This is a genomic window from Nocardioides alpinus (genome assembly GCF_900112035.1).
GTDB lineage: Bacteria > Actinomycetota > Actinomycetes > Propionibacteriales > Nocardioidaceae > Nocardioides > Nocardioides alpinus.
Genome location: NZ_FOKC01000006.1, coordinates 167,800 through 224,783 on the forward strand (window position 1 = coordinate 167,800; position 56,984 = coordinate 224,783).

At 70.4% G+C, this 56,984-nt stretch carries 56 protein-coding genes and 1 tRNA gene (2 of these 57 only partly in view); 13 read left to right on the forward strand and 44 right to left on the reverse strand.

All coding sequences use genetic code 11. The features are described from left to right. A protein-coding gene (locus BM127_RS13905) for a phospholipase D-like domain-containing protein (RefSeq protein ID WP_308249290.1) crosses the window boundary here: on the forward strand, positions 1–263 show its 3' portion. The gene continues 982 nt to the left of window position 1, outside the view; 263 of the gene's 1,245 nt are visible here — the last part of the coding sequence; its start codon lies off the left edge, out of view; it ends in the stop codon at positions 261–263. Positions 264–276: 13 nt separating this feature from the next. On the opposite strand, the gene BM127_RS13910 is transcribed toward BM127_RS13905, so the two are convergent. Then, on the reverse strand, positions 277–1,215 hold the full coding sequence (locus BM127_RS13910) for a DNA-3-methyladenine glycosylase family protein (protein ID WP_091199488.1): 939 nt from the start codon (positions 1,213–1,215) through the stop codon (positions 277–279). A gap of 40 nt (positions 1,216–1,255) precedes the next feature. On the opposite strand from BM127_RS13910, the gene BM127_RS13915 reads away from it, so the two are divergent. After that, entirely contained in the window at positions 1,256–2,122 is an 867-nt protein-coding gene (locus tag BM127_RS13915; protein WP_231263379.1) for a tryptophan 2,3-dioxygenase, read from the forward strand. 95 nt (positions 2,123–2,217) lie between these two features. Next, complete coding sequence (gene pepN, locus BM127_RS13920) at positions 2,218–4,650, forward strand: aminopeptidase N (protein WP_091199402.1); 2,433 nt, start codon at positions 2,218–2,220, stop codon at positions 4,648–4,650. A gap of 6 nt (positions 4,651–4,656) precedes the next feature. Here pepN and BM127_RS13925 read toward each other — a convergent pair. After that, positions 4,657–4,730, reverse strand: a tRNA-Gly gene (locus BM127_RS13925). A gap of 89 nt (positions 4,731–4,819) precedes the next feature. On the opposite strand from BM127_RS13925, the gene BM127_RS13930 reads away from it, so the two are divergent. Beyond that, the gene (locus tag BM127_RS13930; protein ID WP_091199403.1) at positions 4,820–5,290 is read left to right on the forward strand and encodes a tRNA (cytidine(34)-2'-O)-methyltransferase; all 471 of its coding nucleotides are present in this window, start codon (positions 4,820–4,822) and stop codon (positions 5,288–5,290) included. Positions 5,291–5,296: 6 nt separating this feature from the next. On the opposite strand, the gene BM127_RS22855 is transcribed toward BM127_RS13930, so the two are convergent. The 6 genes from BM127_RS22855 to BM127_RS13960 all read right to left on the reverse strand — a co-directional run bounded on the left by BM127_RS22855 (position 5,297) and on the right by BM127_RS13960 (position 11,170). Continuing rightward, positions 5,297–6,106: a resuscitation-promoting factor gene (locus tag BM127_RS22855; RefSeq protein ID WP_091199404.1), complete on the reverse strand. Its 810-nt coding sequence runs from the start codon at positions 6,104–6,106 to the stop codon at positions 5,297–5,299. A 183-nt stretch (positions 6,107–6,289) separates the two neighbouring features. Continuing rightward, positions 6,290–6,955: a Type 1 glutamine amidotransferase-like domain-containing protein gene (locus tag BM127_RS13940; RefSeq protein ID WP_091199405.1), complete on the reverse strand. Its 666-nt coding sequence runs from the start codon at positions 6,953–6,955 to the stop codon at positions 6,290–6,292. Beyond that, positions 6,952–7,551 (reverse strand): N-acetyltransferase, encoded by a 600-nt coding sequence (locus BM127_RS13945; protein WP_091199406.1) that lies wholly within the window; start codon positions 7,549–7,551, stop codon positions 6,952–6,954. The genes BM127_RS13940 and BM127_RS13945 overlap by 4 nt, the downstream gene beginning before the upstream one ends. 28 nt (positions 7,552–7,579) lie before the next feature. Beyond that, the gene (locus tag BM127_RS13950) at positions 7,580–9,232 is read right to left on the reverse strand and encodes a DEAD/DEAH box helicase (RefSeq protein WP_231263378.1); all 1,653 of its coding nucleotides are present in this window, start codon (positions 9,230–9,232) and stop codon (positions 7,580–7,582) included. Between the two features lie 401 nt (positions 9,233–9,633). Continuing rightward, complete coding sequence (locus BM127_RS13955; RefSeq protein ID WP_198554308.1) at positions 9,634–10,374, reverse strand: inositol monophosphatase family protein; 741 nt, start codon at positions 10,372–10,374, stop codon at positions 9,634–9,636. 160 nt (positions 10,375–10,534) lie between these two features. Beyond that, positions 10,535–11,170 (reverse strand): TetR/AcrR family transcriptional regulator, encoded by a 636-nt coding sequence (locus BM127_RS13960; RefSeq protein WP_091199408.1) that lies wholly within the window; start codon positions 11,168–11,170, stop codon positions 10,535–10,537. A gap of 81 nt (positions 11,171–11,251) precedes the next feature. Here BM127_RS13960 and BM127_RS13965 point away from each other — a divergent pair, with 81 nt between their 5' ends. Beyond that, a complete protein-coding gene (locus tag BM127_RS13965; RefSeq protein ID WP_091199409.1) occupies positions 11,252–12,664 on the forward strand; it encodes a carotenoid oxygenase family protein in 1,413 nt (470 codons plus the stop codon). Position 12,665: 1 nt separating this feature from the next. Further along, positions 12,666–13,580, forward strand: coding sequence for a DUF480 domain-containing protein (locus tag BM127_RS22860; protein WP_231263377.1), 915 nt, complete (start codon positions 12,666–12,668; stop codon positions 13,578–13,580). Between the two features lie 83 nt (positions 13,581–13,663). Here BM127_RS22860 and BM127_RS13975 read toward each other — a convergent pair whose 3' ends face one another. After that, positions 13,664–14,212, reverse strand: coding sequence for a P-loop nucleotide/nucleoside kinase family protein (locus BM127_RS13975; protein ID WP_091199410.1), 549 nt, complete (start codon positions 14,210–14,212; stop codon positions 13,664–13,666). A gap of 9 nt (positions 14,213–14,221) precedes the next feature. After that, positions 14,222–15,112 carry a MerR family transcriptional regulator gene (locus BM127_RS13980; protein WP_091199411.1) on the reverse strand — a complete coding sequence of 297 codons (891 nt, stop codon included), beginning with the start codon at positions 15,110–15,112 and terminating at the stop codon, positions 14,222–14,224. Positions 15,113–15,272: 160 nt separating this feature from the next. Here BM127_RS13980 and BM127_RS13985 point away from each other — a divergent pair, with 160 nt between their 5' ends. Beyond that, on the forward strand, positions 15,273–16,532 hold the full coding sequence (locus tag BM127_RS13985) for a sulfatase family protein (protein ID WP_157829569.1): 1,260 nt from the start codon (positions 15,273–15,275) through the stop codon (positions 16,530–16,532). A gap of 226 nt (positions 16,533–16,758) precedes the next feature. On the opposite strand, the gene arr is transcribed toward BM127_RS13985, so the two are convergent. Together arr and BM127_RS13995 are read right to left on the reverse strand one after the other, a co-directional pair. Further along, positions 16,759–17,193: an NAD(+)--rifampin ADP-ribosyltransferase gene (gene arr, locus BM127_RS13990; protein ID WP_091199492.1), complete on the reverse strand. Its 435-nt coding sequence runs from the start codon at positions 17,191–17,193 to the stop codon at positions 16,759–16,761. A gap of 412 nt (positions 17,194–17,605) precedes the next feature. Next, positions 17,606–18,145 (reverse strand): YaeQ family protein, encoded by a 540-nt coding sequence (locus tag BM127_RS13995; RefSeq protein WP_091199493.1) that lies wholly within the window; start codon positions 18,143–18,145, stop codon positions 17,606–17,608. A 429-nt stretch (positions 18,146–18,574) separates the two neighbouring features. On the opposite strand from BM127_RS13995, the gene BM127_RS14000 reads away from it, so the two are divergent. Next, positions 18,575–19,399: a hypothetical protein gene (locus BM127_RS14000; RefSeq protein ID WP_091199413.1), complete on the forward strand. Its 825-nt coding sequence runs from the start codon at positions 18,575–18,577 to the stop codon at positions 19,397–19,399. Positions 19,400–20,039: 640 nt separating this feature from the next. Continuing rightward, entirely contained in the window at positions 20,040–21,461 is a 1,422-nt protein-coding gene (locus tag BM127_RS14005) for an alpha/beta hydrolase domain-containing protein (RefSeq protein ID WP_139227740.1), read from the forward strand. A 59-nt stretch (positions 21,462–21,520) separates the two neighbouring features. Here BM127_RS14005 and BM127_RS14010 read toward each other — a convergent pair whose 3' ends face one another. Then, on the reverse strand, positions 21,521–22,138 hold the full coding sequence (locus BM127_RS14010; protein WP_091199415.1) for a hypothetical protein: 618 nt from the start codon (positions 22,136–22,138) through the stop codon (positions 21,521–21,523). Next, positions 22,135–22,761 (reverse strand): FMN-binding negative transcriptional regulator, encoded by a 627-nt coding sequence (locus tag BM127_RS14015; RefSeq protein WP_175507406.1) that lies wholly within the window; start codon positions 22,759–22,761, stop codon positions 22,135–22,137. Before BM127_RS14015 ends, BM127_RS14010 begins: the two co-directional genes overlap by 4 nt. Positions 22,762–22,819: 58 nt before the next feature. Here BM127_RS14015 and BM127_RS14020 point away from each other — a divergent pair, with 58 nt between their 5' ends. Beyond that, complete coding sequence (locus BM127_RS14020; RefSeq protein ID WP_091199416.1) at positions 22,820–24,346, forward strand: ATP-dependent DNA ligase; 1,527 nt, start codon at positions 22,820–22,822, stop codon at positions 24,344–24,346. An 8-nt stretch (positions 24,347–24,354) separates the two neighbouring features. Here BM127_RS14020 and BM127_RS14025 read toward each other — a convergent pair whose 3' ends face one another. After that, a complete protein-coding gene (locus tag BM127_RS14025; protein ID WP_157829568.1) occupies positions 24,355–25,230 on the reverse strand; it encodes a S1 family peptidase in 876 nt (291 codons plus the stop codon). Positions 25,231–25,287: 57 nt separating this feature from the next. Between BM127_RS14025 and BM127_RS14030 the strand changes: the two genes are divergently transcribed. Next, complete coding sequence (locus BM127_RS14030) at positions 25,288–25,989, forward strand: TetR/AcrR family transcriptional regulator (protein WP_091199418.1); 702 nt, start codon at positions 25,288–25,290, stop codon at positions 25,987–25,989. Positions 25,990–25,996: 7 nt separating this feature from the next. On the opposite strand, the gene BM127_RS14035 is transcribed toward BM127_RS14030, so the two are convergent. The 4 genes from BM127_RS14035 to BM127_RS14050 form a co-directional block, all read right to left on the reverse strand. Then, positions 25,997–26,806, reverse strand: a complete 810-nt coding sequence (locus BM127_RS14035; RefSeq protein ID WP_091199419.1) for a DUF1206 domain-containing protein — start codon at positions 26,804–26,806, stop codon at positions 25,997–25,999. Positions 26,807–26,870: 64 nt separating this feature from the next. Beyond that, the gene (gene nusB, locus BM127_RS14040; protein WP_091199420.1) at positions 26,871–27,281 is read right to left on the reverse strand and encodes a transcription antitermination factor NusB; all 411 of its coding nucleotides are present in this window, start codon (positions 27,279–27,281) and stop codon (positions 26,871–26,873) included. A gap of 9 nt (positions 27,282–27,290) precedes the next feature. Further along, on the reverse strand, positions 27,291–27,854 hold the full coding sequence (efp, locus tag BM127_RS14045) for an elongation factor P (RefSeq protein WP_091199421.1): 564 nt from the start codon (positions 27,852–27,854) through the stop codon (positions 27,291–27,293). A gap of 76 nt (positions 27,855–27,930) precedes the next feature. Further along, positions 27,931–28,746, reverse strand: coding sequence for an aminoglycoside phosphotransferase family protein (locus BM127_RS14050; RefSeq protein ID WP_091199422.1), 816 nt, complete (start codon positions 28,744–28,746; stop codon positions 27,931–27,933). 23 nt (positions 28,747–28,769) lie between these two features. On the opposite strand from BM127_RS14050, the gene BM127_RS14055 reads away from it, so the two are divergent. Further along, a complete protein-coding gene (locus tag BM127_RS14055; protein WP_091199423.1) occupies positions 28,770–29,420 on the forward strand; it encodes an SDR family oxidoreductase in 651 nt (216 codons plus the stop codon). Here the strand turns inward: BM127_RS14055 and BM127_RS14060 are convergent. The 25 genes from BM127_RS14060 to BM127_RS14180 form a co-directional block, all read right to left on the reverse strand. Beyond that, positions 29,407–30,261, reverse strand: a complete 855-nt coding sequence (locus tag BM127_RS14060; RefSeq protein WP_091199424.1) for a PhzF family phenazine biosynthesis protein — start codon at positions 30,259–30,261, stop codon at positions 29,407–29,409. The genes BM127_RS14055 and BM127_RS14060 overlap by 14 nt on opposite strands. A 21-nt stretch (positions 30,262–30,282) precedes the next feature. Continuing rightward, on the reverse strand, positions 30,283–30,564 hold the full coding sequence (locus BM127_RS14065) for a hypothetical protein (protein ID WP_091199425.1): 282 nt from the start codon (positions 30,562–30,564) through the stop codon (positions 30,283–30,285). Between the two features lie 44 nt (positions 30,565–30,608). Then, positions 30,609–31,307: a PKD domain-containing protein gene (locus BM127_RS14070; RefSeq protein WP_091199426.1), complete on the reverse strand. Its 699-nt coding sequence runs from the start codon at positions 31,305–31,307 to the stop codon at positions 30,609–30,611. 76 nt (positions 31,308–31,383) lie between these two features. Continuing rightward, entirely contained in the window at positions 31,384–31,827 is a 444-nt protein-coding gene (locus tag BM127_RS14075) for a type II 3-dehydroquinate dehydratase (protein ID WP_091199427.1), read from the reverse strand. Then, positions 31,824–32,609: a ribonuclease FAU-1 family protein gene (locus tag BM127_RS14080; RefSeq protein WP_091199428.1), complete on the reverse strand. Its 786-nt coding sequence runs from the start codon at positions 32,607–32,609 to the stop codon at positions 31,824–31,826. Before BM127_RS14080 ends, BM127_RS14075 begins: the two co-directional genes overlap by 4 nt. Beyond that, positions 32,606–33,703, reverse strand: coding sequence for a 3-dehydroquinate synthase (gene aroB / locus BM127_RS14085; protein WP_091199429.1), 1,098 nt, complete (start codon positions 33,701–33,703; stop codon positions 32,606–32,608). The genes BM127_RS14080 and aroB overlap by 4 nt, the downstream gene beginning before the upstream one ends. Continuing rightward, a complete protein-coding gene (locus BM127_RS14090; RefSeq protein ID WP_231263376.1) occupies positions 33,700–34,200 on the reverse strand; it encodes a shikimate kinase in 501 nt (166 codons plus the stop codon). The genes aroB and BM127_RS14090 overlap by 4 nt, the downstream gene beginning before the upstream one ends. A gap of 1 nt (position 34,201) precedes the next feature. Next, positions 34,202–35,380, reverse strand: a complete 1,179-nt coding sequence (gene aroC / locus BM127_RS14095) for a chorismate synthase (RefSeq protein WP_091199430.1) — start codon at positions 35,378–35,380, stop codon at positions 34,202–34,204. A 12-nt stretch (positions 35,381–35,392) separates the two neighbouring features. Further along, positions 35,393–36,160, reverse strand: coding sequence for a prepilin peptidase (locus tag BM127_RS14100; protein WP_139227741.1), 768 nt, complete (start codon positions 36,158–36,160; stop codon positions 35,393–35,395). After that, a complete protein-coding gene (locus BM127_RS14105) occupies positions 36,161–37,000 on the reverse strand; it encodes a shikimate dehydrogenase (RefSeq protein ID WP_091199432.1) in 840 nt (279 codons plus the stop codon). 7 nt (positions 37,001–37,007) lie between these two features. Then, complete coding sequence (mltG, locus tag BM127_RS14110) at positions 37,008–38,195, reverse strand: endolytic transglycosylase MltG (RefSeq protein ID WP_091199433.1); 1,188 nt, start codon at positions 38,193–38,195, stop codon at positions 37,008–37,010. Then, positions 38,188–38,649 carry a Holliday junction resolvase RuvX gene (gene ruvX, locus BM127_RS14115; protein WP_091199434.1) on the reverse strand — a complete coding sequence of 154 codons (462 nt, stop codon included), beginning with the start codon at positions 38,647–38,649 and terminating at the stop codon, positions 38,188–38,190. Before ruvX ends, mltG begins: the two co-directional genes overlap by 8 nt. 2 nt (positions 38,650–38,651) lie before the next feature. Further along, positions 38,652–41,354, reverse strand: coding sequence for an alanine--tRNA ligase (gene alaS, locus BM127_RS14120; RefSeq protein WP_091199435.1), 2,703 nt, complete (start codon positions 41,352–41,354; stop codon positions 38,652–38,654). Further along, positions 41,354–41,617: a DUF6167 family protein gene (locus BM127_RS14125; RefSeq protein ID WP_091199436.1), complete on the reverse strand. Its 264-nt coding sequence runs from the start codon at positions 41,615–41,617 to the stop codon at positions 41,354–41,356. Before BM127_RS14125 ends, alaS begins: the two co-directional genes overlap by 1 nt. Then, the gene (locus BM127_RS14130) at positions 41,617–42,126 is read right to left on the reverse strand and encodes a hypothetical protein (protein ID WP_091199437.1); all 510 of its coding nucleotides are present in this window, start codon (positions 42,124–42,126) and stop codon (positions 41,617–41,619) included. The genes BM127_RS14125 and BM127_RS14130 overlap by 1 nt, the downstream gene beginning before the upstream one ends. A gap of 41 nt (positions 42,127–42,167) precedes the next feature. Next, a complete protein-coding gene (locus tag BM127_RS14135) occupies positions 42,168–43,976 on the reverse strand; it encodes an ABC transporter substrate-binding protein (RefSeq protein ID WP_091199438.1) in 1,809 nt (602 codons plus the stop codon). A gap of 20 nt (positions 43,977–43,996) precedes the next feature. After that, on the reverse strand, positions 43,997–45,331 hold the full coding sequence (locus BM127_RS14140; RefSeq protein WP_091199439.1) for a replication-associated recombination protein A: 1,335 nt from the start codon (positions 45,329–45,331) through the stop codon (positions 43,997–43,999). 122 nt (positions 45,332–45,453) lie between these two features. Then, the gene (locus tag BM127_RS14145; RefSeq protein ID WP_091199499.1) at positions 45,454–46,626 is read right to left on the reverse strand and encodes an ABC transporter ATP-binding protein; all 1,173 of its coding nucleotides are present in this window, start codon (positions 46,624–46,626) and stop codon (positions 45,454–45,456) included. Positions 46,627–46,781: 155 nt separating this feature from the next. Further along, positions 46,782–47,870: an ABC transporter ATP-binding protein gene (locus BM127_RS14150; RefSeq protein ID WP_091199440.1), complete on the reverse strand. Its 1,089-nt coding sequence runs from the start codon at positions 47,868–47,870 to the stop codon at positions 46,782–46,784. A gap of 11 nt (positions 47,871–47,881) precedes the next feature. After that, entirely contained in the window at positions 47,882–48,892 is a 1,011-nt protein-coding gene (locus BM127_RS14155; RefSeq protein WP_091199441.1) for an ABC transporter permease, read from the reverse strand. A 185-nt stretch (positions 48,893–49,077) separates the two neighbouring features. Continuing rightward, positions 49,078–50,853 carry an ABC transporter substrate-binding protein gene (locus BM127_RS14160; protein ID WP_157829567.1) on the reverse strand — a complete coding sequence of 592 codons (1,776 nt, stop codon included), beginning with the start codon at positions 50,851–50,853 and terminating at the stop codon, positions 49,078–49,080. Between the two features lie 79 nt (positions 50,854–50,932). Then, a complete protein-coding gene (locus BM127_RS14165) occupies positions 50,933–51,967 on the reverse strand; it encodes an ABC transporter permease (protein ID WP_091199443.1) in 1,035 nt (344 codons plus the stop codon). Between the two features lie 163 nt (positions 51,968–52,130). After that, entirely contained in the window at positions 52,131–53,936 is a 1,806-nt protein-coding gene (aspS, locus tag BM127_RS14170; protein ID WP_091199444.1) for an aspartate--tRNA ligase, read from the reverse strand. Then, entirely contained in the window at positions 53,933–55,309 is a 1,377-nt protein-coding gene (hisS, locus tag BM127_RS14175; RefSeq protein ID WP_091199445.1) for a histidine--tRNA ligase, read from the reverse strand. Before hisS ends, aspS begins: the two co-directional genes overlap by 4 nt. Further along, the gene (locus tag BM127_RS14180; protein WP_091199446.1) at positions 55,306–55,992 is read right to left on the reverse strand and encodes an MBL fold metallo-hydrolase; all 687 of its coding nucleotides are present in this window, start codon (positions 55,990–55,992) and stop codon (positions 55,306–55,308) included. The genes hisS and BM127_RS14180 overlap by 4 nt, the downstream gene beginning before the upstream one ends. Positions 55,993–56,108: 116 nt before the next feature. On the opposite strand from BM127_RS14180, the gene BM127_RS14185 reads away from it, so the two are divergent. Continuing rightward, positions 56,109–56,984, forward strand: partial view of a DUF349 domain-containing protein gene (locus BM127_RS14185; protein WP_091199447.1) — the 5' portion only. The gene runs 387 nt beyond the window's last position; the window shows 876 of its 1,263 coding nt (coding positions 1–876); the start codon lies at positions 56,109–56,111; its stop codon lies beyond the right edge, outside the window.

Sequence of the window (56,984 nt, forward strand, 5' to 3'; positions counted from 1 at the left end):
ACGCGATGGTGCACGCCAAGACGGCGACCATCGACGGCAGCTGGTCCACCGTCGGCACCGCCAACATCGACCGCCTCAGCCTGCAGGGCAACTACGAGATCAACCTCGAGGTGATCGACCCCGACTTCGCCTCGGTGATGGAGGACGTCTTCCGCACCGACGCGACCAACTGCCTCGAGCTGACCCTGTCCGAGTGGGAGGCGCGCGACCTCAACCGGAAGTTCACCGAGAGCTTCCTGGCGCCGCTGCGTCCCCTCCTCTGACCGACGCCCCGGGTCAGCGCGTGGGCAGGTGCGTCGGGACGCTCATCCGCGGACCGCGACGTGGCCTCGTCCGGCCGCCGGCGATCGCCATCGCCGCGGCGCGTCCGCGCTGGGGCCGGTAGGGCTCGAGCAGCTCGGCCATCTCGTCGTCGGTGATGTCGTGCCCGACCAGCGCCCAGCCGACCCAGTTGGCGAGGTGGTAGTCGCCGAAGCTCACCGCGTCGGCGTCACCGAGCGCCCGCATGCGCACCTCGGCGCTGGTCCACACGCCGATCCCGCGCACCGACCGCAGCCGCTTGTCGGCCGCCGCGACCGGCACGCCGGACACCCGCTCCAGCGACGACGCCAGCCGGCAGGCGGTGACCATCGTGCGCGACTGCGCAGGCTGTACGCCGAGCCGCAGCCACTCCCACGACGGGATCGCCGCGATCGTCTCCGGGGTCGGCTGGAGCATCAGGCGCAACGTCGCGACCGGTCCCGGCGCCGGCTCACCGTGGCGGCGCACCAGGTCGCGGAACGAGCCGAAGGCCTGCTTGCCGGTGACCTTCTGCTCGAGGATCGAGGGCACCAACGACTCCATCACCAGCCCGGTGCCGCCGATGCGCCAGTGCCGGTGCCGCTTCCACCCCTCGGCCACCTGCGGGTGGTGGTGGGTCTCGAAGCCGGTCGGGTCGTCGTCGGCACCGAGCAGCGCCGGCATCCGGTCGAGGGCCCACTCGGCACCCGGACCCCACGCCCGCCCGAGCACGTCGCCCGTCGTCGGGCGCGGCTGGATGCACAGCGACGCCGGCCCGGTCGGCGTACGCATGGCGCGCCAGGAGCGTCCCGCGTCGTCCTCGCGCTGGGTCGGGTCGCCGGCACCGCGTCGCTGCGGCCGCAGCACCTGCGCGACCGAGCACGGCCACGCGGGCACCCAGGTGCGGGTCAGCTCACCTGCGGTCGACGGGGCCATGGAGCGACGGTAGACGAGGCCACCGACTAGGTTGCGGTCCATGTCAGAAGGAATGGGCGAGACTCCGAACAAGCGCGACCTCGAGGACGGCATCCAGCAGGACTTCTCGCGGTCGATGTCCTACGGCGACTACCTGCGCCTCGACGTGCTGCTCTCGGCGCAGCAGCCGCTGTCGGACCCGCAGCAGCACGACGAGCTGCTCTTCATCGTGCAGCACCAGACCAGCGAGCTGTGGCTCAAGCTGATGATCCACGAGCTCCGCTCGGCGCGCGCGCTCCTGCGCTCCGACGACCTCTCCCCCGCGCTCAAGCGGATGGCGCGGATCAAGCACATCCAGCACACCCTCACCGACCAGTGGTCCGTGCTCGCGACGCTGACGCCGAGCGAGTACGCCGAGATCCGGCCGTTCCTCGCGACCAGCTCCGGCTTCCAGTCCGCGCAGTACCGCGAGGTCGAGTTCCTGCTCGGCAACAAGAACGCCGACATGGTCGCGGTCTTCTCCCACGACGAGGCCGCGCGAGCCTCGCTCGAGGAGCTGCTGCACGAGCCGTCGCTCTACGACGAGTTCCTCGCCCACCTCGGCCGGCAGGGGTACGCCGTGCCGCAGCGGCTGCTGGACCGCGACTGGTCGCAGCCGCACACCTCCGACCCCGACCTGGTCGATGTCTTCGCCGGCGTCTACTCCGCACCGGCCGAGCACTGGGGCGTCTACGAGACCTGCGAGGAGCTCGTCGACATCGAGGACTCCTTCCAGCAGTGGCGTTTCCGGCACCTGCAGGTGGTCCAGCGGGTCATCGGCCACAAGGTCGGCACCGGTGGGTCGTCGGGGGTGGACTTCCTCAGGCGGGCCCTGTCGCTCACGTTCTTCCCCGAGCTGTACGAGGTGCGGACGCGGATCGGGCAGTAGCGGCTCTCGCCCTCATGCGCACCGCGGCCTAGGCTGCGAACGTCGCTCGCCTCGGGCGTCGTCCGCAGCATCCGACCTCGAGTGAGGACCACCCCGTGCCCGTCCGCAGCCTTCGACAGGAGGAGGCCGTCGAGCGTGCGGCCCTCCTGTCGGTCACGTCCTACGACATCGCCATCGACCTCACCGGCCTGGTCGACGGTCCCGCCTTCCGGGCCGTCAGCACGGTGCGCTTCACGAGCACCGTCGGGTCGTCGACGTTCGTCGACTGCTGCGCCGAGGTGGAGTCGGCGACGCTCAACGGCACGCCGTTGCCCGCGGCGTACGAGGGGCGCATCGCGCTGACCGACCTCGCCGAGGAGAACGAGCTGGTGGTGGCCACCGTGCAGAGCGACACCACGCACGGGCGCGGGGTGCACCGCGCCGTCGACCCCGGCGACGACAACGTCTACCTGTGGACCTCCTTCGAGCCCGACGAGGCGCGCTACGCGTGGGCGTGCTTCGACCAGCCCGACCTCAAGGCGCCGCACGCCTTCACGGTCACAGCGCCGGCGGCGTGGACCGTGGTGAGCAACTCCGGCGACCCGGTGGTCGCGGACGTCGAGGGCGGGAGGCGGTGGACCTTCGAGCCCACGCCGCCGCTGTCGACGTACAACCCGGTGGTGGTGGCCGGCCCGTTCGTGGAGGTGCGCCGGGAGGTCGACGGCTACGAGCTCGGCCTCTACGCCCGCCAGACCCTCGCGTCCGCGCTCGAGCGCGACGCCGAGCAGGTGTTCACCCTCACCGCGCAGGGTCTCGCGTTCTTCGGCGAGCGCTTCGGCATGCCGTTCCCGCAGCGCTCGTACGACCAGGTGTTCCTGCCGGAGTTCGGCGGGGCGATGGAGAACTACGGCTGCGTCACGTGGGCCGACAGCATCCTGCGCCGCCACGAGCCCACCACCGGCGAGTGGCAGCTGTTCACCAACGTGCTGCTCCACGAGATGGCGCACATGTGGTTCGGCAACATCGTCACGATGCGCTGGTGGGACGACCTCTGGCTCAACGAGGCCTTCGCCGAGTTCGCCTGCATGTGGGCGGCCGAGCGGGCCACCGCCTACGGCGACACCGCCGCCAACAACCTGGTGGGCGACAAGCTCAACGCCTACCTCGCCGACCAGGGCCCGAGCTCGCACCCCATCCGCCAGCCCGTGCCGACGGTGGCCGACGCCGAGTCGATCTTCGACTCCATCACCTACCCCAAGGGAGCGGCGGTCCTCAAGCAGCTCATGCACTTCGTCGGCGAGGACACGTTCTGCGTGGGCATGAGCGCCTACTTCGCCGAGCACGCCTGGGGCAACACCACCCTCGACGACCTCGTCGGCTCGCTCGAGCAGGCCAGCGGGCGCGATCTCCAGCCGTGGCGTACGGCGTGGCTGGAGACGGCCGGCGTCGACCGGCTGGGCATCGAGCACACCGACGAGGGACTGGTGCTCACCGCCGTCGGCGCCCACGGTGCCCCCCACCCGCAGGTAGTGGGCGTGGGTGCCTACCGTCGCGCCGGTGAGTCGCTCGAGGAGGTGGGCTCGGTCGTCGTGGAGGTGGACGGCGCGCGCACCGTCGTCGAGGGGCTCCCCGAGGCCGATCTCTACCTGGTCAACCACGACGACACCACGTTCGCCACCACCCGGCCCGACGCTGCCGGGCGGGAGATGCTGTTCGGCCACCCGTCGGGCCTGCCCACGACGCTGGCACGCGCCGTGGCGATGGCCACCGTGTGGGACATGCTGTCCAACACCGAGGCGACGGCCGCGGAGGCCGTGGGCGCCTTCACCGACGTGCTGTCGGTGGAGACCGTGGAGACGGTCGCGGAGCCGTGCCTCGACCTCGCCCTCACCGCTGCCCAGCGATGGGCGCCCGAGTCGGAGCGGGTCGGCCTCGAGGCGCAGGTGGCCGTCGCCGCGCGCCACCTGGTGGCCGCGGGGGTGTCACGGCAGTCGGCGCTGCGCACGCTGGCCCGGACCGCGGTCGGCGACGACGACCTCGCCGCGCTGCGCGAGGAGGCCGGCGACGACCTCGACCTGCAGTGGTACATCCTCCAGCGTCGAGCCGAGCTCGGCGACGTCGACACCGACGCCGTACGGGCGCTGCAGGAGCGCGACCCCGACCCCGACGCCTGGATCCGCGCGCTGTGCGTCCGCGCGAGCTCGCCCTCCCCGGAGGCGAAGGAGGAGGCGTGGAAGGCGTTGGTGGACCGCACCGCGCCCATCCAGGCCGCCGGCACGATCGCAGGCGCCTTCTGGCGGCCCGGTCAGGCCGAGGTGCTGGCGCCGTACGCCGAGCGCTACCTCGACGCGCTGCCCACCCTGCACGAGGGCGGGATGATCCCCGGCCTCACGCTCACCGCCAGCCTCTTCCCGGTCTACGCCATCGACGAGGCCTGGGTGGGGCGCGCCCGCGAGGTCGCAGCCGCGGAGGCCGCCCCCGTGGTGGTCAGCTCGCTCACCGAGCGCTCCGAGGCGGTGCTGCGGATGGTGCGCACGCGGGCACTCTGAGAAGTCTGGAGCGGACGCGAGGATTTGAACCTCGACCATCTCCCTGGAAGGGAGGCGTGCTGCAACTACACCACGTCCGCAGAGCCGGCCTCTGACGAGCCCGGCAGGTGACAAGTGTGGACCACTCCCCCGCGCAGCCGCGAGCCGGGTCGGCGACTACGTTGACGCCGTGTTCCACGTGATGTTCCTCGAGCCCCGGATCCCGCCCAACACGGGCAACGCGATCCGGATGGTCGCCGGGACGGGAGCGACCCTGCACCTGGTCGAGCCGCTCGGGTTCGACCTCTCCGAGCCCCAGCTCAGGCGCGCCGGCCTGGACTACCACGACCTGGCGTCGGTGGAGGTGCACGCGGACCTCGACGCGGCCCTGGCCACCCCTGCGGTCGCAGCCTCGCGGGTGTTCGCCTTCACCGCCCACGCCACCCGCTGGCACACGGACGTCGAGTTCGAGGCAGGCGACGTGCTGCTGTTCGGGCCGGAGCCGACCGGCCTGCCACCCGCGGTGCTGGACCACGAGCGGGTCACCGATCGGCTCCGGATCCCGATGATCGCCGGCCGCAGGTCGCTCAACCTGTCGAACTCAGCGGCCGTCGTGACCTACGAGGCCTGGCGCCAGCACGGGTTCCCCGGCGCCCAGTAGGTCCGGTCAGAGCAGGCGGCCGCAGGTGGGCCACGGCGAGCGCCCGCGCTGCTTGTAGAGCAGCTTGGCGCGGTAGGTCTGCTCGCCGGCCGAGGCGGAGGTCGGCAGACCGGAGCCGCCCACGCTGCGCCACGTGCCGAGGTCGAACTGGTAGAGCCCGTAGTAGCCGGCCGGGTTCACTGCATCGGGGTTGCCGCCGGACTCGCAGTTGGCGAGGGCGCCCCAGTTGAGGCCGTTCGCACCGGCGACGGCGTACGCCTCGCGGCCCACGAGCACGCGGCGCGGGCGCGGGTCCTTCACGAGCTTGCGCTTGATGACGCGGTACTTCACGGGCTCGCCGTTGTGGAACGTCTTGCGCGCGACGACCACGCGGGTGCCGGGCCGGCCCTCGCGGACGACCTTGCGGACGCCGGGCTTGAGCTCGGTCGTGAACACCTCGACGGTGCCGCGACGCACGCGCTCGCGCTTGGTCTTCCGCTCCTTGACCACGTCGGTCAGGCGTACGACGTCGCCCTGGCGCAGCCGCTTTCGCTCCCCCGAGACCTCGTCGCCGTCGCGGACGACGTCGACGAGGTCGTTGCCGTCCACGCTCACGCCGTAGGCCTCGAGCAGCTCCCCGGGCCACGCCTGGGGTGTGGTGGCGACCTCGACGGGGGCCGCGTCGGCCACCTTGAGGCGTACGTCGACGGGCTCGGTGTCCGCCTGCTGCGCGGACGCGCTGCCGGGAACGAGGGTGAGTGCGAGAGCAGCCGCGGCGACGCTGGCAGCGACGTTGCGCGGGCGGGTGAACAGGGCAGGTGTGGTGGTGGCACGCACGTGCGTCAGACCTCACATGTTGGGCGCATCGGGGGCGCTCGGACGCGACGCCGTCCGGTCAGGCGTCGAGGCCGCGGCCTGCTCTCGCCTCGCGATGGGGGGCGCCTCGTCCACGAGGGGCAGTGCCTGCAGCGCCTCCACCAGAACATTGGTCGTGCGCCCGTGTCGAATCCGCGGCAGCGCTCAGTCCGTCCCGAACGCCACCCACTGGCCCTCGGAGACCACTTCCACTGTGGCGTCGACCACCGAGATGGCGGTCTGCTCGTCGATGGCGTAGGCCGGTCCGCCGATGTCGGCCGCCCACCGCTCGGCGTCGGCCAGCGTGTTCGTGGGGAACAGGTCCAGGTGCGGGAAGATCGAGAAGTCGACGACCCCCAGGGTGCGGTCATCCGGCGCGGACGGCCAGCTGACGAAGTCGCTCCCGATCCGGGGCGTCATCACCATGCTTCCGGCACTCACGCCGACCCAGACGGTGTCGGGCAGAGACGGCAGCAGGTCGGCCAGCCCTGACTCGCGCACCCAGTGGCACAGGTAGGTCGCGTCGCCGCCGTCCACCAGGAGGACGTCGGCCTCGCGGACCCAGGGGATCCAACGGTCCTCCCCGATGGTGGGCAGTGCGGTGAGCTCGAGGACGCCCACGGAGCCCCAGCCCAGGCCGGAGAAGTGCGGCGAGGACGTCCCACCGGCGGCCGACCTCTGCACCGACGCCGGACCACACATCGGGTGACCCCACATCGCGGTCGGGACGAGCAGGGCGGTGCACTCGCCGACCGGCTTCCCGAGCATCTCCTCCAGCGCCGAGCGGATGCTCGGGTTGGTGACTCCCCCGGACGTCAGGAGCAGCCTCACGATGCCTCCCCAGCGGGGATCTCCAGCCGGACCACGCGCCGCCGCAGGGTGGGCGAGGCCGTCACCTCGTAGCCGGCCTCGAGGAAGACCTGGAGCAGGCCGACCGACGCCTCGTCCCAGATCACGGTCTTGCCCGGTGGCGGCTCGATCGGGTATCCCTCGAGGACGCGGGCGCCGACCTGCTGGCCGTACGCGACAGTGGCGGCGGCGAGCTCGTACGTCAGCCCCGCCTTCCGCCAGCCCTTGCGCACGACGAAGCACGTGACCGACCAGACGCCCTCCCGCTCGGGGTCCATCCGCATCCACGGCTGCTTCCGGCTCCACAGCCGGGGGTAGTTCTCCCGCGGCTCGACCGCGACCCAGCCGGCCGCCTCGCCGTCGACGTACCCGATCAGCCCGGAGGTCGGACCGGCGGTGCCGCAGGCGGTCTGCTCGATCAGCGCGGCGTCGCGCTGGTCCTGGTTGGTGTCGCGCCAGATCCAGCCCGGCACCTTCATCGCCTGGCACCGACACTTGGCGGCGCCGCTCGTGGCGAAGACCGCCTCGACGTCCTGGGTCGATGCTTGGTTGGCCGGGAGCCAGGTGAACTCGGGCATGCTGCGACCCTAGACGTCACCGGGCGGTTCAGGCGCCGTCCTCGGTCAGGGTCGTGACGGGCAGCCAGTCGGCGCCGAGCAGCTGGGCGACGTCGGCGAGTCCGGTGGTGTCGCCGCCCACCGTGTCGGACGCTGCGGCGATCCGCTCCACCATGACCTTGCCGACCTGCTCCTCGACGGTGTCCTCGGCGTAGGCGATGTGCCACGGCGAGACCTGGTGGTCGCGGTGGGTGCGGCCGGTCACCTGCCGCCCGGCGATGCCCGAGAAGCGGGCCTGGTGGAAGACGCCGACCCGCGGCTCCGTGCTCGCGCAGTGGCCGTCGGCGAGGGTCTCGCCGGCGTGGAGGCTGATCGAGGCGACCGTGGTGAAGACGCAGACCTTCGCCTGCCCGGTCTGGAACCTCAGCCGCTCGGCCTCCGGGTCGAACCGGTCGCGGCCGTAGATCGTGGCGACCTCGATGCCGGAGTCCCGCAGCCGGTCCGCGATCGGGTCGGCGGCGGTCGCGACGAACTCGACCGAGCACGCCACCTGACGTTCGGCCTGGACCTGCTGGGCGATCCAGGCGACCGTCGAGTCGACGCGGATGAGCCCGGCCTTCTGCCGGAAGCGCAGGAGTGCGGCCCGACCCAACGCCTTGTTGCGACCGCGACGGGCGATGTCCATCTCTCGGCAGAACTCGCCCCACTCGGTCTCGTACGCCGTCCGCTCGGCCGGGGTGAGCGCCACCGGCATGCCGGAGATCGGCACCGGACCCCAGGGCGCGGCGCGGTGCAGCATCGCCGGTGGCCGCTCCTCGTCGAGCCAGCCGCGGACGAGCTTGAGGTCTGCCGCACGGCGCGCCGGGTCAACTGTCCACGTCGCGCCGTAGCGTCCCGGTTCCAACCCGACGCCGTGGCGCTCGAGCGCGGCGGCGAACGCGTCCCCGGGACGCGTCGCCGACGTCCACTCCTTCATCGACTCGCCCAGCACCTGGGCGTAGGCCGGAGCGAGGTAGGGCAGTTCGAGCGGCGTGTGTCCGGGCGTCGCGGTCGTCGAGATGACGAACGGTGCCGTGTCGTGCGGCTTGCCGTGTCCGGAGATCCGGGCCCAGAGCTTCCACCGCTTCGTCGTCGTACGCCGCAGGGCGTGCGCCTCGTCGGCGATGATCACGTCCCAGGTGTGGTCCGTGACCTTGTCCAGCCGGTCCCACGTGATGACGACCCACTCGAGGCCGCCGTGCCCCAGCGCCGTGATCGTCCGGCACCAGTGGCCGATCGTGATCGCGGCAGGCCTGTCGGCCACGACGAGCACCCGTCGCGCGCCGCGGAGGTCACCCACCGCCGTCGCCCCCAGAACCGCGGAGATCGTCTTGCCCACACCGGGCTCGTCCGCGAGCAGGAACTGCCGCCCGCCCGCTGCGGCGCGCGCCGCGATCGCGTCGGCCGCCTCGAACTGGATCCGCCGCGGCTCGAGCTCGTCGGTGGGCTCGGGGTCGGGCGTCGGACGGTCGGGATTGAGGGTGTTCTCGATGAACCGACCGAGCGTGTAGGGCCCCGGTGACCAGGGCGCCAGGTGCGCGGGCAGGTCGCGACCGACGTAGAGGTGGGTCTTGACCGCCGAGTGCCACGTGGCGCCGTCGACCTGCGTCCCGTACGGGATGTCGAGCACCCACAGCCGCTCGCCGGGCCCGACGGTCGGCAACGGCCGCTGCTGTCGCGGGCCGCCGCGGCGCGGCGACGCGGGCTTGCGTCGACGAGCACCGGTTCGTCGAGTGCTGGCCACCCACGGACGTTATCGGGGTCGCGGGCCCGAACCGGGCGGGCGCGCCCACGGCGATGGTGGTCAGGGAGTTGCGACGCCCTGCGCCTCGTCGAGGGTGTCCGCATGGAGGAGACGAACAGCGCCTGGTCGGTCACGGTGGTGTTCTTCCTGCGGGTGGAGGTGCCGCCGACGATCGTGCCGCCGGGCTCCCCCGGAATGTCGTAGGCCATCTGCGAGCGAGACGAGCACGTCGGCGGACAACATGGAGAAGGTCCCGCCGCCCGCGCCACTCGGAGCGATGCCAGGGCTTCACGCCGTCCTGTGACGTGCGACCAGGGCGATCAGGGCTGTGTGGGTCGCCGGATCGGCGGCGGCAATGATCCCGGACCGGAATGAACCGGGCCGCCGTCGAAGTCGGTGACCGTGCATCCGGCAGCCTCGCAGATCGCCAGACCGGCGCTGAAGTGGACGCTGTCCTGATGGTGCCCGTCCGTGACGTAGCCGAGCCGTTGGCCCGTTGCCACCCAGGCGAGGGCGAGCGTCGTGGATTCGATCCTCGGGCTGAAGTGCGCGCGGAGGTCGGGGTCCGCGGCGAGCTGCGCTCCTACGAACGGGCGGTCGAGCGGCCCATCGGCATTGATGTCGACGATGCGGTTGTGCGCGGCCGGACCCACCGTGTCTCGACCCTCGATCGTGAAGCCGTCGGCGCCCGAGCAGTAGACCTCGCCGCTCGGCGGGTGAGCGACCGCTGCAGCCGTGGTGGCGCCACCGTGCCTGAGCGCGACGTTGACGGAGAAGTGCGGCGTCATCGCGGCGTAGTTGACCGTGCCGCACAGCGGATCGACCCGCCAGACACGCGCCCGGTCCGTGGCACCGACCTGTCCCAGCTCCTCCCCGACGAATCCGTCCTGCGGCCTCGTCGAGCCGATGACCTGCAAGATGGCCCGTTCGGAGGCCAGGTCTGCTTCCGTGGCGAAGTCAGTTCCCGTCTTGAACTGCTGCGTCAGAGCTGAGCCGTAGCGGTCCATCAGAGCGGCAGCGCCCGCACGTGCGGCCGCCAGTGCGACGTCCGCGTCTGACATGTCCGCGATCACCGCGCCATCGAACCACGCGTGGCCGTGCCGGGCCCGGAGGCCGAGGCGTACGGCTGTGGTGTGGACGTGCGTCCGCCCGTCCTGAGTGGACGGCGCCAGTCGAGCGCCGCTCGTCACCTCCATCAGGCCGTGATGTCGTGGTCCGACGCTAGCCGTCCCTCCGTGGCGCCTCGGGCGTCACCATGAGGGAGCTCAGCAGGTGGTCCATCAGAGGCCACAGCACGGTGTCCTCGGCGTCGTCGACGACGTCGATGAACTTGCTGAGCTCGAGCATCACGAAGCCGTGCAGGGCGGTCCACCACTGTGCTGCCACGGCCGCAGGGTCTCCCTCCCGCAACACTCCCGCCACCATGCCGCGTTCCATGAACTGCTTGATCTGCTCGAAGGCGTCCAGCCCCAGGATCCGGTCCTCGTAGTGGAGGCGGTAGTCGCCGAGCGTGGCCGAGCCGAACATCACCGCGTAGAGGTCGGGGTCCGCTTGGGCGTGCGCGCGATAGGCAGCAGCCGCGTTGCGCAGGTCCAGTAGCGGGTCCTCGGTGATCGGCACCTCCGCCACTCGCGCGAAGAGCCGGCGGAAGCCTTCGCCCACCATGGCGCGGACCAGACCGGGCATGCCCCCGAAATGCGTGTAGACGGCCATGGTGGACGTGCCGGTGGCGGTGGCCAGCTTCCGTGCGGACAGCGCCGAGGGGCCCTGGTCGCGCACCATGTGGGCGGCGACCTCGAGCAGCCGTCGACGCACCTCCGCGGAGGACGCGCTCCGGCCTGCGACTGTCTGGTCCACTCTCCCTGCCACCCTTGCCAGCCTCCTGTCACGGGGTTACGGTCCAATCATAACGGCGTTATGGATGGGAAGTGCAGCACCATGCCGAACCGATACCTCACCGACAACTTCGCGCCGGTCCACACAGAGCTGACGGCCTTCGACCTGCCCGTGACCGGTCATCTGCCCGAGCACCTCGACGGCCGCTACCTGCGCAACGGACCCAATCCGGCCGAGGACCTGGGCCCGCAACACCACTGGTTCCTCGGCCAGGGCATGGTGCACGGTGTCCGGATCGCCGACGGACGCGCGGAGTGGTACCGCAACAGGTGGGTCAAGCCGGAGGGCGAGGACCACGGACCGAACACCAACGTGGTCCAGCACGCCGGCAAGACCTTGGCGATCGTCGAGTCCGGGCCCGCGCCGTACGAGCTGACCTTCGAGCTCGACAGTGTCGGTCGCTGCGACTTCGGCGGCACCCTCGACTTCGGCGGGTCGCAGGGCTACACCGCTCATCCGCATGCCGACCCCGTCTCCGGCGACCTGCACGCGATCTCGTACAACTGGGTGCGGGGCACCAAGGTCGACTACACCGTGGTCGGCGCCGACGGCACCGTCGTCAAGCACGTGGAGATCGAGACCGGCGGAATGCCGATGATCCACGACTGCGCCCTCACCGAGCACTACGTGGTGATCTACGACCTGCCGGTCACCTTCGACATGGGCATGGTGACCGACGGCGTCCCACGCCTGGCACGGCTCACACCCGGGCAGCAGCGCGACGCGCTGGGGGGCAACCCGATGCCCGAGTGGATCGTCGACGCCGTGGCCCGCGGCGAGTCCGTCACCAACCCCGCGGCACCGCTGCCCTACTCGTGGGACCCCGACCACGTGGCGCGGATCGGCCTGGTGCCCCGCGACGGCGACGGATTCGACGTGCGCTGGTTCGAGATCGACCCCTGCTACGTCTTCCACACCCTCAACGCCTACGAGAGCGGATCGCCGGGCAGCCCCGAGGTCGTCCTGGACGTGGTGCGCCACCCGCGGATGTTCGCCACCGACTACACCGGACCCAACGAGGGCCTCGCATCACTGGTGCGCTTCACCCTGGACCTCAGCTCGGGCAAGGCCCGCGAACACCGCTTCGATGAGCACGCCCAGGAGTTCCCGCGCTACGACGAGCGGCTGACCGGGAAGCCGCACCGCTTCGGCTACACAGTGGGGATGGTCGGGGCCGGATTCGGCGACACCGTGCTCAAGCACGATGTGGTGGCCGGCACCACCCAGAGCCGCAGGCTCGGTGCGGGCCGCGAGGCCGGAGAGTTCTGTTTCGTGCCCGACCCGGGCTCCGACGGCGAGGACCACGGCGTGCTCATGGGCTACGTCCACGACCGGGCCACCGATCGCAGTGACCTGGTGCTGCTGGACGCCCAGACCCTCGAGGACGTCGCCGCCGTGCACCTCCCCGGCCGGGTGCCCACCGGCTTCCACGGCAACTGGGCTCTAAAGTCGTGACGTGACAGAACTCCCCGTCCTCGATGCGACCGACCAGCGCATCCTCGGCAGCCTGCTGGAGAAGCAGACGACCGTGCCCGCCACCTATCCTCTGTCCGCGAACGCACTGGTGTCGGCGTGCAACCAGTCGAGCAGCCGCGACCCGGTCACCGACCTCGACCAGCAGGTCGTCGAGCGGACCGCGAAGTCGCTCAAGGAGCGCGGGCTGCTGCGGATCGTGTGGTCCGACACCGGGCGCCGGACACTGAAGTACCACCAGATCCTCGATGAGCATCTCGCCCTCGAGCCTGACCAGCGGGCGCTGCTCACGGTGCTGCTGCTCCGGGGCGCCCAGGCGCCGGGTGAGCTGCGCACCCGCACCCAGCGGTTGCACGGGTTCGCCGACCGCGGCCAGGTCGAGGAGTGCCTGCGCCGGATGGCGAGCCGCGCGCAACCGCTGGTGCGCGAGCTCGAGCGTCGCTCGGGCCAGCAGGACCCGCGCTGGATCCACCTCCTGGGCGCCGCGCCGGAGCAGACCCCGGGCGAAACCGGCCAGGTGGGGAGTGCCGACCCGTCGCGCATCCGCGTCACGCAGATCATCGCCGACCTCCACGTACCGGACCTCCCCGCCTCCAGGCGCTTCTACAGCGACTACCTCGGGTTGGCCGAGGAGGAGTTCAACCTGGGCTGGGTGGCCCGCCACACGTCGCCGGGATCCAGGGCGACGCTCCAGGTGATGACCAGCGACGCCACTGCACCCGTGGACCCCGTGGTCACGGTCATGGTCGACGACGTCGAAGCCGCCTACCTCCAAGCACAGGAACGTGGGTACGAGATCGTGCATCCCCTCACCACTGAGGCATGGGGCGTGACTCGGTTCTTCGTCCGCGCTCCCGACGGCAACGTGCTCAACGTCGTCCAGCAGCACGCACGCTGAGGGTCTTGCCTTGGAATGAGCGACGCACTCGGTGGTCGACGTACGCCTCGCAGCACGAGGCGCGACAGGTGCTGCCGCTCGTCCTACTGGTGGGGCTCGAGGTAGCGAAGAGCTGCGCTGAGATTCTCATCTGCCGCACTCTCGGCATCGAGTCGAAGCCAGTCACGCTCCGGACGCACGAGCTGCGTCTGCCAGGTCGCAAGTGTCTCCTCGGCTGTACCGAACTCCCACTCAGTCCCTGGGACCGGTGCCGTTGCCGACGCCACCTGCGAGAGCCGTGGCGACCGCGCGTCGAGACGAGCCAGCACCAGCGACCAGTCCTGCACCCAGAGCTCGATGAATGCGTACCGCACCCCGTTCGCATGAGCGACCTGCCGGCCGGAGTCGAGCAGCTCGTGATACCTGCATGGCGAGTCGAGGAGCACGCCTCGCCCCTGCTCAAGCACGTCCCCCGCGAGCGCCAGGGCGGCGGCGTACGTGACGCGCCCTGCGGCCGCGACGGACACACCGGACTCGATGATCGAGCTCTTCAGGACGTCGGTGTCCACGACCACGAGGCCGGTGGCCTCCGCGACAGATCTGGCCAGAGTGGACTTGCCCGAACCGGGCACCCCAGAGAGTTGTACGAGCACCGATCGAACCTAACCCGCTCGTGACTCGTGGGCGGCCAGTTCTTCGACCAGCTCCATGCAACGTAGGCGGGCCGGGGAGAAGTCGTACGGCATCTTTCCAGCCGCGTCGACGAATGCGCTCATGGACTCCTGCCCGGCCCCCTCCCCGCCGTCATCAGCGGTAGCAGCGTGCAAGGCGTCCCAGGAGTCGACGAGCGCTTCGTCGACCTGATTCAGGCCGGAATCTTCAAACACAGCGTGCAGTGCCAGCTCGAACGCGTGCCGCTCGGCCGCCACCTGTACCACGAGGGGGTCGTCGACAGCGATCGTGTCGTCGAGCGCCTCCTCGGCGGCATCGACGCGGTCGGACTCCTCCCGCATACCCGGGTGAGTGGCCAAGGCGATGTAGCGCGAGGCGTTGAGGGCCGCACCCAGCGGACCGAAGATCCGCTCGATCACCAGCAGGTTGTCGAGGTCCGCCTGGCGCAGGGAGCCCTCCGGCAGGCTCTCGAGGCGGGCGGTGACGACCCGGGAGAGCAGACCCATCCTGCTGCCTTGGGTGCGCATGCGCTGCACCGCAGCCCGCTGACGCTGAAGTTCTGCTTCCTGGGCGGCGAGGGTTGTCTCCAGCCGATCCAGGATGCCGGCGACGTCGTGGTCGCTTCCGGCACCAGCAGGAGGCGTGTGTGCAAAGGCGTCACGGATGTCGTCCAGGGCGATCCCGGCGTCGGCCATCTTCCTGATCCACAGCAGCCGGATCATCTCGGCGTACCCGTAGCGGCGGCGGTCGTCACTGCCGCGATCGGGCTCGGGCAGCAGGCCGATCTCGTGATAGTGACGGATCGCCCGCGGTGTGGTGCCGACGAACGATGCCGCGTCCCCGATCTTCACCTGACGTGGCGGAACGAAGGACGAGTACATAGGGCGGGGCCTTCCTCGATGGGACGAGACGTGAGACCACCGGACCACATGACGTTACGGAAGGTGCAACTCCCAACAGCGCACCGGCTGAGCCGCGATGCGTCGGCCGCGCGGCACCATGGTGGCGCACGGCGGGACTCGGCGTGCGTATGGTGTGGACGTGCCCGACAACGTCCTGTGGATCGTCACGGACGACCAGATGCGCTCGACGCTGCGGTCGATGGACCGCACCTGGCGGCGACTGGTTCGCAAGGGCGTGCACTTCCGGCAGGGTTACAGCGCGATGCCCCTGTGCGGACCGGCGCGAGCTTCGATCCTCACCAGTCGCTACCCCCACAACCACGGGTGCGACACCAACATGACCCACCAGCCCTTCGTGGCTCAGGGGCACGACCGGGACACAGCGGCGACCAGGATGAAGGAGGCCGGCTACGACACCGGCTACTTCGGGAAGTACATGAACGGACTCGGCGAACAGCCGTCGTACGTCGCCCCCGGCTGGGACCGGTGGGTGACGCTGCTCGATGGCATGATCGACGACCCCCGGATCAACGTCGACGGCGCGGTGCGGAAGGTCGCCTCGAAGCGGGAGTTCGACCATTTCGCCGCCCAGAGGCTGCGCCGCTTCATCCGTCGCCACCAGGACACCGGGCCGTGGTTCGCCGTGTACTCGCCGACGGCGCCCCACGGCCCGTACACGCCGAGCCCCAAGCATGCCGATGACTTCGACGAGGTTGCCTGGGACCCGCCGTCGTTCAACGAGGCCGACATGAGCGACAAGCCCACGTGGCTGCGGGACCTCCCGCCGCAGGACCGTCGCCGGATGCGCCAGATCTACGAGGGCAAGCTCGAGGAGCTCCAGGACGTCGACGACCAGATCGGCAAGATCCTGGACGCCCTGCGCCAGACGGGCCAACTCAGGAGAACGTGGATCTTCTTCGTCTCCGACAACGGCTACCTGCTGGGCGAGCACCGACTGCTCTCCAAGTCCCAGCCCTACGAGGAGGCAGCGGGCATCCCCTTCAGTGTGCGCGGGCCGGGTGTCGAGCCGCGCACCGTTGATGCGCTGGTCTCACAGGTCGACCTGATGCCCACCACTCTCGAAATCGCCGACCTGGACCCGGACACCGGGCGCGAGCTCGACGGCCGATCCATGCTCGGGCCGCTCAGGTCAGGCGACTGGTCGTCCTGGCGAAGGCGCCTGATCATCGAGAACATCAACCTCGACTGGACGCTGCTCCGGGAAGGTTCCCATGCCTACGTCGAGCACCGCGGCACCGGGGAGTGGGAGCTCTACGACCTTGAGCGTGACCCCCACCAGCTCGCAAGCCTGCGGGACGCCGACGTCTCTGACTGGGCCAGGAAAACCGGGCAGTTCGCGGGCACGCAGGGCCTCGCACTACGCAGGCTCGAGCAATAGCAGCGAGCCGACGGAACCACACAGGTCCGGCGGCGGCATGCCGCCTCGGTCACCATGACCGGCGATGCAACACCGATAGGCCCCAACCTCCGGGTGTAGGGCGCGGGCTCGGGCCGTTTCCCGCCGGAATGCCGCAGCATGACTAAGCGCGATTGCATGGTTCAACGCGACCGGTGGCTTCGATCGAATGGGCGCCTGGTCGCAAGGCAAACGCGCCACTCCTCGGTCAGTCCTCGATCTGCGCTGAGCCCTGTCGCTTCAACGCATCGAGTCCGTCCCGCATGGCACGCATCTTCTCGCGCGAGTGGCCAACCCAGTCGCGGACCTCGCCCACCACGCGAACCGGCTCGCGGCTGCGAAAGGACATCGTGGGGTTCCCGGGAAACCTCTTGTGGGTGACATTGGGGTCGTCCTCGAAGTCGCCTACCGGCTCGACGATGTAGATGCGCCCGTGACCCTCGCCTGCAGCAAGCTCGGCCCCCCACGCTGCGGCGTCGAGGGTCGCGGTGAAGTAGACGAAGTTCGTCAGTCGTCCCTGCTCGAAGTTCGACTCGCGGCCGGGCACCAAGAGATCACCGGCAGCAAGATCCGCCTTCGTGCCGTGCAAGTAAGCACCGCCCTCGAAAGCCTCAAACGGCACAGGCTCATTCGCGGCGCTCATGAGCAGACAGTAGTTCCCGAACGGACCGATGAAGCAGAGCTCATCCCTGATCTTCCGCTGCCTGGCGAAGTGGTGCCTATGAACTTCTGCTCGGCATCGTCGTCCAAGGGGCCGCCGGTGATCGACGCGGAACCTCGCGCGCACGTTGCCGCGCGCCGCGTAGGCAGCGCTCTCGAGCCCGACTGCTGTCCAGACGGTCGCGTCCGGCGCCGCCACCGAGCACGTCGGCGCGATACCGCCGATCAGCACGTCGTCCCCGCCGCGCGCCGACAGGCGGCGGAATGGGCCAGGTCTGTTGGCGCCGATTGGTGCGGCAGGCCCGTTCGTGCCGCAGACTCTTCAGTCCTGCTGGATCGCGGCGCTGAAGTGCCGCGCGGCGACAGCGAAGTTGGGGCGGGGTAGGTCAGCACCGCTAGCTGATCGGGTGATCGTGGACCGCCGATGAGAGGTGTAGGCCGTTCAGCTCGAGGTACAGCTGTCGCTCGGTGACAGTAAGTGTGAGCGCGTTGCGGCGCTCTATCGCGCCCACCGCGGAATCGATGAACCCGGGCTCGAAGCTGTGCAGGACGATCTCCTCGGCGCGATGTATCTTCGCCCCCGTCCACTGCGCCAGCACCCTGGTCGGGTCGCGGTGCGTGTAGATCGTCGTGCGCTCGGCCGCCTTGCTGCCCGTGTGAAGGCGCGCGGCATCGGGCGCCCCGACTTCGATCCAGGCCAGCAGCTTCCCGCTCAGGTCGCGCACGAGGACCGCCGGGTCCGCAGTCGTCGAGATTCCGTCGCTGAACGTGATGCCGTCTTCGAATTCGAGGCAGTAGGCGAGCACACGCGTCACGAGGTACGCGTCGGTCTCTGACGGATGCCGCGCCGCGCGAAGCGTGAACTGCTCGTATACGCCGCGATCCGTGTCGGCCAACTCAATCTCGAACACGTACATCGTTGCACCGGCTGCCATGGAGTTCATGCTGGCCTACATGGCGTTCTGACGTCGAATGGCCTAGGTCGCCGATGGGGGCCTACGAGGAAATACGACTCCGGGTCAGCGACGAGGCTCTTGTCGTTCTAGGGAGCCGAGGGCGTCAACCTGGACGGATCTGACCTGCGGCCCGACCGTCTTGTCACACGCCGGCGACGTAGGCGGCGGAATGACGCACCGCGTAGGGGGCAACGTCTGCGTCGCGGCGGGTGCCACGTGAAAAGTACCAACTACCTGACGTAGGTGAGGGCATGGAGACGGGGGCTTGCGTGAGCATCACGACGCGAGAGGAGTCCATGGCTCGAGTCCTTGCGGGCGCCGGGAAGCACCGCAGGCGTGGACTAGGCCTTCTGGCAGCGTCGTGGGTCCAGGAGTAGCGTCCGCGACAGCCAGCGAGAAAGGTGGCCGATGGATCTCACATACGCCCATGAGCGCAGCGATCAGGTCGTGGGACACGGCTATATCGAAACGCGACAGTTCTGGTTCGACCCGAATGGCCAGTTCCTTACGGCGCTGATCAGCGTCGTGCTGAGCGATGGGAGCAAAACGGACCTCGTCGGCACGAATGAGGACGGCGTCGTCATGGTCGACGGGAATCTGCGCTACCCGGACGACACCTTCCTGACTGCAGGCTTCAGCGTCGACGGCCGGGCCACGATCATGCATGCACATACGCACACGCGGGACACCACGCACTGGCACTACCTCCCTGACGGCTCAGCGGAGGTATCCCAGGTCGAATGGCGTACCGGAGAGGTAGCGACTACGCAGTGGCAACTCTCCCCGGACGGCGCACCGGTCGGTGACGTCCGCGAGCACGTACTGATCGGGGATGGCAGTGACGGGTACAAGACAATCGAGACGATTCGTCAAAGAGACGGCACGGTGACATCCACTACCAAGGTGGTCAACGCCCACGGGGAGTTGATCACCAGCGAAACGACGGTGGTCCACTTCGACCCCAATCCTCAACCTCCTCCAGCCAACGGCAGGTTGCCATCGAGGCCCGCGCCTGGCGGGGGTGGAGGCGACCGCTTCGGCGACATCGAGCCGACCACGCGCGCGCCTGACCCGAACGTCAGCGGCGGAGGAGGCTGGATCGGTGGCACTGGGCCGATGTCGGGGACCCGTCACATCACCGACTGGTGGTTTCGCGGGTCTACCGGCGACATCAGGTACTTGGGCTCCACCGCAAACGCCAAGACGAAGACAGCGCGGGGGGATCCAGACTGAGCAGTTCGTCCCGAACTGCGTTATTTGGGGTCGATCCACTGACCGCACGGTCGGCGGTGCTGACTGGATCGAGGGCCTTCGATCCGGTCCCAGGCCACTGATTCGAGTCACGCACCTTTGCCCCGACATGGCGTCATGAATCTTGCGCTCCGAACGTCTCGGCGTCCGTCTACTAGGTCCGCACCGCGCGGCACTGGGCCACGCTGATCACGGTATCTGCGGACGTTCGAGCTAGGCCGCCACGCGGCGGATCGACGCAGATCACGACGGGCGCTACGCCTCGGCAAGGTCGGACTGGTACAGCCAGGTCATCGGGGCATTGACGGCCCGGGGTTGAGGGGAGGAATGTGGTTTCCAGCGCCGTGACGGGTGGGCGGGCCATTGAAGAAAGCAGCCTCACATGCCCAAGCCGTCCACCGGGCGCGCCGGGGAACCCCCGGGAGAGTTTGAGCCAGCCGCAGGACTTGACTCGCGACTGAGGCCGCGCCGGAGCATGGGCGCCCGGCACCTGCGGAGGTTATGTCCGGTCGCCGTCGCCTTGCTCCTGTCGCTGCTCTTGGCGATCGGCTTCGGGGGGTCTGCGCCAGCAGCCTGGACCGCGGCCGGGGACGTCGAGCCCTTCGTCACACCACGAGCCGCTGTGAGCGCGGAAGTGGCGTGGACGTCCTCGAGCACGCCATTCAGCGCCGACGGCGTCTTCGCGGAGTGGCCGATGCCCGCTGGCTATACCGAGAAGGAGTACTTCATCTCGGGAACGGCAAGCATCTACGAATACTCGGACACCGGTGTCCGGGTCGTCTCCCCTTGCCCTGCCAGCGTGACGGGCGATGCCAGGCCCTCCTGCAGCGGACTCCCCTACACGACCCGCATCCTCATCGCCATGCCCAAGCAGCCACGCGACTTCTCGGGAAACGTGTGGGTCAATCCACTGAACCCGTCCGCGGGATACGACATGCGAGTGGATTGGAACCGCACGCAGCGCTACCACGTGCGGAAGGGCAACGCCTACGTGATGTGGACGGCAGCGTCTTGGGCCGTTGACGCGCTGAAGCAACACGACCCACAGCGCTACTCGGCGCTGCACTGGCCGTCCGACCCCCGCCGGGTGGGCACGCCGTACGACGGCATTGCCTACGACGTTGCCGCACAGTTGGGACGGCTGCTGAAGGAGAACACCCCAGACAGCCCTCTCCACCGCTACGACGTCGAGCGTGTGTTTGAGGCTGGCTTCTCCTACGACGGAGGCCTGACCTTCACGCAGGCGAACATCTTCCACAACCTCCTACGCATGCCCGGCGGAGGCGGCATCTACGACGGATACCTTCCCCAAGGTTCTTGGGCTCAAGACATGGTCCCCCTCAACCCATGGCCCACGGGCTATCTCCCTGAAGGTGATCCTCGCCTGCGCATGGGCTCCCGCGATGCGCCAGTCATCAAGGTCAACACCGAGACGGAGTTGGCGCTGCCGATTCCGATCTCCTGGCGCAGACCGGACAGCGACGCCCCCCATGATCGATACCGCGGGTGGGAGGTGCCTGGCGCCAGTCACGATGACCAGCAGACCCTTTCGGACCCGAGCAACATGGCTCTCTTCGGGACGGTCTCGTTCCCCAGCGAATGTGCGCACAAGGACCCACCTCACGTGTCTCCCACAGACTTCCGCTACGGCTACGTGGCCAACGCGGCAGCTGACGCGCTGGTCAACTGGGTCACGACCGGAAGCAGCCCTCCACACGCCTCCCACATCGAGCAGACCGATCTCTCGAATCCCTCGAAGCAGACCATCATGAGGGATCGATTCGGCAATGCCCGCGGTGGCGTCCGAACTCCCCAGCTGACGGTCCCTCGCAGCGCGTTCCACGTGATCGACGACGGACCTGCCTTCTGTTGGAGCATCGGGTGGAGCACGCCTCTGAGCAACTCCGTGCTGACGTCGCTCTACACGAGCTCTGCCGACTACAAGCGACAGTTCGCAGCAGCAGCGAAGCAGACGGTGGAGCTCGGCTTCTGGCTGGAGGCGGACGCTCGCGAGGCCATCCGAGAACTGGCAACGCTGCCGTAGAACACGAGGACACGCGCAACGCGGCTCGGGGTTTGCCGCGTCATAGTGGGCGGGCTGGGCTACGCCGACCGCTCGATTGTCGTCACCACGCTCGTCACCGACGGCCGCTTCGGCGTACTTGAGAATCCGAACCGGCACGGCGGTTCGACAGGTGCCAGCGTCCCCAGGTCGGCACCGCGCCACGAGCCGTCGATCGCCGTCACCGCGACGACAGAGGTCGCGCCGTACCACTCCCGCCGGTCTCCCCCGGCCGTCCCGCGAGTGCGCACGCCCTTCAACGCCACCCGCGCGATCGGGTCCGCTGCAGCGCACCACGCGGGGGCAGTCGCCACGCGCGCCGGCACGAGACCGAGGGCCGCGCCCAGCGGCGTACGGCCTCCCACCACCAGGCGCAGCGAGAGGGACCGTGTCGAGACCTGCCACCCGTCCGAGGTGTCCGAGACGTCGACCGGCTCGATGACGTGCTCGTCGAAGGAGTACGTCGCGGCCACGAAGTCCCGCACGCGATCGGCCGGGGCCAACAGCACGCGGTGGCCGGTGGCGTCCTCGACCATCACGTCGGCGAAGGAGCCCCACGGGCTGTCGTCCCAGCGGCCGACGACGAGGCGTACGCCGCTCGTGCTGCCGACTCCGGCGATCCGGCCGGTGAAGCGCTCGCGGACGCGGCCCGGCTTCACTGCTGCACGAGCGAGGACGGATCGACACCGTCCGCCGCCAGCCCGGCCGCGACACCCGAGCGGTCCTCGTCGGACCGGTTCTGGCTGAGCTTCGCCTTCGCCTCGACGCTCTCCACCTCGAGCTCGACGCCCACGATCGGCCGCAGGTTCTTGTCGACGTAGTCGGACGGCGCGTCCGTGACCTCCCACGGCTCGTCGCGCGGCTGCTCGTGGCGGTCGGTGAGACGCGTGACGAGCGCGCGCACCCACTCCGCGTCGTCGTGGACCCGGATCCGTCCGCGCAGGTGGACCACCGAGTAGTTCCACGTCGGGACGACCTTGCCGTGCTCGGCCTTGGTGGCGTACCAGCTCGGGCTGACGTAGGTGTCCGGCCCGGTGACGATCGCCAGCGCAGGCGATCCGTCGACGATGCGGCGCCAATGAGCATTGGCGCGGGCGAGGTGGCCGACGAGGCGCTCGCCCTCCCACATCACCGGCAGGAACGTCGCGTCGGGGAGGCCGTCGGCGCCCACGGTCACGAGCTGGGCGGTCGCGACGGCGTCCACGAAGGGGCGGACGTCGTCGGGCGCCATCACGTTGAAGCGCGGGACGTAGAGCTGGGCCTCTGCGGGTTTCGGGCTCATGCCGACATCCTGCCCGTTGGGGTGATCCGATGTCGGTGGTGGGCGGCAGGATGGAGGCATGCTGCTCGCCGACCTCGTCGCCACCTCCGCCTCCGTGGCCGCCACGCGGTCCCGCAAGGCCAAGGTGGCCGCGCTCGCGGAGACGCTCGCGCTCGTCGAGCCGGCCGAGCTCGAGATCGTCGTGTCCTACCTCGGCGGCGCGCTGCGCCAGCGGCGTACGGGCCTGGGGTGGCGCGGCGTCAGCGACCTGCCGCCGCCGGCTGACGAGCCGTCGCTGACGGTGCTCGAGGTCCACGAAGCGTTCGAGGCGATGTCCATCATCGCCGGAGCCGGGTCGCAGCAGGTGCGCCGCGATGCGGTCGAGGCACTCTTCGGGCGGGCGACCGAGCCCGAGCAGGCGTGGCTGCGCGCGGTCGTCACGGGCAATCTCCGCCAGGGCGCGCTCGACGCGGTCACCCAGGAGGCGGTGGCCCAGGTCGCCGGCGTCCCGCTCACCGCCGTACGCCGTGCCGCGATGCTTGCCGGCAGCACCGTCGCCGCCACCGCAGCCGCCTTCGCCGGCGAGGAGGCGCTGGCCGGGATCGGGCTCGAGGTCGGCCGGCCGATCATGCCGATGCTCGCCTCCAGCGCGCCCGACGTCGCCGCGGCGATGGCGGGCCTGTCGGCCGACGGGACCACCGAGGTCGCGATCGACGCCAAGCTCGACGGCATCCGGATCCAGGTCCACCGCGACGGCGACGAGGTGCTCGTCGTGACACGCAGCCTCGACGACATCACCGGCCGGTTGCCCGAGGTGGTCGAGGTCGCTCGCTCGCTGCCGGCCGAGCGTTTCGTCCTCGACGGAGAGGCGCTCGCACTCTCCGACGACGGCCGCCCGATGGCGTTCCAGGACACGGCCAGCCGCACGGCCCAGGACACAGGCGTGGCGGTGACACCGCACTTCTTCGACGTCCTCCACGTCGACGGGCGCGACCTCCTCGACTCCCCCGGTCACGAACGCCTCGCAGAGCTCGACGCGCTAGTCCCCGAGCAGCACCGCGTACGACGCCTGGTCACCTCCGACACCGCAGCTGCCGACGCCTTCGCGTCGGAGACCGTCGCGGCGGGCCACGAGGGCGTCGTGCTCAAGGACCTGTCCGCGCCCTACGCCGCCGGCCGTCGCGGGTCCGCGTGGGTCAAGGTCAAGCCGGTCCACACCCTCGACCTCGTCGTCCTGGCCGTGGAGTGGGGATCCGGGCGCCGTGAGGGCTGGCTCTCCAACATCCACCTGGGCGCACGCGACGAATCGTCGCCGACCGGCTTCGTGATGCTCGGCAAGACGTTCAAGGGGATGACCGACCAGGTCCTCGCGTGGCAGACCGAGCGGTTCACCGAGCTGGCCACGTCACCGACCGACCGCAGCTCCTACGTCGTCCACGTGCGGCCCGAACAGGTCGTCGAGATCGCGTTCGACGGGCTCCAGCGCTCGACGCGCTATCCCGGCGGCGTGGCCCTGAGGTTCGCGCGGGTGATCCGCTACCGCGACGACAAGTCGGCCGCCGAGGCAGACACGATCGAGCAGGTCCGGGCGCACGTCACCGGCTGACAGGCTCCTCAGCGCTCCCCCGGCTCCGCGAGCTTGCACCCCGCGACGGAGAGGTCGAAACGACGGTCCGCGCCGATGCAGGTGTTGAGCCACCAGGTCTGCTGGCCGTAGTTCATGTCGCGCACCATCCGCACGGTCCCGCGCCTGTTCTCCTCGCAGGCCGAGTCGATGCAGCGACGGCCGCCGATGTAGCCGGTGTTGGCGATCCCCACCACCTCACCAGTGGACTGCGACACGATCGGCGATCCGCTGTAGCCGCCGCGGATCCGGCAGCCGTCGAGGGCCGGCAGCCGGATGGAGCGCCACCAGTCCCACTCGCGCTCGTGGACGCGGTACGCCGTGCCCGTGGTCGTGCAGGTGCGCTGCTCGGTCCAGTAGCCCGACGGGATCCGGATCGCGTCTCCGCGCGAGGGGCCGGTGGCGGAGAGCGCGATCGGCGTGACGCCGCCTGCGGCGAGGTCGGCGTACGTCTCGCGGAGCTCGTAGACGGCGAGGTCCGTGCGATACATCGACGCGTAGCGCAGGCTCGTGCCGCGAACCGTCATCGCGATGTCCCCGCGACCTCCGAGCAGCTCGATCGGCTTGAACTGCTTGACGTCGACGAGCACGTCCCGCGCCCCGAGGAACGGGTAGCGGACGCAGTGGGCGTTGGTCAGCACCACCGCCGGGTCGTCGTCCAGGGCGGACGCCCACCGCACCACCGCGCCCGAGCAGCCCGGGAGCCGGGCGGTGCCGGCGAACCGACCCTCGCCCGCAGCGGTGCCGGGAGCGGTTCCGGGAGCTGAGCCGGACACCGACGCGGTGGCGGGCGACAGCGGGACCAGGGTGGCGCCCAGGAGCGCGACGAGCAGGGCCATCAGGAGACGGCGACCGGGGAGTGCCATGCCGGGCATCGAACCACACTGCGCGGCTCGAGGTGGCCGTCTCCCTAGACTGGGCCCATGAGCTCTCAGCCCACGTCGCCGCCTGCCACCGGGCGCGGCGGTACCGCGGCCGCCCGGCGGCGGCTCCGGGAGACCGAGATCATCACCGCCACCCGCCGCCTGTTCGACGAGCGCGGCGTCCGCGACGCGCAGATCGAGGACATCGCGCAGGCGGTCGGCATCAACCGCGCCATCATCTACCGCCACTTCACCGGCAAGGAGGAGCTCTTCAGCCTCACGCTGGTGCAGTACCTCGACGAGCTGCGGGTGGCGCTCGAGGAGGCGGCCGGGACCACCGACGAGCCGCGTGCCCAGCTCGAGCGGCTGGTGGAGGCGTTCGTCGCCTACGGCCTGGCCCACCCGGCCTTCGTCGACTGCGCCCAGTCGATCATGCGGCGCCCCGGCGGGGACCTCCTCGCCGAGGTCAGCGAGAGCGCGATGTATCGCCTCGGCCAGTCGATCAGCGGTTGCCTGTCGGTGCTGACCCGCACCATCGAGGCCGGCGCGGCCAGCGGTGCCTTCACCGTCGAGGACCCGCAGCTGCTGGCCAACATGCTCTACGCCAGCGGGCTCGGCACCCTCCAGCTCGGCCGGGTGGCCATGCAGGTCAGCGAGGACGCGCCCGGCGTACCTCGGATCAGCCGGGTCACCGCCGAGCAGGTCCGCGACCACATGGTCGCCACCGCCCTGTCGCTGGCGGCCGGCCGCCCCGCCGACTGAGCCGCGCCTAGCGCGACAGGTGCTTGGCGCGGGCGAAGCAGAACAGCCCGTACGCCCCGATGCCGAGGCCGATCGCGGTCAGGAGCACCGGACCGAACGGCTGCTCCAGCACCGTCTGCAGCGCCTGGTCGAGACCGCCGGACTTCTTGGCCTCGTGGGTGATCGCGGCGTAGCCGAAGAGGCCGCCGATGACAGAGATCGCGACGCCCTTGGCGATGTAACCGGCCTTGCCGAGCAGGATGTACGCCGAGCCGTCCTGGCCCGACTGCCCCTGGGCGTCGAGGTGCTCGCGGAACTTCTCGGTCCATCCGCGCACGATGAGCGAGATGCCGTAGGCGATGATCGCGAGGCCGATGGCACCGACGATGAACTGGCCGCCCGGCAGGTCCATGATCTTGGCCGTCGTCCCGTCGGTGCCGCCCTTGGACGCGTCGCCCGTCGCAGTCTTCACCGCGCTCCAGCCGAGCGCGCCGTAGATGACGGCCTTGCCGAGCGACGTCGCGCGCTTGCGCCACCGCTTCGTGTCGTCGGACTCCTCCGGGAAGCCGAAGGCGAACTCGAGCAGCCGCCAGATGACCAGCAGCAGCATGCCCACCGCGATCAGCCAGACGAGCACCTTCCCCATCGGCTGCTGGGCGAGGTAGTGGAGGGCGCCGCTGTTGGAGGCGCTGTCCTCCTTCTCGCCGAACGCCAGCTGGACGGCCAGCCAGGCGATGAGCAGGTGGACGACGCCGTACGCGATGAGCCCGGCGCGGATCGCGTGGTCGAGCCAGGGACTGCGGTGGACGGACTCGGCGGTGTCTGCGGCGGCGTTCATGGCGCCAACCTAGACCTGCCGGGCAGGTGCTGAGTAGCGGTGGCGCCCCAAGGGGTGAGGCGGCTCAGACCAGGGTGGCGCGGTCGCGCATGATCGAGCCGAGCAGACCGTTGACGAAGGTCGGCGACTCGTCGGTCGACAGGTCCTGCACCAGGTGCAGCGCCTCGCTGACCGCGACCGTCACCGGCACGTCGGCATCACCCCAGAGGAGCTCGTAGACGCCGATGCGGAGCACGTTGCGGTCCACCGCCGGCATCCGGGTGAGCGTCCAGCCCTTGCTGTAGGTGGTCAGCACCTCGTCGATGCGGGCCTGGTGCTCGACGACGCCCCGCACCAGCGTGCTGGTGTAGTCGTTCGTCGGCCCCTCGCCGGCCTCGATGGCGCGGTCGAGCGCCACGACGGGGTCCTCGGAGCGGAGCTCGGAGGCGAACAGGATGTCCAGCGCGCGCTTGCGGGCCTTGGAACGGGCAGCCACGTGGTGCGCTCAGCCCTTGACGCGGCCGAGGTAGGAGGAGTCGCGCGTGTCGACCTTGACCTTCTCGCCGGAGGTGATGAAGAGCGGGACGGCGATCTGGTGACCGGTCTCGAGCGTGGCGGGCTTGGTGCCGCCGGTGGAGCGGTCGCCCTGCAGGCCCGGCTCGGTCTCGGCGATCAGGAGCTCCACGGAGGCGGGCAGCTCGATGAACAGGACGCGGCCCTCGTTGGTGGCGACGATCGCCTCCTGGTTCTCCAGCATGAAGTTCTTGGCGTCGCCGACGACCTCGGGGGTCACCTCGAGCTGCTCGTAGGTGCTGGTGTCCATGAAGACGTAGGACGAGCCGTCGTTGTAGAGGTACTGCATGGTGCGCTTGTCGACGTTGGCCGTCTCGACCTTGGTGCCGGCGTTGAAGGTCTTGTCGACGTTCTTGCCCGACTCGACGTTGCGGAGCTTGGTGCGCACGAAGGCCGGACCCTTGCCGGGCTTGACGTGCTGGAACTCGACGACGGCCCAGAGCTGGCCCTCGATCTTGAGGACCATGCCGTTCTTCAGGTCGTTGGTGCTTGCCATGCTCGATCTCCGCCTTCGTCACGAGTTTCTAGATGTCAAGGGGTGCGGCGGGGCGTGCCCGCGCCGACAGCGCAGTCTAGTCGTGGCCGACGAGAGCCATGAAATGCGCGGCCTGTGCCTCGGCGGTGCCGGGCGGGTTGCGGTGCCAGGAGCCGCTCTCCGGCACCAGCATCGCCAGCCAGAACGCCGCCCACAGAGGGCGGTAGGCCGTCATCCGCTCACGCTCCTCGGCATCCAGCCCGACGGCGTCGACCAGTGCGCGGTCGTCGTAGACCCCGTGCAGGCGGCTGCCGAGGTGTTCGACGTGGTCGGCGAGCTCGTACGCCGGGTCGCTGAGGCCGCCGTCCTCGAAGTCGACGAGCCGGCACTGCTCGCCGTCCCACAGCACGTTGGCGGGGTTGAGGTCGGCGATGCCGAGGACGCTCCGGCGCGGCTCGGGCAGCGGTGGGTCCCTCAGCCACTCGCGGGCGACCGCGCGCGCCGTCCGCACGAGCTCCGGGTCCCGGCAGGCGGACAGGTCGTGGTGGTCGGCCAGTCGGGGGTGGATCGCGGACGGTGGATCGGCGGCACCACCGTTGCGCGGCCCGATGCCCGCGTCGGTCACCGCCTGCACCGGTACGTCGTACAGCCGGCGCAGTGACGCCCCGAGCGCCACCGTCTGCCGGGCTGACAGCGGGCGCGGCGCGAGCGGCCCACCCGGGATCCGCTCCATCACGATGACCGGCGTCTCGCCGTCCTCACGGCGCAGTGGCCGCGGCGCGAGCCCGGGGGCGTGCTCGGCGAGCAGGACCAGGCAGTCCCACTCGCGCTGGGCCTGCGCCTCGTGGTCGGCGACGAACTGCTTGCGGACCTCGGTCTCCCCGATGCTCACACCGTGGGTCGAGGTCTGCACGGGGCCACGGTAGCGTCGGTCGCATGCAGATCACCCTCTTCGGCGGCCACGGCAAGATCGCCCTCCTCCTCGCTCCGATGCTGGTCGACGCGGGCCACGAGGTCACCTCGATCATCCGCAACCCCGACCACGCCGGCGACGTCGAGGCGACCGGCGCGACCGCGGTCGTCTCCTCGGTGGAGGACGCCGACGCCGAGACCCTCACCGCGCTCCTCTCGGGCCAGGACGCGGTCATCTGGTCCGCGGGAGCGGGCGGTGGGAGCCCCGAGCGGACGTACGCCGTCGACCGTGACGCAGCGATCCGCACCATGGACGCCGCGGCGGCGACCGGTGCGAGCCGCTACGTGATGGTCTCGTTCTCCGGCTCGTCGCGGGACGTGCTGGTGCCCGAGGACAACCCGTTCCGGCACTACCAGGACGCCAAGATCGACGCGGACGAGCACCTGCGCGCCAGCGACCTCGACTGGACGATCCTCGCCCCCGGCACCCTCACGCTCGAGCCCGGCACCGGCAAGGTCAACCCCGACGCCGGCTTCAACGACGGCGACGAGACCTCACGCGAGCTCGTGGCCCAGGTCGCGCTCGCCGTGCTCGCGGACCCGCGGGCGTCGCGCCAGACCCTGGTCTTCGGCGACGGCGAGGTCGCGATCGACGACTGGCTCACCACGCTGTGAGCTGGAGGTCGACCTCGCCGAGGATCCGCGTGACCGCGTCGCCGGACACCCAGACCTGATCCCCGTCGGCCTCAATGTGCACCCGTCCCTCGCGGCCGATGACGCTGCCCTGCCGGGCGGTGTACGCCGACGGCAGCGCGCCCGTGCCGATCAGCCACTGGGCGAGGCCGGCGTTGGCGCTGCCGGTGACGGGGTCCTCGCCGAAGTCGCGGCCGTCGGCGTAGAACGCCCGCACCTCGACGTCGGCGCCGAGCTCGTCGGCGCGGGACGAGGGCCAGCGCCCGAGCACGGTCACCTTCAGGTCGGTGAAGGCGGCGATGTCCGGGACGACCGCCCGGACGGCGTCCGCGGTCCCGAGGTCGACGCCGATCCAGCCCGGCCCGTTGTCGATCCATGCCATGTCCCGGACCGCAGCCTCCTCGACGGCGAGCCCGGCCAGGACCCGGGCGCGGAGCGGCGCCTCCACCGGGCCCGACCGGCGCAGCGGGGGTGGCGCGAAGCCCAGCCGCGGGAAGCGGCGTACGTCGACGAGCCCGGCGCCGCACTCCTGCACGATCGTGTCGCCGTGCGGCACTCCCCCGGACTCCAGCCACGCGTGCGCACTGCCGATCGTGGGGTGCCCGGCGAACGGCAGCTCACCGCCGGGCGTCCAGATCCGCACCCGGTAGTCGGCGCCCTGGGCGGTCGGCGCGCACAGGAACGTCGTCTCGGAGAGGTTGGTCCACCGCGCGAACCGCGCCATCTCCTCCTCGCTCACGCCGTCGGCGTCATGCACCACCGCGAGCGGATTGCCGAGCCAGGGCTCGGCGCTGAAGACATCGACCTGGCGGAAGGACAGCACGCCGACGATCCAAGCACAGCCTCAGGCGTGGGCACGCCAGCGACGACCGGCCTCGTCGGCAGCGGCGGCGACCAGCGCCGCCAGCTCGGGCCGGTCCGGCACGGGGAAGGAGACGTAGGCCCCGCGACCGCCGGCGACCGGACGGCCGTACGCCTTCGCTGCCAGGGTGCCGTCGGGCAGCATCCGGATGGTCAACGACTGGAGCTCGAACTCCTCGTCGCGCCGGGTGTCGCGCCACCTCATCGACTCGGGGATGACCACGTTGATCGCCATCGCGCTGACCTCGACGGAAGGTGCGTCCATGGACCGATCCTGCCAGTCCGACGTGGGGTCGCGGGCGACCCGTGTCAGCCCACGACCCTGGCAGTGCCGTCGCGTCGCACGAACAGGACGCACTCGCCGCTGCGCCCGGCGCCGTTGGTGTGGCTGATGAGCGCCAGCCCCGGACCGCGCCTCGTCCGCAACCACTGCAGGGTCTGTGACGAGGTCGGCGGGGACCAGGTGCCGGACATCGGCGCCACGGCGATGTTGTAGGTGTGCAGCACGGTGTAGGACGCCAGCCCCGACTGCGCGTCGCCGATCCGGAGGCTGGTCAGGCGCTTGATCCACGGCCGGAACGTGCAGGTCGCGGGACTGGTGTCCGGGTCGGTGAAGGTGATCAGGGCACCGGTGTCGTCGTCCGAGGAGGTGCCGTCGCCGACGACGAGCTGCAGGAGGTAGGACCCCGGCTGGGTGCAGCTCAGTGACGGGGACAGCCCCTGCGCGGTCACCGGCGCCCAGCTCCACGGGCCGCTGAACGTGCACGAGGAGACGTCGCCCTCGCTGACGACCGTGACCAGCCAGCGGATCTCCAGTGCGTCGCCGTCGGGGTCACTCACACTGCCGGAGAGCTGGGCATCGGTCCCTGCGACCACCGTGACGTCGGGACCGGACTCGGCCACCGGCGGTGCCGCGGACGCCGCGCCCGGGACGAGCAGCAGGACCGTCAGGACCGAGATCAGGACCGGGACGGCGGGCCTGCGCCAGGACTGGACCTTCGTGGACATGGGAAGCACCTCCGGGTGGGCGCTCCCTCGGCGCCCTCAAAGTAAAGGAGGTGCCAGGCTGGCGGGTGATACACCCCTAGGGGTGAGCATCCGCGGAGTCCGCCACCACGCCCAGCGCCTGCCGGTAGCCGTCGATGCCCTGGCCGGCAATCGTCGCGACCGCGTGCGGCTCGACGACCGACGTGTGCCGGAACACCTCGGCGCGCTGCTTGGGGTCGGAGATGTGCACCTCGACCAGGGGCGCGGTGAGCTGGGCGCAGGCGTCGTGGAGCGCGAGCGAGTAGTGGGTCCACGCACCGGCGTTGAGCACCACCGGTACGCCGTCGTCGGCGGCGGTGTTGAGCCAGTCGAGGAGCTCGCCCTCGTGGTTGGTCTGGCGCACCTCGACCTCGAGACCGAGGTCGGTCCCCCAGCCGACGCACTGGTAGGCGAGCTCGGCATGCGTCGTGGTGCCGTAGATCTCCGGCTGCCGGCGTCCGAGGCGGCCGAGGTTGGGGCCGTTGAGCACGAAGACCTTCATCGGGGCAGCGTAGTGCGACGCGCCTCGGTGACGAGCGGGGTGTCCGGAAGCGCCGGGACGGTCCAGTCGGAGGGCGGGCGCCACGTCGTCCACTCCTCGTCGAGGGGCCAGTCGGCGGCCTCGACCAGATCGGCCTGCGCCCACTCGGCGACGGCGCGGATCTCGTCGGCCATCGGGGCCGAGTAGCGCCCGCTGGCGACGCCGGCCGCGAGCTCGTCGGCGTCCTTGAGCCAGAGCGTCCCGTCGGGGTCCAGCCACAGGTCGAGCGTCAGGTCGCGGGTGGCGGTCTCGTGGGCGCGCCGGTGATGGGCGAGCTCGAGGTTGACGTAGTGCCCGGCGAAGGTCCCGTCGTCCTCCCAGAACAGCCACACCGACCACGGTCGCGCCGTAGGCGCGATCCTCAGGACCCCGCTGCCCTGCCACCGGCCGATGGTCGGCACCAGCTCCGCGGCGAAGCGGTCCACCAGCGGGAGCTCGCGGAGCGATCGGCCGTCCGCGGGGCGCCAGGCGACCAGCTCGGTGTCCTCGGCCAGCCAGGCGACCAGGCCGCGTTCGTCGTCCCTCACCACGCGCATCGGCTCGACCTGACGGCCGTAGCACCACTGCACGGAGGTGCCGTGCTCCAGGAAGGGGCCGTTGCCCGCCTCGCACCAACCCGCGCCGATCCCGGTGAGGCGCTCGGACTCGAGCATGCCCAGGTCGACGGGGCGAGGCGCAGCACGCTCCGTGAGTCGCTGCATGGTGCCCCCGGATTCGGAGACCTGGACGTCCGAGTCAGTCACCCGGCGGAGGTTATCGCCTCGTACGCCGCCCGCAGGTCGGCCTCGCCGGGGCCGGCGAGGATCCGCGGTGAGGCCAGGTCGTCGAGCACGACGAAGCGCAGCTGCGAGCCACGCGCCTTCTTGTCGACCTTCATCGCCGCGTGGAGGTCGTCGAAGGACGCGGCGTCGTAGGACGTCGGCAGCCCGACGCGCGACAGCGTCGCGCGGTGCCGCGCCACGACTGCAGGCTCCAGGGACCCGGCGCGCGCAGCGAGCTCGGCGACGTAGACGCAGCCGATCGCGACGGCCTCTCCGTGGCGGACGGTGTAGTCGCTGGTGCGCTCGATCGCGTGCGCCAGGGTGTGGCCGTAGTTGAGCACCTCACGGCCGGGGTGTCCGTCGGCGCCGCCCTCCTCGCGGAGGTCGCCGACGACGACGTCGATCTTGACCCGGATCGCTCGCTCGACGAGCTCACGCAGCTCGGCCGAGTCGGCGTTCAGGACGTCAGGATCGGTGCGCTCGACGATCTCGAGGATCTCGGGATCGGCGATGAAGCCGCACTTGATGACCTCGCCCAGGCCCGCGACCAGCTCCTCCCGTGGCAGCGACGCCAGCAGGGACAGGTCGCACAGCACCCCGGCGGGCTCGTGGAAGGCGCCGACGAGGTTCTTGCCGGCGCCGGTGTTGATGCCGGTCTTGCCGCCGACCGCCGCGTCGACCATGGCGAGCAGGGTCGTCGGCAGGTGCACCACCCGTACGCCACGGAGCCAGGTCGCGGCCACGAAGCCACCCAGGTCGGTGGCCGAGCCTCCGCCGAGGGTCACGACGGCGTCGGACCGGGTGAAGCCGGCCTCGCCGAGGGCCTCCCAGCAGTCGGCCGCCACCGGTGCGGTCTTCGCGCGCTCGCCCTCGGGCAGGCCGAGTGCGAGGACGTCGTAGTGCTCGACCAGCGCGTCGACGATCGGGTCGGCGAGCGCCCCGAGCGAGCCGGCGTAGAGCACCGCCACCCGCTCGACCGACGGGCCGAGCAGGGCGGGGAGTCGCGCGGCGACGCCGTGGCCGACCACGACGTCGTAGGGGGACGCGCCACCGACGTGCATCACGGTGTCGTTCACGCGAGCAGCTCCAGGATCTCGGCCGCGACCTCGTCGGGCGTGCGGTTGTCCGTCTCGACCACGTGGGTGGCGACGGACTCGTAGACGGGTGTGCGCTCGTCGAGGAGGGTCTTGATCCGCGAGCGGACGTTGCCGAGCAGCATCGGGCGCCCGACGCCGAGCCCGACGCGCTTCACCGCGTCGGTCAGGCCGACCCGCAGGAACACCACCGGCGCCTCGGCCAGCAGCTCGCGCGTCGACTCCCGCATCACTGCCCCGCCACCGAGGGCGAGCACGCCCTCGTGCTCGGCCAGCGCGGCGGTGACCGCCGCGCCCTCGAGCTCCCGGAAGGCGTCCTCGCCCGACTCCACGAAGATGTCGGAGATCTCGCGCCCGGTGGAGGCGACGATGTCGGCGTCGGTGTCACGCACCGGCACGTCCCAGGCGTCGCCGAGCAGCCCGGCCACCGTCGTCTTGCCGGCGCCCATCGGCCCGACCAGCACCACGCGTGGGGGCATCTCAGCGGTACCGGAGGGTGTCGAGGTAGGACTCGACGTTGCGCTTGGTCTCCCCGACGGAGTCGCCGCCGAACTTCTCGATCACCGCGTCGGCGAGCACGAGCGCGACCATCGCCTCGGCGACGATCCCGGCGGCCGGGACGGCGCACACGTCGGAACGCTGGTGGTGCGCGACGGTCGCCTCTCCCGTCGCGACGTCGACGGTGCGCAGCGCCTTGGGGACGGTGGCGATGGGCTTCATCGCCGCGCGCACGCGCAGGATCTCACCGGTGGACATGCCGCCTTCGGTGCCGCCGGAGCGACCGGACGTGCGCCGCAGCCCCTCGTCGGTGGGCACGATCTCGTCGTGCGCGAGCGAGCCCGGGGTGTCGGCGAGCTCGAAGCCGTCGCCGACCTCGACGCCCTTGATCGCCTGGATGCCCATGAGCGCACCCGCGAGCCTGGAGTCCAGGCGGCGGTCCCAGTGGACGTGCGAGCCGAGGCCCGGCGGCAGGCCGTGGACGACCACCTCGACGACGCCCCCGAGGGTGTCGCCGTCCTTGTGGGCCTGGTCGATGCGCGCGACCATCGCTGCACTCGCATCGGGGTCGAGGCAGCGGACCTCGTCGGCGTCGAGGCGCGCGACGTCGTCGGGAGCCGGTACGACGCCCGCGGGCGCCTTCACGCCACCGAGCGACACCACGTGCGACACGATGCGCGCGCCGGTGGCCTGCTCGAGGAAGTTCGAGGCCACACGACCCAGCGCCACGCGGGCGGCGGTCTCGCGGGCAGACGCGCGCTCGAGGATCGGGCGGGCCTCGTCGAAGTCGTACTTCTGCATGCCGGCGAGGTCGGCGTGGCCGGGGCGCGGCCGGGTCAGCTTGGCGTTGCGGGCCAGCGCCTCGAGCTCCACCGGGTCGACCGGGTCGGCCGACATGACCTTCTCCCACTTGGGCCACTCGGTGTTGCCGATCTCGATGGCCACCGGGCCGCCCTGCGTCTCACCGTGGCGGACGCCGCCGAGCACGCGGATCGCGTCCTGCTCGAACTTCATCCGCGCGCCTCGGCCGTAGCCGAGCCGGCGTCGCGCCAGCGAGTCGGCGAGGTCGTCGGTCGTGACGCGGACATGGGCGGGCAGCCCCTCGAGGATCGCCACCAACGAGGGACCGTGGGACTCGCCTGCTGTGAGCCATCGGAGCATGGGGCAAGTCTCTCAGCCCCAGATGCGCCCAGCGAGCGCGGTCCCCCAGACGAGACCCACCAGCGCGCCGATCACCATGAACGGGCCGAACGGGAACGACTTCTTCAGCACCGTCCTGTCGCGGCGCACGACGGCAAGCCCGACGGCAGGCAGGGCGAAGGCGATGAAGCCGACCCACAGCCCCAGCGCGAGCGCGCCCCAGCCCACCCAGCCGAGCACCAGCCCGACCGGCGCCGCCAGGCGTACGTCGCCGAAGCCCATCCCGGCCGAGCGCAGGAACCACAGCACCCAGAAGAACGACCGCGCGACCACCATGCCCGCCAGGGCGCGCACCAGCGCGTCGCGCTCCCCCGTGGCCAGCCCGACCACCGTCACGACAGCGATCGCGGCGAGGGTGGCCGGTACGACGATGCGGCGCGGGAGCAGACGGGTGTGCCAGTCGATGACGGACAGCGCGACCGCGACTGGGGTGAGCGGGATCAGCCACAGCAGCGGCCAGTCGAGGCCGGTGGAGGCGCCGAGCAGGCCACCGGCAACCGCCGCGATGACCGCGCTGCGCCAGCCCAGGCCCGGTCGCTCGGCGATGTCGACGTAGAGCATCTTCGGCGGCTCGTCGTCCGGGACGGCGTCGGGGACGGGGTCGGCCGGGTCGCCGGCATCGGGCTCGGACGCGGTGGGTGGCTCAGGTTCCGGCACCCGCGCGACCAGCGTCGGCACCATCAGGCCGCCGAGCGCGGCCACGAGCGCGCCCAGCAGCGCCGCCACTAGGGTGTCGTCCACTCACGCGCTCCGTTCGGCGAGCGCCGTCCGGCCCGCGTCCCTCATGGTCTCCAGCGGTGCCTGGAGCCCGGTGAACAGATCGAACTGCATCGCGGCCTGGTGGACCAGCAGGTCCAGCCCACTGATCAGCGTCCGGTCGCGCGCCGCAGCGGCCAGCGGGGTGGGCCACGGGTCGTAGAGCGCCTCGAACACGACGGGTACGCCGGCGCACCGCGCGAGCAGCGCCGCGTCCTGCGCGTCCGCCGGGATCGTCGAGACCGCGATGTCCGCCCGCAGGGCATCCGGCGCGTCGAGCCGCCCCGTGCGGACCTCCGCACCCACCGGGTGGGCCCGCAGGACCTGGACGGTCTCGGCGGCACGGACCTCGTCGCGCACGAGCACCTCGATCGACCGGACGCCGAGGTCGAGCAGCGCCAGCCCGATCGAGCTCGCGGTGGCACCGCCGCCCAGGAAGACGGCCGACGCCAGCGAGGTCGTCGTACGCTCCCGGATCGCGGCCGCGGCACCGGGGAAGTCGGTGTTGTCACCCACCCGCTCGGACCCGTGCTCACCGAGCAGCAGCGTGTTGACGGCCCCCGCCAGGCGCGCGCGGTCGGTGAGCCGGTCGACGAGGCCCAGGGCCTCGCGCTTGAGCGGCATCGTCAGCGACAGCCCCCGCCACTCCGGGCCCAACCCGTCGAGGAAGGTCGCCAGGCCCCCGGACGGCACCCGGTCCGCGTCGTAGGTCCAGTTCAGTCCCAGCTCGGCGTAGGCCGCGCGGTGCAGCACCGGCGACAGCGAGTGGGCGATCGGGTCGCCCAGCACGCCACAGCGCCGCGCCCGCCCACTCTCGACGGTCACCTCGGCATCAACAACGGTCCGAGGTCTCGCAGTAGGCGCGGTACTCGTCGCGCCCCACGAGGAAGTCGTCGTAGTCCTCGTAGAACTTGGTCTCGCCCGTCTCGAGGTCGACCGTGACGTAGTAGTACCAGGGGCCGTCCGCCGGGTTGGCGGCCGCTGCGATGGCGTCGTCGCCGGGGGCCTCGATGGGCGTCGGCGGCAGGCCGGCGCGCCGACGGGTGTCGTAGGGGGTGTCGACCGCCAGCTCCTCGGTCGTCAGCGCCGTGGTGCCCGACTTGCCGAGGCCGTAGGCGTTGGACGCGTCGATGCCGAGCGTGCCGTTGGTGCCGCCCTTGTCACCGGGGCCGTCGAGCCGGTTGTAGATGACCCGCGCGATCTTGGGCATGTCGTCGCCGCGGCCCTCGGCCTCGACGAGCGAGGCGATGATCATCAGCTCGGCCGGGGTGTGGCCCAGCTCGGCCGCCTTCTCCTCCAGGCCGGCGGCGTCGGCCGCCTCCTCCCACCTGCTGACCATCGTCCTGAGGATCTGGACGGGCTTCTGGTTGGGCTTGATCTCGTAGGTCGCCGGGAAGAGGTAGCCCTCGGCGTTGCCCTCGGCGTAGTCGGGGAGGCCGAGCTTGTCGGGCTTGGCCAGCGCCGCGTTCCACTGCTTCTCGGTGAAGTCGGTGTTCTCGGCGAGCGTCGAGACGATGTCGACGAGCCGGAGCCCCTCGGGGATGGTCACCGTGGGGAAGCTGATGAGGTTGTCGGGGTCGATGAGGACCTCCAGCGCGTCGGCGGCCTTCATCTCCTTCTGGAGCTCGTAGTCGCCGACTTGGATGCCGGCCGAGTCGGGCTCGCCGGCGGCGGCGTCGATGAACGCCTGCACGGACTTGGTGACGCCCTCGGCCTTGAGGTTGCGGCCCATCTGGGCGACGGTGTCGCCCTCGTTGACGGCGAACTTCACCGAGCCCGAGCCGGGTCCGGGGTAGTCCTCCGGGCCCTGGAACTGGTCGGAGACCCAGTCCACGCCGCGCGTCAGCCCGAACCAGAAGCCGCCCGCGAGCACGACCAGCGCGATGAGGACAGCGAGGCAGCCCTTGCCGCCACGACCCTTGCGTCGCCGTCCACCGGGGACGTAGTCGTGGTCGTCCTCACTCAGCAGGCGCTCTTCTGAGCCTGTCGAAGGGTCCTGCCCGGACTCGTGCTCACTCATCTGCTACCTCGACGATCTCTCCCGGTGCCTGCCCGCTCGAGCGCTCGGTGTCGAGCGCCGTCTGCAGGATCAGCACCGCGGCTGCCTGGTCCACCACGGCGCGTCGCTTGGCTCCGTGCCGACCCTGCTCGCGCAGCATCGACTCGGCGAACACCGTGGTCAGTCGTTCATCACACAGTCTGACGGGTGTGGGTGCAACTCGGCGGGCAAGCCGCGCGGCGAAGGCCCGCGCCTTCGCCGCCGCCGGGCCCTCTGCGCCGCTCAACGAGCGCGGCAGCCCGACCACGACCTCGATCGCCTCCCGTTCGGCGACGAGCTCGGCGAGACGGCGTACGTCTCCCCTGCCGCTCCGCACGGTTTCGACCGGGGTCGCGAGGAAGCCCGAGGGGTCGCTGGTGGCGACGCCGATCCGGGCATCACCCGGGTCGATGCCCAGCCGCACGCCGAACCGCACGCTCAGCCCTCGCCCACGCGCTGGGCGACCTCGGTCGACACCAGCGCGAGCGCCTCGTCGATCCGCGAGGCGTCCGAGCCACCGCCCTGGGCGACGTCGTCCTTGCCGCCGCCCTTGCCGCCGAGCAGCGGGCCGATCGCGCGCACCAGCTCACCGGCCGACAGCCCGCGCGCACGGGCCTCGTCGTTGGTGGCGGCCACGACGGACACCTTGCCGTCGGCCTGACCGATGATCACCACGACGCCCGGCTCGCCCTGCGGCAGCCGACCGCGTACGTCCATCGCGAGGTTGCGTACGTCGCCCCCGCCGGCGCCGTCGGCGCGGTGGGCCACGACCTTGACCGGTCCTACCTGTGTCGCACCCGCGGCGACCTCGGCGCTCGCACCCAGCAGCTGCGCGACGCGTGCCTTCTCCAGCTCCTTCTCAGCCGTGCGGAGACGCTCGGTCAGCCCCTGGACGCGACCGACGAGGTCGTCGGGCTGGGTCTTGAGGAGCGTGGTCAGCTGCGCCACCACGTCACGCTCGCGGGCGAGGTAGCCGAAGCCCTCGACGCCTGTCAGCGCCTCGATCCGGCGGTTGCCGGAGCCGACGCTGGTCTCACCGGTCACCACCACGGTGCCGATCTGCGAGGCGTGGTCGACGTGCGTGCCGCCGCAGAGCTCGCGCGACCAGGGGCCGCCGATCTCGACGACCCGCACCTTGGTGTTGTCGTAGGTCTCGCCGAAGAGCGCGATCGCGCCCCACTCCCTCGCCTGCTCGAGCGTCATGTAGTCCCACGCGACCGCGAGGTCGGCGCGCAGCGCCTGCTGCGAGACCAGCTCGATGTCGCGGACCTGCTCGGGGCTCAGGCCCGAGGTCCAGCCGAAGTCGAGCCGGAGGTAGCCGGGCCGGTTGTAGGAGCCGGACTGCAGCGCGGTGGGGCCGAGCACTTCGCGCAGCGCCGCGTGCACCACGTGGGTGCCGGAGTGCGCCTGGCGCGCACCGATGCGCCACTCGGGGTCGACCTGCGCGTGGACCTCGCGAGCGGGGACGTACTCCCCCTCGAGCACCCGGACCTGGTGCACGACGAGGCCCTTGATCGGGCGCTGCACGTCGATCACCTCGAGCCGGCCGCCGTCGAAGGCGATCGTGCCCGCGTCAGCCACCTGGCCGCCGGACTCGGCGTAGAACGGGGTGCGGTCGAGCACGAGCTCGCCGATCTCGCCCTCGGTGAGGCGCGACACGGCCGTACCGCCGCTGAGCAGCGCCAACGGACGCGACTCGGTCTCGAGGGTCTCGTAGGCCAGCCACTCGGTGGGTCCGAACTCGTCGAGGACGCCGCGGTAGGCGCCGGTGTCGCCGTGCGCGCCCTTCTTCGACCGCGCGTCCGCCTTGGCGCGCTCGCGCTGCTCGGCCATCAGGCTCCGGAAGCCCTGCTCGTCGACCTGAAGTCCCTGCTCGGCGGCCATCTCCAGCGTGAGGTCGATCGGGAACCCGAAGGTGTCGTGGAGCGCGAACGCCCGATCGGCCGACAGCGTCGAGCCGCCCGCCTCCTTCACGTCGCCGGCGGCGGTGTCGAAGATCTGCGTGCCCGCCTGCAGCGTCTTGCGGAAGGCGTCCTCCTCGGCGTAGGCCACCTGCGAGATCCGCGCCCAGTCGCTGAGGAGGTTGTCGTAGGTCTCCCCCATCTTGTCGCGCGAGACGGGCATCAGCTCGGGCAGGACACGGCTCTCGCAGCCGAGCAGCCGCATCGAGCGGACGGCGCGGCGCAGGAGCCGGCGCAGGACGTAGCCGCGACCGTCGTTGCCCGGCGTGACCCCGTCGCCGATGAGCATCATCGAGGAGCGGACGTGGTCGGCGACGACACGGAACCGTACGTCGTCCGCGGGGTCGGCGCCGTAGCGCTTGCCGGTCAGCTCCTCGGCCTTCGCGATCACGGGGTAGACGACGTCGATCTCGTACATGTTCTGCTTGCCCTGGAGCAGCAGCGCGACGCGGTCGAGGCCCATGCCGGTGTCGATGTTCTTCTTGGGCAGCGGGCCCGCGATGTCGAAGTCCTCCTTGGACCGCACCGCAGAGAGCTCGTCCTGCATGAAGACGAGGTTCCAGATCTCCAGCAGCCGGTCCTCGAGCTCGAACGGCATGTCGGGACCGAGGGTCGCGACGTCGAAGTCCGGGCCCCACTCGGGACCGCGGTCGTAGAGGATCTCGGAGCAGGGTCCGCCGGGTCCGGGCACGCCCATGGACCAGTAGTTCTCCTTGGGGCCGAGCTGGACGATCCGCTCGCGGGGCAGCCCGGTGGCCTTCATCCAGAGCCCGATCGCCTCGTCGTCACCGACGAGGACCGAGGGATAGAGCCGCGACTCGTCGAGGCCGTAGCCCCCGTCGGCGACGGGCTTGGTGAGGAGGTTCCACGCCAGCTCGATGGCGCCCTCCTTGAAGTAGTCGCCGAAGGAGAAGTTGCCGCACATCTCGAAGAAGGTGCCGTGCCGCGTGGTCTTGCCGACGTCCTCGATGTCGGGGGTGCGCACGCACTTCTGGATGCTGGTGGCGCGCGGCCACGGCGGCGTCTCCTGGCCGAGGAAGTAGGGCTTGAAGGGCACCATGCCCGCAGGGACGAACAGCAGGTTGGGGTCGTCGGCGAGCAGCGAGGCGGAGGGCACCACGGCGTGTCCGGCGGCCTCGAAGTGCGCGAGGAAGCGGCGTCGGATCTCGGCGGTGTCCATCAGTTCTCGTTCTCCTTGGTCGTGAGCTCGGGTGTGGCTGCGTGGCTGCCAGTGGGCCTGAGTCCGAGCTGTTCGCGCAACTCGGTTTCGCGCTCGGCGCGGCCGTGCTGGACCTCCTCGGCGAAGAGGCGGGCACCGACCTGCCACCCGCGTACGCGGTCGCGGAGGCCGTCGGCGGTCAGGGAGTCGGCGACGCGGCGGGCCCGGGCGGCGGCGTACACCCCGACCCCCGCCCCGGCGACGAACCAGAGGGGGCGGCCCATCAGGCGACGTCCTCCCTGACGTCATGCGCCCGGGACGGACCGGCGGCGCGCTCGCGGGCGCGGAACTCGCGCAGCGCCTGCTTGGTCTCGGCCCTGCGGTCCCGCCCGGCACGACGGGTCTCGCGCCGCACCTCGAAGCGGATCCGGTTGCGGTTCTCCGCCGAGAGGGCTCGACGTACGCCGTGGGTCCAGGAGGCTGCCTTGACGATCGTCTCGCGGGCCACGATGTCGGCGAACAGCCGCCCGTCGATGTCCCGCGCGACCGGCACCGCGACGGCGGGGGCCTCCTCGGACCCCATCCCGGTGATCACGAAGGTGCTCGCGTGCGCGCCTGCGGCCGGTGGGTCAGGCACTGCGACGGCAGGCGACTCCAGCACGGCCACGCGCTCGACGACGGACGCCAGGCGCGTCTCGGCCCGCCGGGCGCGTCGGAGTGCGAGCAACGCCACGACGAGGGCGACGAGCGCCACCGCGCCCGCTGCGCCCGTCCACACCTGCTCCGTCGTCACCGGGACACCTTATAGAAGCCACGGATGGACGACGCCGCGAGTCACTGCTCGACGTAGAGGTCCTTGTAGTTGGGCGTGCCCGTCGCGCCGTCGCCGGTCGGGTTGCCGACCCGGTCACCGAAGACGAAGAGCCGGTTGACGTAGCCGGTCGGGATGACCGGGAAGTAGGTGGTCATGATCCGCTTGTCCAGCGCCCCCCAGGCGTCGGCCTGTTCGTCCACCGGCAGCGTGGCGATGTCGTCCATCGCGTCCTCGATCGAGGGCTCGTCGAAGCGGGCCGTGTTGAACGCTGCGCCGGCACTCAGCAGAGGAGGGAGCATGGCCGAGCCGGCGGGCCAGGCCGGGCACCAGTTGGAGCCGCGCACGTTGAGGGTCTTGTTGACCTTGTCGTCGGGGTCGAGCCAGACGGTGTAGGGCGACGCCTGGAGCGGGATGGCCTTGACCGAGAAGCCGCCCGCCTCGAGGCCCTTCGTGATCTGGTCCTGAGCCGCCGCGGCCTGCGGGTCGAGCTCGTTGTAGGCCATCGTGATCCGGTAGGGCTCGTCGCCGTGGCCGGCCTCCGCCAGGAGCTCACGCGATCGCTCCGGGTCGTAGGTGATCTGCTCACCGTCGACCTGGAAGCTCTGGCGACCCACCATCCCGGGCGGCATCACCGAGCTCGCCGGCACGCGGGTGAGCTCCGGGACGTCGCCTCCGGCGGTCCAGACGTCCTCGTAGGGATAGGCGTAGGCGAGCGCCTTGCGGACCCTGATGTCGGTGATCTTGGTGTAGTCGGGCGCCAGGACCGCGACGCACTGGGAGGGCGCCAGGACCAGGCGATCGTCGAGATCGATGTCGGCCAGCTTGTAGAGGCCCGGGGTCAGCGACGTGGACACGGCGGCCTGACCGTCCGAGCTCCCCGACAGCATGATCTGGTCGACCCGGTCCTGGTCCTGGTTGAACTTGAAGACCCACCGGTTGACGTACTGGTGGCGCGCCGGGTCGGAGTCGGCGGACCACTCCTCGTTCTTGACCAGCACCAGCTCCTCCCCGGGCAACCAGCTCTCGACCTTGTAGGGGCCGTTGGCCAGCGGCTTCTGGGCGTACGCCACCGGATCGGAGGCGTCGCCCAGCGGGGCCGCGCCCATCGCCATCACCGCGCCCCAGTAGTCCATGTCCGGGAAGGGCTTCTCCATCGTGATGGTGACGTCCTGGCCGTCGACCGAGATCGCGTCGTAGTCGCTGCAGTCGGGGTCCTTCGACGTGTAGGGGCCGTCGTAGTCCGCGGCGTCTGCGAAATAGGTCTTGGAGTACTCCGTGCCGGGACCCGACGGGAAGGTCTCGGAGTCGAGAGAGCGGCAGATCCCGAAGGCGACCTCCTCGGCCGTGACGGGCTGACCGTTCTCCCACGTCGCGTCATCACGGATGGTGAAGGTCCACTCCGTGTAGTCCTCGTTGTGCGAGCCCAGGTCGGTCGCCAGGTCGGGGACCAACACCGGCTGGCCGTCGTCGTCACGCGCGTACTGGGTGAGCGAGCGGCTGATCAGGCCCTGCTGGATGGCGTTGCCCGTGAAGGACCACCCGCCGGTGGGGTCGAGCGTGTCGGGGCCGGGTGCCCCCGGGAGGTAGACCGTGAGGGTCCCGCCCGCGACGGCACCTGCCACCGGGGCGGCGGGAGCCTGCTGCTTCGGGTCCTTGGCGCCGGTCTCCTGGACGGTGTCGGTCTCCTGGACGGTGTCAGTCCCCTGGCCGGTGCCGGTCCTGGTCGCGGGCGCACCGAGCGGGCTGCTCTCCCCCGGCGTCCCACTGCAGGCCGCGAGGGCCAGGAGGGCAGCACCCATCACGAAGGCCAGTGGCCGGTTCCCCCTCATGCTGTCCCGTCTGTTGTTGACTAGCGACCGCGAACGATACGTCGTACGCGCTCCCAGCGCTCCTTGACGCCGGCCTCGGCGCCGAGGCTGGTCGGCTCGTAGTAGGTGGCGTCGGCCAGGACGTCCGGCAGGTACTGCTGCTCGGCGACGCCGTACGGCTCGTCGTGCGGGTAGGCGTAGCCCTTCCCGTGGCCCAGGTCCTTCGCCCCGCCGTAGTGCGCATCGCGCAGGTGGGACGGCACCTGACCGATCTTCCCGGCCTTCACGTCGGCGATGGCCGCGTCGATGCCCACGATCACGGCGTTGGACTTCGGCGCGACGGCGAGGTGGATGGTGGCCTGCGCGAGGTTGATGCGCGCCTCCGGCATGCCGATCAGCTGCACCGCCTGGGCTGCTGCCACGGCGGCCTGGAGCGCGCTCGGGTCCGCGAGCCCGATGTCCTCGCTCGCGTGCACCACCAGGCGACGCGCGATGAAGCGGGGATCCTCGCCTGCCTCGATCATCCGGGCGAGGTAGTGCAGTGCGGCGTCGGGGTCCGAGCCGCGGATCGACTTGATGAAGGCCGAGATCACGTCGTAGTGCTGGTCGCCCTGGCGGTCGTAGCGCACGGCAGCCTGGTCCACCGCGGTCTCGGCGGTGGCGAGGTCGATGAGGGGCTTCTCGTCGCTCGAGCCCGTGGAGACCACTGCCGCGGCGCCGGCCGCCGCCTCGAGGTAGGTCAGCGCCCGGCGCGCGTCGCCGCCGGCCAGGCGTACGAGGTGGGCGCGGGCCTCCTCGTCCAGCTCGACCGTGCCGGCGAGTCCGCGCTCGTCGGTCAACGCCTCGTCGATGACCTCGGCGACGTCGTCGTCGGTCAGCGACTGCAGGCGCAGCAGCAGGCTGCGTGAGAGCAACGGGCTGATGACCGAGAAGAACGGGTTCTCCGTGGTGGCGGCGATGAGGGTGACCCAGCGGTTCTCGACACCGGGCAGCAGCGCGTCCTGCTGGGCCTTGGTGAACCGGTGCACCTCGTCGACGAAGAGCACCGTCTCCTGCCCGCTGCGGACGAGCTCGGCGCGGGCACCGTCGATGGCAGCGCGCACCTCCTTGACGCCCGCCGCGACCGCCGACACCTCGACGAAGCGCCGTCGGGTCTGCTGGCTCACGATCGCCGCGATGGTCGTCTTGCCGGTGCCGGGAGGTCCCCACAGCAGCAGCGACATCGACTGGTCGCCCTCGATCAGGCGGCGCAGCGGCGACCCCGCGGCGCGGAGCTGCTGCTGGCCGACGAGCTCGTCGATCGTGCGCGGCCGCATCCGCACCGCCAGGGGTGCCGAGGCGTGGGTGTTGGCGCCCAGCGACCCGGCTCCGGGCATGGCCGTGTTCGTGAACTGGGAGGGCGCGGGTTGCCCCGCGCCCGGAATCTCGAACAAGCCATCCACGTCGGTGAGTATCCCCCGGGACCAGATCGGGTCGTCGGCCCGGTCCGGGGGTGGTCTCAGACGCCCGTGGTCTGCCTGGTCTTGAGGTCGTACCAGGTCTCCTCGTAGCCCGGGATCGTCAGCTGCGTGTTGGTCGGAGCCGCGCCGGAGACGGGACTGCCCTGGTCGTCGACGCCGAGGAGCGCGGTCGTGACCGGGGTGGCCGGGTGGGCACCGAGCTCGCCCGCGAAGTGGCAGGCGACCTTGTGGCGCTGGCCGATCTGCAGGAGCGGCGGCTCGACCTTGGCGCAGATCTCCTGGGCGAACTGGCACCGAGTGCGGAACCGGCACCCCGACGGCGGGTTGATCGGGCTCGGCACGTCGCCCTCGAGGCGGATGCGCTCGCGCCGACCACCGATCGCCGCCTGCTTCACGTCGGGCACCGCGGAGAGCAGCGCCTGCGTGTAGGGGTGGTGCGGACGACCGTAGATGGTCTCGCGGTCACCGATCTCCACGATCTTGCCGAGGTACATCACGGCGATCTCGGGGCAGAAGTGGCGCACGATCGCCAGGTCGTGGGCGATGAAGAGGAACGACACGTCGAACTCGGTCTGGATGTCCTGGAGCAGGTTGACCACCTGCGCCTGGATCGACACGTCGAGGGCCGAGACCGGCTCGTCGGCGACCAGCACCTTCGGGTTGAGGGTCAGGGCGCGGGCGATGCCGATGCGCTGGCGCTGACCGCCGGAGAACTCGTTGGGGTAGCGGTTGTAGTGCTCGGGGTTGAGGCCCACGACCTCCAACAGCTCCTGGACCCGCTTGAGCACCTGGTTCTTGGGGACGATCTTGTGCACCTCGAGAGGGGCACCGACGATCGCACCGACGGTGTGGCGCGGGTTGAGCGAGGTGTAGGGGTCCTGGAAGATCATCTGCACGTCGCGGCGCAGCGGCTTCATCTGCTTGTTGTTGAGCTGCGCGAGGTCCTGGCCCTCGAACATCATCGAGCCGCCGGTCGGCTTGTAGAGCCGGGTGATCAGGCGACCGGTGGTCGACTTGCCGCAGCCGGACTCGCCGACCAGCCCGAGCGAGCCGCCCTTGGGGACCTCGAAGGAGATGCCGTCGACGGCCTGCACGTGGCCGATGGTCCGTCGGACGACGCCCGACGACTTCACCGGGAAGTACATCTTGAGGTTGTCCACCGAGAGGACCGCGGGCGCCAGCGGGTCGAGCTGGGTGGCCGTGTGGCCCATCTCGGCGACCGTGGCGAAGTCGAGGTTCCCGACCCCCACCTCGTGCGAGCCGTAGGCGTCGCTGGTCTCGTCGGTGAGCTGGCGATCGCCGGTCTCGGCGGCGTTGGCGCCGAGCTCGGTGGGCTCAATCTGGGCCTGGGCGTTGGGGTCCTGGGTCATCGGGTCTCCTCGACCAGCTCGGGGGCGATCTCAGGCAGCACCTCGGAGCGGTAGACCCCGACGGGGTCGGTCAGGTGGCAGCGCTTGAGATGGGCCGTGCCGGAGCTGGCCGGCAACAGCTCGGGAAGCTCGGTGGAGCACAGGTCGCCGGCGACCTTGGAGGAGTGCACGCACCTCGGGTGGAACGAACATCCCGGCGGCGGCCGCAGCAGGCTGGGCGGGTTGCCGGGGATCGGGATCAGGCGGGCGTCGGTGGACGCCGTCACGTCCGGGATGCTGGACAGCAGCCCCCACGTGTAGGGCATCTCCGGCGAGGTCAGGATCTGCTTGGCGGTGCCGTACTCGACGCAGCGGCCGGCGTACATCACGAGCACGTCGTCGGCCATCTCGGCGATCACGCCGAGGTCGTGGGTGATGATGATGACGGCCGAGTTGAACTCGCGCTGCAGGTCCTGGAGCAGGTCGAGGATCTGGGCCTGGACCGTGACGTCGAGGGCGGTGGTGGGCTCGTCGGCGATGAGCAGCGACGGGTCGTTGATGAGGCCCATCGCGATCATGGCGCGCTGTCGCATGCCGCCGGAGAACTGGTGCGGGAAGTCGTCGACGCGGCGGTCGGGCTGCGGGATGCCGACCCGGTCGAGCATCTCGATCGCCTTGCGACGGGCGTCGCGCTTGGAGGCGCTGGAGTGGTGGACCAGGTAGGCCTCCTCCAGCTGTCCGCCGATCTTGTAGAACGGGTGGAGCGCGGCCAGGGCGTCCTGGAAGATCATCGCCATCGAGTTGCCGCGCAGGCCACGCATGTGCGACTCGCTGAGCCCGACGACCTCGGTGCCGCCGACCCGGATGGAGCCGGAGATCTGGGCGGACTTCGCGTCGTGCAGGCCCATCACGGCCATGCTGGAGACGGACTTGCCCGAGCCGGACTCGCCCACGATGCCGAGGGTCTTGCCCTTCTCCACGGAGTAGGTCAGCCCGCTCACCGCGGTGACGGGACCGTCCTGGGTCGGGAAGGTGACCTTCAGGTTCTCCACCTGCAGGAAGGGACCCTCGTGCTGGTCCCTCTCGGCGGCGGACGACTGGGTCATGGGAACGCTGGTCACGAAAGCCTCACCCTCGGGTCGAGGACGCTGTAGATCACGTCGACGAGCAGGTTGGAGATGATCAGGACGACGGCGCTGAAGAGGGCGGTCGCCATCACGACGGGCAGGTCCCTGCCCTGGACGGCCTCGAGGCTCCACCAGCCGATGCCCTGGATCTCGAAGATCCGCTCGGTGAAGATCGTGCCGGCCAGCAGGGTGCCGAAGTCGATACCGAAGATCGTCACGACCGGCACCAGCGCGGCGCGCAGCCCGTGTCGGTAGACGATCGTCCGCGACGGCAGGCCCTTGGCCTTCGCCGTGCGGATGTAGTCCTCGCTCAGGGCCTCGACCATCGCACCGCGCGTGAACCGCGTGTACTGCGTGCAGCCGAAGATGCCGAGCGCCACCCAGGCCAGGAACAGGCCGCTGAACCACTTGAAGGGTCCGTACTCGGTGATCGCGAAGTATCCGGTGTCGCTGAAGAGCGGCACCTCGAACGTGATCGTGAGGTAGAGCCAGGTCAGCAGGGCGAAGAGGTAGTAGGGGATCGAGCTGATGAACAGGAAGCTCGAGACCAGGGCCTTGTCGGCCACGGTGCCGCGTCGGCGCGCTGCCGCGACGCCGATCGGGATGCCGAAGAGGAGGTAGAGGAACGCACCGCCGATGGCCACGGAGAAGGTCGCGGGAATGCGCGAGACCAGCTCCTCCTTGACCGGCTGCTTGGTGCGGAAGCTGACGCCCAGGCACGGAGCGGCGCAGGGGTACTCGTTGGAGGCGATGGTGAGCGTACGACCCACGAACACACCCTTGACGAACTTGCCGTACTCCTCGTAGACGGGGTTGTTGTAACCCAGCGTCTTCTCGTAGACGGCCAGCTTCTCCTGGGTGCACCGGTTGCTGGTCTCACGGTCACAGATCGGCTGGGCGGGGCTCGAGGGGCCGAACCAGAACAGCAGGAAGATGCCCATCGAGACCAAGGTCAAGACGAGGACTCCCGAGATCAGCCGCTTCACGACATACGCGAACATCGCAGGTCACTCTCCGGGGATGGTGGATGAGTCGGATCCCCCAGGCAGGAAAGCCTACTCGGGTCCGGGCTGGCGAGTGGGGGCTCCCGGTTCGGGAGCCCCCACCCGTCAGTGATTGCTACAGGTTGCTACTCGTTGCTACGCGGTGCTCACCGGGTCGCGAGGCGACCCGGTGAGCGCCAGGATCACTGAATGACGAACAGGTCCTTGTAGTTCGGAGCACCGATCGAGCCATCGCCCGTCGGGTTGCCGATCTTCGTGCCGAAGACGAACAGGTCGTTGCGGAACGCGGTCGGGATGATCGGGAAGTACTCCGTCATGATCTTCTCGTCCAGCGCACCCCACGCGTCAGCCTGCTCATCGAGCGGCAGGGTGTTGATGCGGTCCATCTCGTCGTTGACCGAAGCCTCGTCGAAGCCGGCGGTGTTGTAGACAGCGCCACCCTTCAGCAGCGGCGGGAGCATGGTCGAACCGGCGGGCCAGTCCGAGCACCAGTTGACGCCACGGAGGTTGAGGGTCTTGTTGACCTTGTTGTCGGGGTCGAGCCAGATGTTGTACGGCGACTCCTGGACCGGGATGACCTTGACCGAGAAACCGCCGGCCTCGAAGCCCTTGGTGATCTGGTCTTGAGCAGCCACGGCGAGCGGGTCGACCTCGTAGACCACCATGGTGATCTCGTAGGGCTCGTCACCGTAACCGGCCTCCGCGAGGAGCTCCTTCGACTTCTCGGGGTCGTAGGTGATCTGCTCACCGTCGACCTGGAAGTCCACCTTGCCGGCCATGCCGGGGGGCATCACACCGTTGGCGGGGACGCGGGTCACGCCCGGAACCTCACCGCTGGCGATCCAGACGTCCTCGTACGGGTAGGCGTAGGCCAGGGCCTTGCGAACCTCGATCTCGGTGATCTTGGTGTAGTCGGGCGTCAGCGTGGAGACACACTGCGACGTCTGCTGCACGAGGCGCTCGCCGAGCTGGCCGTTGGCGTCGGTGTACTTGTCCGAGCCGAGGGCGGTGGAGACGGCGGTCTGGCTGTCGGAGTTGTCCGACAGCATGATCTCGTCGACCTTGGCCTGGTCCTGGTTGAACTTGAAGACGAACTCGTCGGCGTACTGGTGACGACCCGGGTCGGAGTCAGCGGACCACTGGTCGTTCTTGACCAGGACCAGCTCCTCGTTGGGCTTGTAGCTCTCGACCTTGTACGGGCCGTTGGCCAGCGGCTGGTTGCCGTAGTTCGGGGGCTTGGAGGCGTTGCCGAGCGGAGCCGGGCCCATCGCCATGAAGGCGCCCCAGTAGTCCATGTCCGGGAACGGGACAGCCATCGAGATGGTGATGTCCTGGCCGTCGACGGCGATGCCGTCCCATGCCTCGCACTTGGGGTCCTTGCCGGTGTAGGGACCCTCGTAGTCCTCGGCGCCCGCGAAGAACGCCTTGGAGTACTCGGTGCCCGGACCCGACGGGAACGCCTCGGAGTCGAGCGAGCGGCAGATGCCGAACGCGACCTCTTCGGCGGTGACGGGCTGGCCGTCCTCCCACGTGGCGTCCTCACGGATCGTGAAGGTCCACTCGGTGTAGTCCTCGTTGGGCGTGCCCAGGTCGGTCGCCAGGTCGGGGACCAGAACGGGCTGGCCCTCCTCGTCGCGGACGTACTGGGTCAGCGAGCGGCTCGTGAGCGCCTGCTGGATCGAGTTGCCCGTGACGGACCAACCACCGGTGGGGTCGAGCGAGTCGGGCCCCGGGTCGCCCGGCAGGTACACCGTGATGGTGCCCCCGGCGGTCGCGTCGGCGATCTCCTCGGCGGGACCCTGGCGCTCGGGGTCCTTGGATCCACCCTCTTGACCGCCGAAGGTCTTCTCGGCACCTGCGTCGTTGGAACCGTCGTCGTCCGACGACCCGCCGCCACAGGCAGCGAGGGTCAGAAGAGCGGCGCCAGCGACGAGCGCGAGCGGCTTGTTCCGCTTCATGCTGTCCAGCCTTTCCTTTTTGTTCTCACCGAGGACGGCGTCTCCGGCGACGTGCATGGAACCTTGGCCGAGCGAGTGCTCAGCGTCGGGTCTTGGGGTCGAGGGCGTCGCGGACCGCGTCGCCCAGGAGGTTGAGGGAGAGCACCAGCGCGACGATGCCGAGCAGCGGCTGCCACAGGTACTGCGGGTACTCCCGGAAGAAGGTGAGGTTGGTCGCCTTGAGGATCGTCTGGCCCCACGAGATGCCGTCCGTCACGCCGATGCCGAGGAACGCGAGGCCCGCCTCGAGCGCCACGAAGGTCGGCAGCATCAGCGAGACGCTGATGATGATCGGCGCCGCGAGGTTGGGCAGGAGCTCCTTGAAGAGGATGCGCGAGGTCGGCATGCCCATCACGCGGGCCGCCTGGACGAACTCACGCTCGCGCAGGGTGATGACCTCGCCGCGGATCAGGCGTGCGGTGCCCATCCACCCGAAGATCGACAGCACGATGACCAGGGCCACCTTCTGGATCGTCGAGTAGTTGTCGGCCGTGTTGAACCGGTCGTTGATGATCGGGGCCATCGTCAGCGCGGCCAGCAGGAACGGGATGGTCAGGAACATGTCGATGAAGAACGACAGCACCTTGTCGACCGTCCCGCCGAGGAAGCCGGCGAGCAGCCCGATGACCACACCGACGATGCTGGCGAAGATGGTCGCCGTGGTCGCGATCAGGAGTGAGACGCGGCAGCCGTACAGCCAGTAGGCGAGGTTGTCCTCACCCGTGCGCGGGGCGACACCCATCGGGTGGTCCCACGTGAACGGGCCGTTGGGCGGGCCCATCTCGGGCTTGGGCAATCCCTTGTTGAGGCCGTCGACGCGCTCGCTCGCGAGCGGGGTGACGAGGTCGACGCCGAACAGGGCGCAGATCGGACCGGCGAAGACGGCGCAGATGATGAAGAAGAGGACGACGAGCGCGCAGACGACGGCGATCTTGTCCTTGGCCAGACGACCCAGCGCGATCCGCATCGGCGACTTGCCGGCGATCTCCTTGGCCTGCTGGCTGTTGGGATCCTGCTGCTGCGGCTCGTCACTCAACGAGCCGAGCGTCTCCGGCCCTGCGGTATCTGCCGACATGCTCTCCCCATCTGGTTCGGGACGTTGACGGCGCGGTCCGAGGATCCCCCGGGGCCTGCGCCGAAACGGGACTCTATGTGACCCGCGCCGCATGAACGATCACTGACGCGTAACGATCTCGTCACGACGACTTCACGCGGCGCGGGTGGAAACATTGCGGAGATCACTCCGCAGGCGGCAGTTCCTTCGTGGGTGCGGCGTCCACACCGGCTTCCTTGCGCTGCTCGGGGGTGATGGGCGCAGGGGCCGCCGTGAGCGGGTCGTAGCCCCCTCCGGACTTCGGGAAGGCGATCACGTCGCGGATCGAGTCGGTGCCGGCGAGCAGCGCCACGATGCGGTCCATGCCCACGGCGATGCCGCCGTGCGGGGGCGCGCCGAACTTGAAGGCGTCCAGGAGGAAGCCGAACTTCTCCTGGGACTCCTCCTCGCTGAGACCCATCACCGCGAACACGCGCTTCTGGATGTCACCGCGGTGGATACGGATGGACCCGCCACCGAGCTCGTTGCCGTTGCACACGATGTCGTAGGCGTAGGCCAGAGCGCTGCCGGGGTCGGTGTCGAAGGTGTCGACGAACTCGGGCTTGGGGCTGGTGAAGGCGTGGTGCACCGCGGTCCAGGCGCCTGCACCCACCGCGACGTCACCGCTGGCGACCGCGTCGGAGCTCGGCTCGAACAAGGGGGCGTCGACGACCCAGGTGAACGCGAAGGTCGAGTCGTCGAGCATCTCGCCGCGGCGACCGATCTCGAGGCGCGCGGCCCCGAGCAGCGCGCGGCTGCTCTTGACGGCACCGGCCGCGAAGAAGATGCAGTCCCCGGGCTGGGCGCCGACGTGGGCGGCGAGGCCGTCCCGCTCAGCGTCGGTGAGGTTCTTGGCGACCGGCCCCCCGAGCTCGCCGTCCTCGGCGACCGTGACGTACGCCAGGCCCTTGGCCCCGCGCTGCTTGGCCCAGTCCTGCCACGCGTCGAACTGGCGGCGCGGCTGACCGGCACCGCCCGGCATGACGACGGCGCCGACGTAGTCGGCCTGGAAGACCCGGAACGGGGTCTCCTTGAAGTAGTCGGTGCACTCCACGAGCTCCAGGCCCATGCGGAGGTCGGGCTTGTCGGAGCCGAAGCGCGCCATCGCGTCGGCGTACGTCATCCGCGGCAGCGGCCGCTCGATGGTGTGCCCGGCCTGCGCCCACATCGCCTCGAGGACGTCCTCCATGAGGGTGATGACGTCCTCCTGGTCCACGAAGCTCATCTCGATGTCGAGCTGGGTGAACTCGGGCTGCCGGTCGGCGCGGAAGTCCTCGTCGCGGTAGCAGCGCGCGATCTGGTAGTAGCGCTCCATGCCGCCGACCATCAGCAGCTGCTTGAACAGCTGCGGGCTCTGCGGCAGGGCGTACCAGCTCCCCGGGGCCAGGCGGGCCGGCACCAGGAAGTCGCGCGCGCCCTCGGGCGTGGAGCGGGTGAGGGTGGGGGTCTCGACCTCGACGAAGTCGCGGGTGTCGAGCACGTCGCGGGCCGCCTTGTTGATCTTGCTGCGCAGGCGCAGGGCGGCGTTGGGGCCGGAGCGGCGCAGGTCGAGGTAGCGATGCTTGAGGCGGGCCTCCTCGCCCACCTCGCCGCCCTTGTGGCCGGACGCGTCGTCGATCGGGAACGGCAGCGGGTCGGAGGTGGAGAGCACCTCGACGCCGGCCTCGCCCTGGAGCGCGACGACCTCGATCTCGCCGGTCGCGAGGTTGGGGTTCTCGTTGCCGGCCTTGCGGGCCACGACCTCGCCGGTCACCTTGAGGCAGTACTCGCTGCGCAGGCTGTGCGCGGTCGCCTCGTCGCGTACGACGACCTGGACGACGCCGCTCGCCTCGCGGAGGTCCAGGAACGCGACGCCGCCGTGATCGCGCCGCCTCGCCACCCACCCGGCGAGCGTGACGGTCTGGCCGACGTGCTCGGCGCGCAGGGCGCCGGCGTCATGGGTGCGGATCACTGGTTCTCCTCGGTGAAGCTGTCGGTGACACTGGTGGTCGTGCTGACGGTGCTGATGGTGCGGGGCCGCAGGTCGGCCTCCGGTGGGGTCCAGCCGGCGGGGTCCGCGTCGACCTGCGCGCCGCTGCGGATGTCCTTGACCTGGTGGGTGCCCTCGGCCTGGACGAACCAGACGTAGGGAATGCCGCGACGCTCGGCGAAGCGGATCTGCTTGCCGAACTTGGCAGGTGCGGGGGCGACTTCGCACGCGATTCCGCGCGCGCGGAGAGCGGCGGCCACTGCCGTGCTGGTGGCGCGGTCGTCCTCGGTGTTGAGGGCGACGAGCACGGCGCTCGGGACCGGCCGGCTGCCGGACAGCACACCGTCGGTGACGAGCGGGATCAGGGTGCGTGAGACGCCGAAGGACACGCCGACCCCCGGGTAGGTCGTCTTCCCGTCGCTGGCCAGCGCGTCGTAGCGCCCTCCCCCCCCGACCGACTTGAGCCGCTCGTAGCCCTCCATGAAGACCTCGACGACGGTGCCGGTGTAGTAGTCCAGGCCGCGGGCGATGCGCAGGTTGGCCTCGACGTCGACCCGGTCGCCGGCCACCGCGCGGCAGCCCTCGACCACGGCGGCGAGCTCCTCGAGGCCCTGGTCCAGCAGCTCGTCGGCGACCCCCAGCGCCCGGACCCGCTCCACGAAGGAGGTGTCGGCGACCCGGATGGTGGCGAGCTCGAGGCACTTCTGCGCCTGCTCCGGCGTCGTACCGACCCGGTCGACCAGCATCGCGGCGACCTCGTCGGCCGGGAGCTTGTCGAGCTTGTCGATGACGCGGATCGCGTCGGTGACGTCGCCGATGCCGAGACCCCGGTAGAAGCCCTGGATCAGCTTGCGGTTGTTGAACTGGAAGGACACGCGCGGGATGGGCAGCCGGGCGAGCGCGTCGACCATCACCGACATCACCTCGACGTCGTGGTGGAAGGGCAGCTCGTCGCGCCCGACGATGTCGACGTCGGCCTGGGTGAACTGCCGGTAGCGGCCCTCCTGCGGCCGCTCACCGCGCCAGGCGGGCTGGATCTGGAAGCGCCGGAACGGGAACTCCAGGTGGCCGGCGTGCTCGAGGACGTAGCGGGCGAAGGGAACGGTGAGGTCGAAGTGCAGGCCGAGCTCGGCCTTCGCGTCGGGCTCCGCGGCGATGCGCTGGAGGACGTAGATCTCCTTGTCGACCTCGCCGCCCTTGGCCAACCGCTCGATCGGCTCGACGACGCGTGTCTCGATGTTGGCGAAGCCGTGCAGCTCGAACGTGCTCGCCAGCGACGCGATCACGTCGCGCTCGACGGTGCGCTGCGCAGGCAGCAGCTCGGGGAACCCGCTCAGCGGGTTGATCTTGCTCATGCAGGGTCCTGGGTCAGGTCGAGGAGATAGGGGTTGGTGGCACGCTCGCGGCCGATCGAGGTCTGCTCGCCGTGGCCGGGGAGCACCACGATGTCGTCGGCCAGCGGCAGCACCTTGCCAGTGAGGCTGCGCAGCATCGTCGCGTGGTCGCCGCCGGGGAGATCGGTGCGACCGATGGAGCCGGCGAAGAGCAGGTCCCCGGAGAACATCACTTCCGAGACGTCCAGCTGGTCGTACGGCGCACGGAAGGTCACCGAGCCCTCGGTGTGGCCGGGCGTGTGGTCGACGACGAACCGCAGTCCGGCGAGCTCGAGCTCGGCGAGGTCGGCGAGCTCGCGTACGTCGTCGGGCTCGGCCCACGTGTAGCTGCCACCCAGCAGCATCTGGGTCGTCTCCGGGCTCATCCCGGCCATCGGGTCACTGAGCAGGTGACGGTCGCTCGGGTGGATCCACGCCGTCGCGTCGTACGTGCCGGCCACCGGGGCGACGCACCACATGTGGTCGACGTGCCCGTGGGTGACCAGCACGCTCACCGGCTTGAGCCGGTGCTCGCGCACGACCTCGTCGACGCCCGCGGCGGCGTCCTTGCCGGGATCGATGACCACGCACTCGGCACCGGGACCCGTCGCCACGACATAGCAGTTGGTCCCCCAGGGGCCGGCGGGGAAGCCAGCGATGAACACAGGCGTCAGTCCTTGCTTGTCTCGCGGGTTTGATCTCGGGTCGTGCGTCGGTCCTGTCGTGCACAGGGTGGGAAGCCTACCGAGGGCACTCCGCGCCATGACTACGATGGGCGACCATGAGCTCCGACCAGCAGTCCCGAGACGACTCGGCACCAGGTGAGAAGGCCTGGGGCAGGGTGGCCGAGGACGGCACCGTCTATGTCCGCACCAACGAGGGAGAACGCTCCGTCGGGTCCTACGAGGCCGGCACGCCGGAGGAGGCGCTGGAGTTCTTCACCAAGCGCTTCGACGAGCTGGAGGGCAAGGTCCGCCTGCTCGAGCAGCGCGTCGCATCGGGCCGACTGGCCCCCGAGGAGGCCACCTCGTCGAGCAAGGCCCTGCGCGAGCAGGTGGTCGACGCCCACGCCGTCGGTGACCTCGTCTCCCTCGCCGCGCGGCTCGACGCCCTCGCGCCCGTGATCGCGGTGCAGCGCTCCGCCCGCAAGGAGGAGCGCGCGCAGAAGGCCGCCGAGTCCAAGGCGGAGAAGGAGAAGCTGGTCGCCGAGGCCGAGAAGCTCGCCGAGGGCACCGACTGGCGCAACGGCGCCAACCGCCTGCGCGAGCTCCTGACCACGTGGAAGGAGCTCCCCCGCCTCGACCGCGCCACCGACGACGCGCTGTGGCGACGCTTCTCCACCGCCCGCACGACCTACACCCGGCACCGCAAGGCGCACTTCTCCGAGGAGCACGAGCGCCGCGACGGCGCCCGCGTGATCAAGGAGCGGCTGGCCGCCGAGGCCGAGGCCCTGTCGACCTCGACCGAGTGGGGTCCGACCGCCGGCAAGTACCGCGACCTGATGCGCGACTGGAAGGCCGCCGGCCCCGCGCCGCGCGACGTCGACGACCGGCTCTGGCAGCGCTTCCGCGGCGCCCAGGACACCTTCTTCGGCGCCCGCGACGCCGCCAACGCCGCGCTCGACGAGGAGTTCGCGGCCAACGCGGACGTCAAGGAC

Coding starts and splice junctions, on each gene's coding strand:
- BM127_RS13910 (WP_091199488.1), bottom strand. CDS start 1,215: ATGGCCCCGTCGACCGCAGGTGAGCTGACCCGCACCTGGGTGCCCGCG.
- BM127_RS13915 (WP_231263379.1), top strand. CDS start 1,256: ATGTCAGAAGGAATGGGCGAGACTCCGAACAAGCGCGACCTCGAGGAC.
- BM127_RS13945 (WP_091199406.1), bottom strand. CDS start 7,551: ATGCCCGAGTTCACCTGGCTCCCGGCCAACCAAGCATCGACCCAGGAC.
- BM127_RS13955 (WP_198554308.1), bottom strand. CDS start 10,374: ATGTCAGACGCGGACGTCGCACTGGCGGCCGCACGTGCGGGCGCTGCC.
- BM127_RS13965 (WP_091199409.1), top strand. CDS start 11,252: ATGCCGAACCGATACCTCACCGACAACTTCGCGCCGGTCCACACAGAG.
- BM127_RS13980 (WP_091199411.1), bottom strand. CDS start 15,112: ATGTACTCGTCCTTCGTTCCGCCACGTCAGGTGAAGATCGGGGACGCG.
- arr (WP_091199492.1), bottom strand. CDS start 17,193: ATGAGCGCCGCGAATGAGCCTGTGCCGTTTGAGGCTTTCGAGGGCGGT.
- BM127_RS13995 (WP_091199493.1), bottom strand. CDS start 18,145: ATGGCAGCCGGTGCAACGATGTACGTGTTCGAGATTGAGTTGGCCGAC.
- BM127_RS14000 (WP_091199413.1), top strand. CDS start 18,575: ATGGATCTCACATACGCCCATGAGCGCAGCGATCAGGTCGTGGGACAC.
- BM127_RS14015 (WP_175507406.1), bottom strand. CDS start 22,761: ATGAGCCCGAAACCCGCAGAGGCCCAGCTCTACGTCCCGCGCTTCAAC.
- BM127_RS14020 (WP_091199416.1), top strand. CDS start 22,820: ATGCTGCTCGCCGACCTCGTCGCCACCTCCGCCTCCGTGGCCGCCACG.
- BM127_RS14025 (WP_157829568.1), bottom strand. CDS start 25,230: ATGGCACTCCCCGGTCGCCGTCTCCTGATGGCCCTGCTCGTCGCGCTC.
- BM127_RS14030 (WP_091199418.1), top strand. CDS start 25,288: ATGAGCTCTCAGCCCACGTCGCCGCCTGCCACCGGGCGCGGCGGTACC.
- BM127_RS14035 (WP_091199419.1), bottom strand. CDS start 26,806: ATGAACGCCGCCGCAGACACCGCCGAGTCCGTCCACCGCAGTCCCTGG.
- efp (WP_091199421.1), bottom strand. CDS start 27,854: ATGGCAAGCACCAACGACCTGAAGAACGGCATGGTCCTCAAGATCGAG.
- BM127_RS14055 (WP_091199423.1), top strand. CDS start 28,770: ATGCAGATCACCCTCTTCGGCGGCCACGGCAAGATCGCCCTCCTCCTC.
- BM127_RS14065 (WP_091199425.1), bottom strand. CDS start 30,564: ATGGACGCACCTTCCGTCGAGGTCAGCGCGATGGCGATCAACGTGGTC.
- BM127_RS14070 (WP_091199426.1), bottom strand. CDS start 31,307: ATGTCCACGAAGGTCCAGTCCTGGCGCAGGCCCGCCGTCCCGGTCCTG.
- BM127_RS14075 (WP_091199427.1), bottom strand. CDS start 31,827: ATGAAGGTCTTCGTGCTCAACGGCCCCAACCTCGGCCGCCTCGGACGC.
- BM127_RS14090 (WP_231263376.1), bottom strand. CDS start 34,200: ATGCCCCCACGCGTGGTGCTGGTCGGGCCGATGGGCGCCGGCAAGACG.
- aroC (WP_091199430.1), bottom strand. CDS start 35,380: ATGCTCCGATGGCTCACAGCAGGCGAGTCCCACGGTCCCTCGTTGGTG.
- mltG (WP_091199433.1), bottom strand. CDS start 38,195: ATGAGTGAGCACGAGTCCGGGCAGGACCCTTCGACAGGCTCAGAAGAG.
- alaS (WP_091199435.1), bottom strand. CDS start 41,354: ATGGACACCGCCGAGATCCGACGCCGCTTCCTCGCGCACTTCGAGGCC.
- BM127_RS14125 (WP_091199436.1), bottom strand. CDS start 41,617: ATGGGCCGCCCCCTCTGGTTCGTCGCCGGGGCGGGGGTCGGGGTGTAC.
- BM127_RS14135 (WP_091199438.1), bottom strand. CDS start 43,976: ATGAGGGGGAACCGGCCACTGGCCTTCGTGATGGGTGCTGCCCTCCTG.
- BM127_RS14140 (WP_091199439.1), bottom strand. CDS start 45,331: ATGCCCGGAGCCGGGTCGCTGGGCGCCAACACCCACGCCTCGGCACCC.
- BM127_RS14145 (WP_091199499.1), bottom strand. CDS start 46,626: ATGGGCCACACGGCCACCCAGCTCGACCCGCTGGCGCCCGCGGTCCTC.
- BM127_RS14150 (WP_091199440.1), bottom strand. CDS start 47,870: ATGACCCAGTCGTCCGCCGCCGAGAGGGACCAGCACGAGGGTCCCTTC.
- BM127_RS14155 (WP_091199441.1), bottom strand. CDS start 48,892: ATGTTCGCGTATGTCGTGAAGCGGCTGATCTCGGGAGTCCTCGTCTTG.
- BM127_RS14160 (WP_157829567.1), bottom strand. CDS start 50,853: ATGAAGCGGAACAAGCCGCTCGCGCTCGTCGCTGGCGCCGCTCTTCTG.
- BM127_RS14165 (WP_091199443.1), bottom strand. CDS start 51,967: ATGTCGGCAGATACCGCAGGGCCGGAGACGCTCGGCTCGTTGAGTGAC.
- hisS (WP_091199445.1), bottom strand. CDS start 55,309: ATGAGCAAGATCAACCCGCTGAGCGGGTTCCCCGAGCTGCTGCCTGCG.